Source organism: Streptomyces sp. BI87, from assembly GCF_025957665.1.
Classification (GTDB): Bacteria; Actinomycetota; Actinomycetes; order Streptomycetales; family Streptomycetaceae; genus Streptomyces; species Streptomyces albidoflavus.
Genome location: NZ_CP110079.1, coordinates 4,983,880 through 5,039,832, shown reverse-complemented (window position 1 = coordinate 5,039,832; position 55,953 = coordinate 4,983,880). Strand labels below are relative to the sequence as shown.

Genomic DNA, 55,953 nt, shown 5'->3' with positions numbered 1-55,953 from the left:
GGTTCCGACGCCTCCCTGACCGTCGAGGAGGTCTCCGGCCCGCTCGACCTGCGCACCACCGACGGCGCGATCACCACCCGCTCCGTCTCCTCCACGCGGGTGCGGGCGCGGACCGAGGACGGCTCGCTGGTGCTCGGGCTGGTGGAGGCGCCCGACCGGATCGACGCCGCCAGCAAGGACGGCCCGGTGACCGTGGAACTGCCGGAGGCCGCCTACGACGTGCGCACGGCGGTCCAGGACGGTCAGACCAACGTCTCCGTGCTGGAGGACCCGGCCAGTTCCCGGGTGGTCTCCGTCACCGCCCAGGACGGCAACATCACCGTGCGGCCGTCGGGCTGACCCCGCCGGAGCCGGCCGTTCCGGGCGCGCGGGCGCAGGCCCGGGCGCGGAGCGGAGAACCGGCGGCCCCGTGCGCGAACTTTCCGGCCCCTGTGTTCGTCATTAACCGGTGGGAGAATGATGCCGGGCAGGGCGGAACCAGCACGGGAGAGGGATGACGGCGACACCTTCGCAGCCGGACACACCGACACGCGGCCGGACCCCTTCGGGGGACGGGGCCCGCCGGGGCTCCGCGCTGCGGGACGCCCTCACCCTGGCACTGCTCCCCCTTCCCCTGCTGCTGACGGCGGTGCCCGCCGCGTTCACCGGCGGAGGGACCCGGCGCTGGTTCGGCGGGCGCGGCGAGAGCCAGCGGGCCGACGCCCAGGCGGCCAAGGACGCGGCGGCCGCCGCCTTCTACGAGCTGGACACGGCCCAGCGCGATCTCCGGATCTCCATAGAGACCATCGGCGCGGTCGACCCCTCGCCCGCCGCCCGCCGGGCCCAGGAGGAGTTCGTCGCGTTGGGGCAGCGCATCGACGAGGTCAGCCACTTCTACATCGAGGCGGTCGACGCCCACGACCTGGACCGCGACGACCTGGAGGCGTCCGTCGCCACCCAGGCCAGGACGCAGCTGACCCGCGCCAAGGACGACCTGGTCCGGGTGCGCCAGGAGCTGGACCGGTTCCAGCGAGGCCTGGCCCCCCTGCTCGACCAGGCCGAGACGCAGCTGGCACGGCTCGCCCCCGCCGTCGAGCGGGCCCGTCAGGCGCTGCTCGCCGCCAGCCAGGCGCTGGACGCCACCCGCGAGGCGGGGCTGCGCGCCGACGACCTGGCGGCGCGGCTGGCCGCCCTCGGCCCCGAGCTGACCAAGCTGAACCAGGGCGCGGGCCGGCACGGCGTCCAGGAGACCCTGCACCGCGCCGACCAGGTGCTGCGGGAGGCGGAGGCCGTCCGCGCCGAGGCTGAGCGGCTCCCGGAGCGAGCGGCCGAGATCGACCGGCGGCTGGTGAGCCTCAGGACCAGGGCACAAGCGCTGACCACCCGGGCGAGCCAGGTCGAGCCGGTCCTCAGCGAGCTGCGGCGCCGCTTCTCGGCCGCCTGCTGGCAGGACCTCCAGCCGGTCCCCCGGCAGGCGGCGGAGAGCGTCCGGCAGGCCGAGGCGAAGCTCCGGGAGGCCCGCACGGCCCGCGAGGAGCAGCGCTGGCCGGACGCGACCTCCCTGCTGTCGACGGTGCGCGCGCTGCTGAACTCCACCGACGAGGCCGTCTCGGCCGCAGGCGACCGCCTCCGCCGGCTCAACGAGGTGGCGAAGGACCCGCAGCAGGAGGTGGACCGGACCCGGTTCGCCATCCGGGACGCGCAGCGCCTGGCGATGGCCGGCCGCAACACCCCGGACCCGCGCCACGCAGGCCCGCTCGACGCCTCCGTGGCCCGCCTGGAACAGGCACTGGCGGGCCTGGCGGGCCGCCACCCGGACTACTGGCACTTCCTCACGGAAACCGAGGCGGTGCGGACCACCGTGGCCGAGGTCGTCTCCCGGATACGCGAGGAACGCGGCGGGGGCTGACCTGCGCCGGGTTCCCCGGAACGGGGCGGGATCAGCACCCCGCCGGCGCCGGCCGTGCGGCTAGCCTGTGTGCATGCCTCGTTACGAATACCGCTGCCGCAGTTGCGGTGACACCTTCGAGCTCAGCCGGCCGATGGCCGAGTCCTCCGACCCGGCGTCCTGCCCGGCGGGTCACCCCGACACCGTGAAGCTGCTGTCGACCGTCGCGGTGGGCGGTTCGGCGGCCTCCGCCGGCCAAGGGGGCCCCGCCCCGGCTCCCTCGGGCGGCGGTGGCGGCTGCTGCGGCGGGGGGTGCTGCGGCTGAGCGCCGTGACACCGCGCCGCCCGCCGCACCGGCCGGGCGGCGGGCACCGTACGCGAGGGCGCGCCCTTCCAGGCGGCGCGACGGCTCGACACACCGGCGCCCGAAGCGAAAACCCCTCGTACGGGGCATGCCGGAGTGATCGGACGGCGCCCGGCGGGCTTCAGGAACTCTTCAGCTTCGGCGCTCTAGCGTGGCCGCCATGAGCGACAGCAGCGCACCTCAGTGGATCACCGGCCTGATGGAGAGCCTCGGCGCGCCGGGAGCGGGCATCGCCATCGCGCTGGAGAACCTCTTCCCGCCGATCCCCTCCGAGGTCATCCTGCCGCTGGCCGGATTCACGGCGGCCACCGGCCAGATGAACCTGGTCGCGGTGCTGATCTGGACGACGGTCGGTTCGGTCGTCGGTGCGCTGGCGCTCTACTGGGTGGGCGCGCTGCTCGGCCGGGACCGGACGGTGGCCATCGCCGCCAAGATCCCGCTGCTGAAGGTCGCCGACATCGAGAAGACCGAGGCATGGTTCAACAAGCACGGGACGAAGGCGGTGTTCTTCGGCCGGATGCTGCCGATCTTCCGCAGCCTCATCTCCGTCCCGGCCGGCATCGAACGGATGCCGCTGCCGATCTTCCTGGGGCTCACCACGCTCGGCAGCGCCATCTGGAACACCCTCTTCGTCATGGCCGGCTACCTGCTCGGTGACAACTGGGAGTCGGTCACCGAGTACGTCTCGGTGTACTCGAAGGTGGTGCTGGCGGTGGCGGCCGTGGCCGTCCTGATCTTCCTCGGCGTACGGATCTTCCGTCCGGGCGGGGGCCAGCGGCGCGGCTGATCCTCCCTACGAGGCTGACGGGCGTCTGCTCCGGGAACCCCCGGGGCGGGCGCCCTCTCTGCTGTTGGGCCCACGGGCCACGGAGAAGAGGAGCGTGTCAGGTGCACACCTCGGGGGCCGGATCTGGCAGGTCGCGTCGGGGCGGCTCGCCGCTCTTGGCGGCGGCCCTCACCGCCACCGCTGCCTGCACCGCGGGAGACCGCGACGCCGATCCCGGCCCCACGACGGCGCCTGCGGCCCGTACCCATCTGCTCTCCGCCCTGGACACGATGGAGCGGCACGCCCTGGTCCGGGACGAGGTGGACTGGCCGAAGCTCCGCCGGGACGCCCTCGGACGCGCCGAGGGGGCCTCGGGACCCGCCGACACGCACGAGGCGATCGAGCGGGCGCTCCGGGACCTCAGCGACGGCCACAGCGCCTTCCTCGCCGCCGAGGAGGCCGCGCGGGCCGAGAACGAGGCACCCGACGACCATGTACTCCCCAGGTCCAACGGCTCCCCAAGGGCCTCGGCCACCTCACGCTGCCCCCGATCCGCTCGGCCACCGCGGCCAGGCCCTACCTCCATGCGGCCCGCGCCGCCGTCCGCGAGGTGGACCGCGCGGGCGCCTGCGGCTGGGTCGTGGACCTGCGGGCCAACACCGGTGGCGACATGTGGACGCCGCTCGCCTCCGCCGGCCCCCTTCTCGGCGACGGCGAGGTGGGCGCCTTCGGCGAGGCGGACGGCACACGGACTCCGTGGACGACCGAGAACGGCACGCCCCGCCGGTACGCGGACCGGTGGGGCCCCGGCGAGCCGCTGGCCCACCCGATGCCGCCGGTGGCGGTGCTCACCGGCCCGCGCACCGCGAGCGCCGGCGAGGCGGTGGCGATCGCCTTCCGGGGACTCCCCGACACCCGGACCTTCGGGGAACCGACCTTCGGCGTCCCCACCGCCAACGCCCCCTACCCCCTGCCCGACGGCGCCCTGGTCGTCCTGACCACGGCCGCGAGGCCGACCGCACGGGCCGGGTCCACCACGGCCCGCTCCGCCCCGACGTGGAGGTGGCGTGGGTCAGGGGCAGCGACCGGGTGCTGACGGCGGCCGCCGCCTGGCTCGCGGCCCACGACCGCTGCCGGACCTCCTGACCGTCGGCGGCGGGTACGGCTGCCCCGTCCCGCGCCTACGGTCCCGTCAGCTGCCGCTGTCGCCCCTCGCCGCCGCCAGGAACCGGCGAAGGATCTCCTCGCCCGCCACGACGCCCCGCTCGGGCAGCACCGTGAGGCCGGGGGCCGTCCAGCCCTCCTCGGCCAGTTCCCCGTGGCCGGGGCGCCAGGCGCGGTCGGCGGCGAGCAGCAGGTCGGCGTCGAGCAGGGAGTCCCCGGCGGCGAGGGTGGTGTCCGCCCCGGCGCGGCGGGCCACCTCGCGCATGGCCGCGCTCTTGGTCAGCGGGCGCGGGACGGCGTAGACCTTGCGTCCCTGGAGGGAGACGGTCCAGCCGCGTTCCCCGGCCCAGGCGGCGGTGGACTTCAGCCAGCTCGCGGGGAGTTCGGCCCGGTCGACGACGAGGTAGGCGAAGAGGTCCTCGGCGACGCGCTCCTTGAGCAGCCAGGCGGGGTCCGCCGTCGCCCGCAGATGGTCGCTGACCTCGGCGAGCGGTGCGCACTCGGCGTCGAGGCGGCTGCGGACCGAACGGTTCCAGTCCTCGTCCGCGACTCCGTCGACCAGCAGGTGCCCGCCGTTGGCGCAGATCGCGTAGCCGGGAGTGGGCACGGGCAGCCGGATGCGGCGGTACTGCTCCCTGGTCCGGGTGGTGGTGGGGACGAAGAGCGTCTCGCGGGCCAGCTCGGCGAGGAGCCCGGCGGCGGTCTCCGTCAGGTAGGAGAGAGGGCGGCTCTCGTAGACCTCGACGCAGAGCAGGCGGGGCGCCTCGGCGTCGGGCACGGTCAGCCCGAGCGCGGCGGCCGAGTAGATGAGGGTGCGGTCGAGGTCGCTGGCGACGAGGGTGGTCACGCGCTGCCCACCGCCTTGCCGTCGGCACCGGTCGCGCCCCGGGTGTAGCGGGGGTGGATGAGCCCGACGCAGGTGTACGGGAGGTTGTCGCGCTCCTCCACCGGCACGCCCCGCTGCTCCGCGAGGAGCCGTATGTGGGCGAGGTCGGCGCCGGCGCCCCGGCGGGCCAGGATCTTCCAGGGGACGCGCCGCAGCAGGACCCGGGTGGTCTCGCCGACACCGGGCTTGACCAGGTTGACGTCGTGGATGCCCTGTTCCTCGCTGATCCGCTCGACCGCCGCCCAGCCTTCCCAGGTGGGGGCGCGGTCGGCCGAGGCCGCCTCCTTGACCTGCTGGTCCACGGCGTCGGCGACCTCGTCGAAACGGGCCTCGACGGCCGCGACGAAATCCCGCGAGACGTCGGAGCCGGACAGCTCGCGGTAGAACTTGGCGCCGTGGTAGTCGTGCGGGCCGACCAGGTCGTCGCGGAGCACGGTGCGGGATATCAGTCCCGAGACGGTGGAGTTGAGGCAGGCCGAGGGGATCAGGAAGTCCTCGCGGGTGCCGTAGGTGCGCACGCAGGAGCCGGGGTCGGCGAGGACCGCGATCTCCGGGTCGAAGCCGGGGAACTCCGCGAGGGCGTCGGCCAGTTCGCGGGTGATGGCGCCCTTGCCGGTCCAGCCGTCCACGAAGACCACGTCCGCCGGGTCGTGGTGCGCGGCCAGCCAGCGCAGGGCGTTGGCGTCGATGCCCCGGCCGCGCACGATGGAGACCGCGTAGTGCGGCAGCTCCGTGCCGTGCCGGTGCCGGGCCCAGCGCCGCATGAGGACACCCACCGGGGTACCGGCCCGCGCCAGCGACACCAGTACGGGCCGCGGCGAGCGCTCGGCGAGGACCAGCTCGGTCACGGTGCCGACCGCCCGCGCGATCCGCGCGGCCGACCCGGCGAGGGCGTCCCGGTACAGCTCCTGGTACTCCTCGGTCGGCTGGTACTCGACCGGCAGGGACTCGGCGTAGTGGGCCCCGCCACGCTGGACGGCCTCCTCACGCTCCTCCACGGGAGCCTCCAGCCGCACGGCGGAGAGGTCCTGGAGCAGCCAGCCGACGTCGTCGGGCTCGTACGAGGAGAAGTCGGGGCCACGCAGGGGCGCGGGCAGCACAGGGGGCTCCTGCCGGTCGGGGGTGCGGGGTGCGGGGGTGTGGGCGGGGACGACGGCGAGGGCCACCCGGGGCGCGGCGGTGGCGAGCTGGGCGAGGAGCCCGCCCGGGGCGTGCAGGGCCGGGGTGTCGGCGGCGCTGTCGACGACGGCGAGGACGGTGTCGAAGCCGCCGCCCGCGACGTTGTAGGCGTACCGCTCGCCGGGCCCGTCGGCCGGGTCGTCGTGGGCGGGGAAGGCGAGGCGGGTGCGGATGGCGTAGCCGGGGTCGTCCACGGCGAGCACCGGTGAGCGGGTGGTGGTGGAGAACCGCACGTCGAGCCCGGCTTCCTCCAGGGCCCCGGCGAGGACCAGCGGGGCGTACATCAGCTCTTCGAAGCCGAGTACGAGGACGCGTCCGGCCCGCTCGGGGCCGCCGAGCCCGTCGACGATCCGGGCGGCCATCGCGGGCAGGGCCTGCCGGAGGCGGTCCCGGTGGTCCGGGGTGAAGCCGTGGCGGCCGCCGTCGGGCAGGCCGGCGGGCCAGCCCAGTTGCAGGCGGACGGGTGCGACGGCCGGCGCGCAGGGCACGAGGGGATCGGCGGTGCGGCCGTCCTGCTCCTCGACCAGCCGCAGGCCGCGGGCGAGGACGTCGTCCGGAAGGCGGACCGTACCCCTTGCGTGGGCAACCACGTCGATGCGGGCGCCGGTCTCCTCGGCGAAGGCGGCGAGCCGGTCGGCGTCGCCGGGGGCCCGCATGTCGACCAGGGCGACGATCACGTAGTGGGTGCGGGGGTGGCGGGCGTGCAGGTCGCGCAGGGTGTTGAGGACGGTGTTGCCGGTGGAGAACTCGTCGTCCACCAGGACCAGCGGCCCCCGGCCCGCCTCCCCGCCCCGGTCGAAGAAGGCGGGGTCCTCGGGGAGCAGCAGGTGGGAGGTGGCGTGCGAGTGCGACTCCTCGAAACCGCCGGCGCTGGGCACCGAGGCGACGGGCCGCCGCGTCGAGTGCAGGTAGGGGGCGGACTCCAGGCCGTCGGCGACGGCGTGGCCGAGTGCGGTCGCCGTCTCCGCGTAGCCGAGGACGACTGCGCGGGCGGCCTCCTCGGGGCCGAGAAGCGCGCGGACGCGCCGGCCGAGCGTGACGCCGTGGCCGTGGACGACCGAGGGCAGCTGCGGGACGTGTTTGCCGAGGACGCCGGAGACGAGCAGGTGCGCCCGCTTGGGGTTGCGGCGCAGCGCAAGGCCCAGCAGGCCGCGCAGCTCGTCGTCGCCGGCCAGCTCTATGCCGAGCCGGTCGGAGACCCAGGTTCCGGTCCACACCACGTCGTTCGTCTCTTCTCTCTTCTCAGGGCGCGCCGGGGGCGCGTACTCCAGGGTGCGCCTGTCGGGCGCCTTGTTCCTCTTGCGCGGTGGTGACGGCCGCCGAGCGCGGGGGCCGGTCAGACGGCGAGCCCCTCGCCCAGCAGCTCCACGAAGCCGACGTCCTCCGCCGCGACCCCGAAGGCCTCGGCGCGCAGCAGGGTGCGCTCGGCCCAGGCCCGGTGCGGCTTCACCTCGTTCATCTTGTTGGTGTACGCGGAACGCATCACTCCGCCGCCGTCCCGTTCGGGCCGCAGGATGTCCTTGGCGTCGCTGTACTCCTCGTGGCTGACCACGGAGAGTGCGTGCACGGGCAGGACGTGGGACGGATGGATGCAGGTCTTGCCGAGCAGGCCGTTGGCCCGGTCCAGCTCGATCTCACGGAGCAGGCCGTCCATGTCGTGCTCGATGAGCGAGGCGCGCAGCTCCTCGGCGCGGCCCAGGAAGGGGCTGCGCCGCAGCTGCGGCTTGAACATGCGCTCCTGGACGCGGAAGTACTCCCAGACCGGCCCGGTGACGGTGAAGCCGGTGCCGTCGGCCCTGCCCAGGACGTTGACCACGTCGGCGATGACGGAGGCGACGATCTGGACGTCGTAGGCGGTCATGTCGGGCGGGCGGCGCAGTCCGTAGGCGGAGCAGAAGTCGGTGACGCCCAGCCGCAGGGCCAGGACCCGGTCGCGGTACTTGTCGACGGTGCCGGCGATCCCGGTGAGCGTGGCGGTGCGGGTCTCGACGTGGAGCAGCTCGGGGGACTCCAGGACGGGCATGGCGAAGAGGCGGTGGCCGCTGCGGGCCTCGGCGGTGGCCAGCGCCTCCAGGTAGGGCACGCCGCGCTCCTCGGTGAACTTCGGGAGGACGAAGCCGGAGAGCAGGCGGACGGCGGGGCCGAGGCGGCGCACCAGGTCGGGGATCTGCTCGGGGTCACGGACCCGGATGAAGAGGAGCGGGGGCTCGGCCTCGCCCGCCTCGGCACGGGCGGCGAGGTCGGCGAACTGGGCCACGAGGTTGGCCTCGGCGCCGGGGACGTCGGCGTCGGCGATCGAGTCCTCCAGGCAGAGGACCATCGAGACGACGCCGCGGGCGGCCTGCTTGTGGACGTCGTCGGCGAGAGTGGGGCGCGTGGCGGGGCTGTACAGCGTCGCCCCCAGGGCGGTGGCCAGGATGGGGGCCGGCGACTCGGCCGTGAAGACGGCGGGCTCCCGGTGGAAGAGGCGCCGCCGCGCTTCAGGGGCAAGATGCCCGAAATGACGCATGTAAATCCCCCGTAGTGCCTGGGTGGCCGCGAATATGTGGCCGGTAATAGTACGTAGGAGCGCATATCCAGGGTTCCCGTCCGCCATGAATTTCTGGTAACCCGGGCGCGTCGCCGCAGTGCTCCCGCCAAGCCCGACCGGCCCCCGCATTGTCCGCCGTACCTCGCAACAGGCAGGATGACCGCATGACGCACGCCATGCTGAAGGGGTCCAACGTCCCGCTCGACGCGACAGCCGTCCGCGCCGTTCTGTGCTGGACGGCCGCCCCGGACGTGCCGGACGTGGACGCGTCGGCCCTGCTGCTCGCCGACGACGACCGGGTGCGCTCCGACGAGGACTTCGTCTTCTACAACCAGCCCCGGCACCCTTCCGGCGCGGTGTGGCGACTGGGCAAGCGACGCCTGCCCGAGGGGCTGACCGACACCATCCAGGCCGACCTCGCGGGCCTGGAACCGCAGGTCCGGCGCATACTCCTGGTCGCCTCCACCGACGAGCTGCCCTTCGAGCGCGTCCCCTCCCTGCGCATCGACCTCTACGACACCTCCGGCGCCGACGCGACCGGCGCCACCGAGAGCGCTCCCGTCGCCACCTTCGAGGTGCAGCCCGAGACGGGCGCCGAGACCGCGCTGATCTGCGGCGAGCTGTACCGCCGGGGCGAGGGCTGGAAGTTCCGGGCACTCGGCGAGGGGTACTCCAACGGGCTCGTCGGACTCGCCACCGACTTCGGCATCTCCGTCGACGACTCGGAAGAGCCCGGGGCCGCCGACCCGGCGGAGCCCGCCGAGCTTCCGGACGCCCCGGAGTTCCCGGCCGCCCCCGAGGCCTCCGCCCCTCCCGCCTCGCAGCCGCTGCCGCCCACCACGGCCGGGCCGCAGCCCCCGGCGCAGCCGGACATGCCCCCGCCGCCGAACTTCCCGCCCCCGGCTCCGGACCCGGACGCGACCCGGGCACCGCTGCCCCCGCAGGCGCCTGCCGCGCAGCCCGCCTACGGCTACCCGCAGCCCGCGGCCGCCGGGTACGGCTACCCGCACCCCGGACCGCCGCCCGCGCACCCTTCGCAGACCCCGCCGCCGCACCAGCCCGCCTACGGCTACCCGCAGGCGGTCGGCGGCCCCGCCGGGTCGTTCCGGCTGCCTCCGCAGGGACCGCAGTTCATCAGCGGCTGACGCCCGGGCCAGGTCCGTGATCACCGGTCACGGGCGGCCCGGGGCAGTGGGGCTCCGCAGACCCGTCAGCGGGTGCCGGTGCTCTTGTATCCGCGGCCCCACTGGAGCCCCCAGCCGTACAGCCGGTCGATCTCGGACTGGAACCCGTAGACGTACTTGACCTCGCGGCGCACCATCAGTTCGCCCTTGTGGTTGTCGAGCGAGAAGACCGCGCACGACCTGGCCTGCGGGGCCCGCTCCTCCAGCTCGATCTCGATGCGCGGGCCGGTGGCCGGGTAGAGGGTGACGACGGCCTGGGTGCGGTCGAAGGCCGGGGTCTTGTCGTAGATGTAGACGAAGACGAGGAGCCGCTTGATCTCCTCGCGCTGGTCGAGATTGACGTAGAGCGTCTCGCCCGAGCCCGAGCCGAACCGGTCGTCCCCGCTGAGCTTCACGAAGGGCGCGGTGTTGAGGTCACCGAAGAGCTCGCCGAGCGGCTGGACGACGCCCTTGTTGCCGTCGGCCATCTCGTAGAGGCAGCCCATGTCGAGGTCGACGTTGACCACGCCCTGGGTGTGGGCCTGCACGACCTCCGGCTGAAACGCCTTGAGGGGGTGGCGCAGCAGGGCCCGCGAGGACGTGGTGGACCGCTTGCCGAAGTCGGCCGGCCGCATCTGCCAGGAGAGGTTGACGCGGAGGTTGCCGGTGGCGGCCCCCTGCTTGACCAGGGAGACCTGCGGCTGGCGCTTGGTCAGGCGTATCGAGTTGCTGCCGACGCTTCCCGAGTCGAACTGCGCCGCCGCGTTACGACCACCCAGCAGACCGTCCCAGAAGGACATGCCACCCCCAGACCTTCGGTTTTCTCGTCCCGCCCATGCCAGCGGGGCGGCGCCGAGGTCGTCTCGACAACCGCCCCGCTGGGAGCGTTCCTCAGTTCGGGCCCGGTCACACCCGCGGCCCGGCCCGGAGTCAGACTCCGGAGGGAATTCCGGCCTTGTCCTTGGAATCCTCGCCGCCCTCGGCGGCCAGCCGCTTGTTACGCCGCACCGACGACCAGAACGAGAGGCCGATCAGCACCACGCCGATGAGGCCCGTGATCATCTCGCTGATCTGGAAGCGGATGGTGACGAGCAGGATCACCGCGAGGGCACCGATCGCGTAGTGGGCTCCGTGCTCCAGGTACACGTAGTCGTCGAGGGTGCCTTGGCGGACCAGGTACACCGTGAGCGAACGCACGTACATGGCACCGATACCGAGGCCGAGCGCCATCAGCACGATGTCGTTGGTGATCGCGAAGGCACCGATCACGCCGTCGAACGAGAAGGAGGCGTCGAGCACTTCCAGGTAGAGGAACATGAAGAAGGCCGCCTTGCCGGCCAGCTTCACCGCCGAGACGGGCTTCCCCTGCCGCTTGGCCTCTTCCTCGGCCTCGTGCTCGCGTTCCTCGCCCTCTTCGAGTTTGTCCTCGAAGAAGCTGGAGAGACCGCCGACGATCAGATACGTGATGAGACCGGCGATGCCTGCCAGCAAGACGGTCTCCGCCTTGTTGGCATAGGTCCCGCCGTGCTGGTGCGCCTGGCTCGCGAAGGTCATCGCCGAGAAGAGCAGGACGATCAGCGCGATGCAGACCGAGAGCATGTCGACGCGGCCGAGCTTGGCCAGCGGACGCTCGATCCAGGCGAGCCACTTGATCTCCCGGTCCTCGAAGAGGAAGTTGAGGAAGATCATCAACAGGAACATGCCACCGAAGGCGGCGATCGACGGATGCGCGTCGGTGACGAGCTCCTGGTAGCGGTCCTTGTCGGTCATCGCCAGGTCGACGGCCTCGATCGGGCCGATCTTGGCACTGATGGCGACGATCACGACCGGGAAGACCAGCCGCATACCGAAGACGGCGATCAGGATGCCGATGGTGAGGAAGATCTTCTGCCAGAAGGCATTCATCTTCTTCAGGATTCCGGCGTTGACCACCGCGTTGTCGAACGACAGCGAGATCTCGAGGATGGACAGGATCGCCACGACCCCGAAGCCCGCCCACCCCCCGTAGAGCACGGCTGCGACGAGTCCGAGCGCGGTGACCGCGAAGGACCAGCCGAAGGTTTTCAGAACCACTGGACACCCAATCCCTGTATGTACTACGAGGCTCCCCCGTCCGTACCCGGCTTTAGGAGACGCTGACCCCGAAGTCTAGAGCGATGCCCCTCAGGCCGGACGCGTACCCCTGTCCCACCGCCCGGAACTTCCACTCGCCGCCGTACCGGTACAGCTCGCCGAAGATCATCGCCGTCTCCGTGGAAGCGTCCTCGCTGAGGTCGTAGCGGGCGAGCTCCTGTCCGTCGGCCTGGTTGACCACGCGGATGAACGCGTTGCTCACCTGCCCGAACGTCTGGCCCCTGACGTCGGCCTCGTGGATCGAGACGGGGAAGACGATCTTCTCGCAGTGGGCGGGCACCTGGGAGAGGTCGACCAGCAGGGACTCGTCGTCGCCGTCACCCTCGCCCGTGAGGTTGTCGCCGGTGTGCTCGACCGAGCCGTCCGGGCTCTTGAGGTTGTTGTAGAAGACGAACCACTCGTCGCCCATCACCCGGCCCGAGGTGCAGAGCAGCGCGCTCGCGTCGAGGTCGAACGGGGCGCCGGTGGTGGAGCGGGCATCCCAGCCGAGGCCGACAAGGACCTGTGTGAGGTTCGGCGCGGCCTTGGAGAGGGAGACATTTCCCCCTTTGGCGAGCGTGACACCCATGATCGCTTTCCTCCCCGATGTGACAGCGTGCGCATTCTTGACGAGATCCGGCGCCGCACGAAACGTGCGGCGCCGGACGGGAACAGCCTCGGAGACTGCTCGGATCAGACGTTGACGCCGAAGTCCTGCGCGATGCCGCGCAGGCCCGAGGCGTACCCCTGGCCGATGGCGCGGAACTTCCACTCGGCGCCGTTGCGGTAGAGCTCGCCGAAGACCATGGCGGTCTCCGTGGAGGCGTCCTCGGAGAGGTCGTAGCGGGCGATCTCCTGGTCGTTGGCCTGGTTGACCACGCGGATGAACGCGTTGCGCACCTGGCCGAAGGACTGCTGGCGGTTCTCCGCGTCGTAGATGGAGACCGGGAACACGATCTTGGTGACCTCGGCCGGGACACCGGCCAGGTTCACCTTGATCTGCTCGTCGTCGCCCTCGCCCTCACCGGTGATGTTGTCGCCGGTGTGCTCGACCGAGCCGTCGGGGCTCTTGAGGTTGTTGAAGAACACGAAGCCCTGGTCGCTGGTGACCTTGCCGTCGGCGTTCGTCAGGATGGCGCTGGCGTCGAGGTCGAAGTCGGTACCCGTGGTGGTACGGACGTCCCACCCCAGACCGATGGTGACCGCGGTCAGGCCAGGCGCCTCCTTGGTCAGCGAGACATTGCCGCCCTTGCTGAGGCTGACTCCCACGAGTCCTCCCATTCGCGTGTCGAGGGGGTGGTGGCACGGTGCGGTGGTGCCGCGGGCGCCCTCGCCCCTGTCGTCGTTCAGTGCTGTCGGATGAACGTCTGGATACTAGTGACGGGTTCCCGCCCGCACCGGCCGTTACCCCTGATCGGTCAGAGCGTGTCCAGCGCCTTCACGTACTCGTTCAGGTCGCGGGCGTCGGGGAGACCGTTGACGACGGTCCAGCGCACGACGCCCTCCTTGTCGATGATGAAGGTGCCGCGGACGGCGCAGCCCTTCGCCTCGTCGAAGACCTCGTAGGCGCGCGAGGCCTCGCCGTGCGGCCAGAAGTCCGACAGAAGGGGGTACTCGAGCCCCTCCTGCTCCGCGAAGACCCGCAGCGCGAACGGCGAGTCGTTGGAGACGGCGAGCAGCCGGGTGTCGTCGTTGACGAACTTCGGCAGCTCCTCGCGCAGCGCGCAGAGCTCACCCGTGCACACGCCGGTGAAGGCGAACGGGTAGAAGAGGAGCACCACGTTCTTCTCGCCGCGGAAGTCCGAGAGCCGCACGGTCTGGCCGTGCTGGTCCTTCAGCTCGAAGTCCGGGGCCTTGGTGCCAACCTCGATCGCCATGGGTACGCATCCCTTCACTGGGCCGGTGAGCGGTCTCCCTCCAGGCCGGACACGGCCGGAGGAAGGTGAGCCCACCCTACGCAGGCCCCCTTCACCCGGAACGCGCCAGGCCCCCTCGGTCACGGCCGAGGGGGCCTGGCGGACGGCACAGCCGCGCCGGGACGCCGGTGGGGGGTGGTCCGCCACCCACGTCGCGACGGACGCGGTTCAGCGCTTGGACTTGGCGCCCTTGGGCGTGACCAGGCGGCTGCCGGTCCAGTCCTTGCCGGCGTTGATGCTCTTGGTCTGGGCGAGGCCCGCCGTCTGGGCGGCCTCGTTGATCTCGCTCGGCTCGATGTAGCCGTCCCTGCCCGTCTTCGGGGTCAGCAGCCACACGGGCTGGCCGTCCTCGACGAGCTGCGAGGCGTCGACCAGTGCGTCGGTCAGATCGCCGTCGTCCTCGCGGAACCAGAGCATGACGGAGTCGGCCACATCGTCGTACTCCTCGTCGGCGAGTTCGCCGCCGATGAGGGCTTCGATGGCCTCACGGAGCTCCTGATCGACATCGTCGTCGTAGCCGATCTCCTGGACCACCTGCTCGGGCTGGAAACCCAGCCTTGCGGCAGGGTTGGTCCGCTCCTCCGCGTGGTCCGCGGTCGCGCTCACGGTGTGCCTCCTGATCATGTTTCGGGAAATGCTGCTGCCACGCGCGGGCGCGAAGCATTGGCCGTAGTCCACACGGGCGCGACGGATCGCGCAAGTACCCGGCCGTCGAGACCGCCGAAACGGTGACGTTCCATCCCGTCCCGACGCATCCGACACCACGAGTTTACGCAGGTCCGCGCCGCCGGTCACGGTCGAGCGCGCGGATCGGCCTCCCCGGCGGTCCCAGCGGGGCCCCCGGCCCGAACGGTCATGCGATATCCGCCGAGGCCCCGGGCGTATCGTTGCGATTCGGGTCGGCTCACACCGACCCGCTCTCGGGGCGCCGTCGGCCGGGCGCCCCCGGTTGGTGGTTACCACCGGGTAGAGATGACGGAACCGCCCCACCGATGGACCATGGGGAGCGGCCCGACCTCCCTGACGTGCACGACCGAACAGCGAAGGAACAGCGTGGCTTCCGGACCCGATCGCAACCCGATCATCATTGGCGGCCTGCCCAGCCAGGTCCCGGACTTCGATCCCGAAGAGACCCAGGAATGGCTGGACTCCCTCGACGCCGCCGTCGACGAGCGCGGCCGGCAGCGGGCGCGCTATCTCATGCTCCGCCTGATCGAGCGAGCCCGCGAGAAGCGGGTCGCCGTCCCGGAGATGCGCAGCACGGACTACGTCAACACGATCGCGACCAAGGACGAGCCCTTCTTCCCCGGCAACGAGGAGGTCGAGCGGAAGATCCTCAACGCGACCCGGTGGAACGCCGCGGCGATGGTCTCCCGCGCGCAGCGCCCCGGGATCGGCGTCGGCGGGCACATCGCGACCTTCGCCTCCTCGGCCTCGCTGTACGACGTCGGCTTCAACCACTTCTTCCGCGGCAAGGACGGGGGTGACGGCGGCGACCAGATCTTCTTCCAGGGCCATGCCTCCCCCGGCATCTACGCCCGCGCGTTCCTCCTGGACCGCTTCACCGAGGAGCAGCTCGACGGCTTCCGCCAGGAGAAGTCGAAGGCTCCGAACGGCCTCTCCAGCTATCCGCACCCCCGGTCCATGCCGGACTTCTGGGAGTTCCCCACCGTCTCCATGGGCCTCGGCCCGCTGGGCGCGATCTTCCAGGCGCGGATGAACCGCTACATGGAGGCCCGGGGCATCGCCGACACCTCCGCCTCGCACGTGTGGGCGTTCCTCGGCGACGGCGAGATGGACGAGCCGGAGTCGCTCGGCCAGCTCTCGATCGCGGCCCGCGAGGGACTCGACAACCTCACCTTCGTCGTCAACTGCAACCTCCAGCGCCTCGACGGCCCGGTGCGCGGCAACGGCAAGATCATCCAGGAGCTCGAGTCGCAGTTCCGCGGCGCGGGCTGGAACGTGATCAAGCTCGTCTGGGACCGCTCCTGGGACCCACTGCTCGCCCAGGACCGGGACGGCCTGCTGGTCAACAAGTTGAACACCACGCCGGACGGACAGTTCCAGACCTACGCCACCGAGACGGGCTCCTACATCCGCGAGCACTTCTTCGGCAGCGACCAGCGGCTGCGCAGCATGGTCGAGAACATGACCGACGACCAGATCCTGCACCTGGGTCGCGGCGGCCACGACCACCGGAAGATCTATGCGGCGTTCGCCGCGGCCAAGGCCCACAAGGGCCAGCCGACGGTGATCCTGGCGCAGACCGTCAAGGGATGGACCCTCGGGCCCAACTTCGAGGGTCGCAACGCCACCCACCAGATGAAGAAGCTCACCGTCGCCGACCTCAAGGGCTTCCGCGACCGGCTCCACCTGCCGATCCCCGACAAGGAGCTGGAGGACGGCCTGCCGCCGTACTTCCACCCCGGCCCCGCGTCGGAGGAGATCCAGTACATGCACGACCGCCGGAGCGCGCTCGGCGGGTACGTACCGACCCGGGTGGTGCGGGCCAAGCCGCTTCCGCAGCCGGCCGACAAGACCTACGCGAGCGTGAAGAAGGGGTCGGGCCAGCAGGCCATCGCCACGACGATGGCTTTCGTCCGCCTCCTCAAGGACCTCATGCGGGACAAGGAGATCGGCAAGCGGTTCGTGCTGATCGCCCCCGACGAGTACCGGACCTTCGGAATGGACTCGTTCTTCCCGAGCGCCAAGATCTACAACCCGCTGGGGCAGCAGTACGAGTCGGTCGACCGCGAACTGCTCCTGGCCTACAAGGAGTCGCCGACCGGGCAGATGCTGCACGACGGGATCTCCGAGGCCGGCTGCACCGCCTCGCTGATCGCGGCCGGCTCCGCCTACGCCACCCACGGCGAACCGCTGATCCCCGTCTACGTCTTCTACTCGATGTTCGGGTTCCAGCGCACCGGCGACCAGTTCTGGCAGATGGCGGACCAGCTGGCCCGCGGATTCGTGCTCGGCGCCACGGCGGGCCGGACCACCCTCACCGGCGAGGGGCTCCAGCACGCCGACGGCCACTCCCAGCTGCTCGCCTCCACCAACCCGGCGGTCGTCGCCTACGACCCGGCGTTCGGCTACGAGATCGCGCACATCGTCCAGGACGGCCTGCGGCGGATGTACGGGCCCGACAGTGAGGACGTCTTCTTCTACCTCACCGTCTACAACGAGCCGATCCAGCACCCCGCGGAGCCGGAGGACGTCGACGTCGAGGGCATCCTCAAGGGCGTGCACCGGCTGCGGGCCGGCGACTCCGGCGAGGTCCCGGCACAGATCCTCGCCTCGGGCGTGGCCGTGCCGTGGGCCCTGGAGGCCCAGCGGATTCTGGCGGAGGAATGGGGCGTACGGGCCGACGTGTGGTCGGCGACCTCCTGGAACGAGCTGCGCCGCGAGGCGATCGACGTGGAGCGGTACAACCTGCTCCACCCGGACGAGGAGCAGCGCGTCCCGTACGTGACGCAGAAGCTGTCCGGTTCGGAGGGCCCCTTCGTGGCGGTCTCCGACTGGATGCGCGCGGTCCCTGACCAGATCTCCCGCTGGGTGCCCGGGACTTACCAGTCGCTCGGCGCCGACGGGTTCGGCTTCGCCGACACCCGGGGCGCGGCCCGGCGGTTCTTCCACATCGACGCGCAGTCGATCGTGCTGGCCGTGCTGACCGAGCTGGCCCGTGAGGGCAAGGTCGACCGTGCCGCGCCCAAGCAGGCGATGGACCGGTACCAGCTGCTCGATGTGGCAGCCGCGGACCCGGGAGCGGCGGGCGGCGACGCCTGACCCGCGCACCTCGCGGTGCGGCCCGGAGGGCGGTGGAGTGAAGGTCTCCGCCGCCCTCCGGCACAACCGGAACAGGCGGACCGCCTTGGCCGTCAGGCGCCCCAGCCACCCGCGCACCGCTGCGGTCGTGCGGTACGCGACCCCTCGGGCTCCCGTGTGATCCGGGCCTTCCCGGCGGGCCGGGGTCGTACGGCACAAACTCTCACGGGCGCATCGTCGGTGCGGGACGCCCCGGGCGGCGCCGCGTCCGCGGTTCCCCGGCGGCCCGCTTCCGGCCCGCCCAGCCGGGCGTCGCCGTGCCCGGTGAGGCGCGGCCGGCCCGGACCCCGCCGTACCGCGTGCGACCGTGCGTGCCGGGGCGGAACGGGACGTGGGACGCGGAGGTCGCGGGAGGCGGCGCCGCACGGTCAGTTCTCCCAGATCTTGAACGCGCGCACACCGTAGGGGGAGGACGGCTGCCAGGTCCCGCTGCCCGGATGGGTGTCGAACTCGCCCGTCTCGGCGCACTCGGCCGACTGATAGGTGGTGACAGGCCGTCCCAGGCGGTTGGCGAGTGCGTGGGCCACCGCACCGGAGGGAAGGGCGACGCAGCTCTCGATCTCGGTGCCGGAGAGTTCGAACACGTGGCGCTTCCCCGCGAAATCCGCCTTCTGCCAGAGACAGAGCTGTCCGGCGCCGCAGGAGGCGAGACCGCCCTGCCCGGCCGCCTCGGCGGGGATCTCGGCGGGTCCGGCCGGGACAGCCGAGCTCGGGGCGAGGGCCAGGGCGGTGGAGAGCGCGACGACGGCGACGGCCGTCAGCGGGGCCAGATGGCGGTTGGCCGACGCGTGGGCCAGCAGCCCCCGGACGAACCCCTTGGCGCGTCCCTTGTCCGGGCCCGCGGGACTGGAGGCGGCGGGTGCCGCGGCGTGCCGCACGACGCGCGGCTGCAGCGGACGCCGACGCGCGGTGGGGGCCACCACGCGGTCCCGGTGGATTCCGTGTCCCGGGTGGGTCGGGATCGGCTTGGAGTGCTTCGGCTTCGACATGGTGATTCCCCGTTTCTCGGTGTGAGGGGTGCTGGTCGTTGAGCGATTGCGCTGCGGTGAGTCGTGCTGTTCAGGGGCTCGTCGCGGCGCGTGCGGACGCCGTTGCCCAGGGACGGAGGGTGGATGGCCACGGAGTGCTGAGCCCCACAGGCAGGGCCTGCCCGCTTGTGGGGGCGGCGCCATGGCCGGAGGCGTCCATGACGAATGCGCCGCTGTTGCGGCGTGCGCGTCTGTGGCTGGGTCCCGGCTCCACACCGTGGCGGCGGACGAGGCACCGGCCGGCGATCGGGCCGGAGCCCGGATGCGCCGGTGGTGCGGCCGGTGAGTGAACTGTGGACCGGCGAGGGCCTCGGAGGGAAGCTCCGGCGGCCGTCACCAGCCTGATAGGTGAACTTCACGCACAGCCAGCATCGGTAGCGGTTGTTCCGCCTCGGGCGGGGAAGCGCCCGGTTCTGCCGCGCACCGGGCTCAAGAGGCGTTCTCCCACGTCAGACAGGCAGAACCCGCCGCACGGACGGAACCGCAACCCCGTCGGAAGGGCTCTTCAGCTCCACTCCGCCGGTCACACCCTGTCCCCTAACGAGTGACGTAACCATGCCCGGGGCACTGGCCGACGCGGGCCTCGGACTCCCGGCCGGCCAAGGCCATCGGAGTTCGTCGGAGGCTCGACGTGTCCCGTCGGGACGGATCCGGCCCGTTGACGGGATCGATTGACCTACACGTCCGTACACGGAACGTCACCGGCGAAAGCACGTGCACCCGGTTTGCCGTAAAGGCCCGCCCGGTTCAGTGATCTGACCCACGGCTGCCCGAAGCGGCGCCGACGGTCTCCTAGGGTGTCCCGCAGTGACTTCCTTCGACGCATCTCCCCAGTTCAACGTCTGGCGCACACTGCTCGCCCTGGCGATCGTCCTCGTCATGCTGGCGACCTCCGGCTGGACAGCCGCGCGTCACCAGCGGGGCGACACCAACCCGCTGCAGCGCGCGCTGAACGCATGGAGTGACGGCCGCTTCCAGGGCAAGCCGCTGCCGGACGCGGACGCGCCCTCGGCCGAGCTGGCCGGGTTCTTCGCCTCGCTCAGCCGTGCTCAACGGCTCGACCTGGCCGAGCGGTATCCGCTGGCGGTGGGGAACATGAACGGCGCGCCACCGAAGCTGCGCTACCGGGCCAACCGGATCGCGCTCGAGGAGGCGGTCGGCGTGGAACGGGAGCGGACCCGTGACCACCGGCTCTCCACGGAGGGGCGGCAGGAGGCCGACCGCCGGATACACCGCTTCCTCTCCCTGCTGCATCCCAAGCGCCACGTACTCGCCTTCGACCCGACCGGGCGGGGGCGGGTCGCCGAGGTCTTCGGCAATCTCGACCGCGCGGCACGCGTCTCCGTCGTCGTGCCGGGTGTCGACACCGACGTGCTGACGTACGAGCGGACCTACGGGGCGTTCTCGGCCCCCGCCGGCATGGCCAGGTCGCTGTACAAGGCGGAGCGCGCACAGCGCGTGGGCAGCCTGCCGCGCTCCGCGTCCGGGGCTCCGCGGGTGGCGGTGATCGCCTGGGCCGACTACACCTCTCCGGCGGGCATCGGTGTGGACGCCGTCACCGCCAAGCGGGCGGAGGACGGCGCCGTGCGGCTCTCCAACCTGGTCCGGAGCCTGCCCGGGAAGAAGTCGGTCGCTCTGTACTGCCACAGCTACGGATCGGTGGTCTGCGGAGTCTCCGCCCGCGACCTGCCGTCCCGGGTCACGGACATCGCGGTCGCCGGAAGCCCCGGGATGCGGGCCGCCAACGCCGCCCAGCTGGGCACGGAGGCCCGGATCTGGGCGATGCGCGACCAGGACGACTGGATTGGCGAAATCCCCAACCTCGCACTCGCCGGAGTGGGGCACGGCACCGACCCCGTGTCGGCCGAGTTCGGTGCGCGCGTGCTCTCCGCCGACGGGGCCGCGGGGCACGCGGGCTACTTCGAGCCGGGGACGGAGAGCCTCGACAACTTCGCCCGGATCGGCGTGGGCGCTTACCAGACCCTGCGGTGCGCGGCCGGCACCAACAGCTGTTACCACGACGCCGAGGACGTCGTCTCCGCCTGACGCGCGTAGAGACGGCAGGGCGGTGGGCCCGCCGGGAAAGGGGACGAGGAGAAGCGTGGCGCATACGATGAGCCGCATGGGTGACGTATTGGCTGGATCTCATGCCGCCTGGGAGTTCGATGGCGACTCCGTGCTCATCCGCTTCGAACGGGGCATCCGGACACCGAAGCTCTTTCAGGCGCTCGGTGAACGGCGCGTCCCGCTGGAGGCGTTGGACACGGTCTCGCTGACTCCTGGCAGACGCGGGACCGTGGTGCTGCGCGCGGTGGCCCGAGCGGGCGCCGACCCCCTGATGGACGCGGCCTCCGGCCAGCTGAAGGAGGGCTGCGACCCCTACCGCCTGGTGCTGCCCTCGGCCCAGGAGCAGCAGGCCCGCGAGCAGGTGGACGAGTTGAACAAGCTCATCGCGGACCGCCCTGCCCCGGCCTCCGTCCGCGACCTGGTGGCACCCCCCGAGGCACCGCTGCACTTCAAGGCCTACGACGGCAAGGCGTCCTTCGACGGGGCAGCGGTGTCGTTCCGCTGGTCTCCCACGGGCGCGTCGACCGAGAAATGGAAGGCGGGCGACCAGACCTTTCCGGTGACCGAACTGGCGGACGTGGAGTGGCGCTCGCCGGAAGTGTTCAACGGCTGCCTGCGGCTGGTGCCGCGGGACGGGTCGGCGGCACCAGCCGCTCGCTCCGAACTGGACCCGACGTGCGTGGTGTTCGGGCCCGGCTACGGCCCCGTTCACGAGTCGCTGCCATTCGCCGCGGCCGTTCTGGCCGCCGTGCGGGCCGCCGAGCGCACGCCGGAGAGCCGCCCCGCGGAGGCCGCCCGCATCCCGCTCCGCCGCGACCCCGCCGACATCGCCGAGCGCATCCGGCATCTCGGCGATCTGCACCAGGCCGGCCTGGTGACCGATGAGGAGTTCGTCAGCAAGAAGACGCAGTTGCTGTCCGAACTGTGAGGAGGGAGCGGGCCAGGGCGGCGCCCACCTCGTGACGCACCCGGGGGCGACGGTGCACAAGGGGCACATGGCCCGAGGATCATCTCTGGCACGTCGCCCAGAATGCCCCTCTTTCGGACACGTGTCTGCATACCCGGGTATGACCCTCGATGCAGCTCCGTAGTATGACGCGGTCCAGGGCCGAGCTGCCTAGGCTGTGCGAGTCATGAAGACCGAACCGCCGCGTGACCACGAAGACGACTCCCCCTCGCCCCGCTCACTTCGCGAGGCGCTCGGCCGTGTACGGGAGTGGGGCCGACGCACGGCCGCCGCCCCGGCCGTGCGCTCCTCCCGGGAGGAACTGCGCTCCCTGGGGCTGGCGCTGGGCACTCCGGCGGACTCGACCCGGCCGCTGCTCTCGGGCGCACGGAACGCCTGGGTGCGCCGCCTTCCGCACGGACTGGCCTTCGCGGCGGTGGCGGCTCTGCTGCCGGTCACGACGACGGTCCTGGTCCAGGACTACGGAATGAACGGGGCCCTGGCCGGCGCCTTCGCCACCGCGCAGACCGCACCGCTCCTCCTGGCCGTGTCGCGCCCCGTCCAGGCGTGGTGGGTGATCTTCACCGCCGACGTCGTCGCGGCCGTCGCCATGCTGGGGACCCCTGGCCTCGACGGAAGGTCCTGGCCGTGGACACCGATGAACATCGTCGGCTACCAACTACTCATGATCTGCCTGGGTCTGCGCGCGGGCAGGCGGACCCTGCTCGCCGTCTGGCTGGCCACCGGGTGCGCGGGCCTGTTCTTCGAACTGCTCTCCCAGGAGCACAGCGACGGCACCCAGCTGCTCATCTTCACCCTGTCCGGAGCCCTCCTGCTGCTCTCGGCGACGCTGCGGGAGAGGGGTGACGCGCAGCGCAAACTCGTCGAGCAGGAGACCATCAGCGAGGCGGAGCGGTCCCAGAGGACACTCCTGGAGGAACGCAACCGCATCGCACGGGAACTGCACGACGTGGTGGCCCACCACATGTCGCTCATCACGGTGCAGGCGGACTCGGCGCGCTACCGCATACCGCATCTCGACGAGGAGGCGGCACGAGAGTTCAGCTCCATCGCGGAAAGCGCCCGCGAGTCACTGACGGAGATGCGCCGCATCCTCTCCGTACTGCGCAGCGAGGACGCCGAGGGGGAACGGACACCCCAGCCAGGTCTTCGGCAGCTGAGCCAACTGGTGGCCGCCACCGTCCGGGCGGGAGTACCGGTGACCATGTCGCGGACCGAGGTGGAGATCGCGGCGATGCTGGCCGACCTGCCCGCCTCGCTCGACCTGTCGCTCTACCGCATCGTCCAGGAGGCCCTGGCCAATGTCGTGCGGCATGCGCCGGAAGCGCGGACGACGATCTCCGTCTCCGTGGAGAGCGACTCCGTCACGGTGGTCATCGTCAACGGGCCCGGTCGCGCACGCCGAGTTCCGCTGGAGGCCACGGGGACGGGCCATGGTCTTGTCGGAATGCGGGAGCGGGTCCGGCTCGTCGGTGGGACCCTCGACACCGGCCCCTTGCCCGGCGGAGGCTTCCGTGTCGCCGCCCGGCTCCCCCGTCGTGAAAAGGAACCTGACCCCGCATGAGCATCCGTGTGATCATCGTCGACGACCAGGGCATGGTGCGGGCCGGTTTCGCCGCCCTGCTGTCCGCCCAGTCGGACATCGACGTCGTCGGCGAGGCCGCGGACGGGCGGACCGGTATCGAGGTGAGCCGCAAGACCCACCCCGACATCGTCCTGATGGATGTGCGGATGCCGGAGATGGACGGCCTGACGGCGACCCGGGAGTTGCTGAGCCCGGAGCCGGGGACGGCCCACCGTCCGAAGGTCATCATGCTGACCACCTTCGACGTGGACGACTACGTGTACGAGGCGCTGCACGCCGGGGCCTCCGGCTTCCTGCTGAAGGACTCGCCGCCGGCCAGCCTGGTCTCGGCGGTCCGCGTCATCCACGGCGGGAACGCGCTGCTCGACCCCGCCGTGACCCGCCGCTTCATCGAAGACATCGTCAGGCGGCGGCCACGCCCCCGTCGCGACCCCCGTCTGCAGTTGAACGGCCTCACGCCGCGTGAGACCGAGGTACTGGAGCTGGTGGCCCGCGGGCTCTCCAATCTGGAGATCGCCGAGCAACTCGTCCTCGCCGAGCAGACGGTGAAGACGCACATCAGCCGCATCCTCGCCAAGCTCGGTATCCGCGACCGCGCCCAAGCGGTCATCGCCGCCTACGAATCCGGGCTGGTCAAGCCCGGTGACAGCGTGCGCTGACCTCTCGCTCGCCCCCTCACACCCGACCGTCCGGCAGCCTCCGCGCCGGGCGGTTCTTCCGTTGTCCCCCGCTCCTTCGCCTCACCCACCCCCTACTGGGGTATGGGGTGGCACTTGGCTCTCCGGTGTGAAGCCCCGCCGGGTGTCGTCTTCCTACCTTTCTCTCCAACAGGCCGGACACGAGCGCCGGCCGGACGGGGAGACGGGGACCGATGATGCGGATGCGGGTGCGTTGGGCGAGGCCGGGAGCACGTTCGCGAGGCCGGCGCACGATGGCCGGGCTGGTGCTGGCGTCCACGCTGATGACGGCCACCACGGGGTGGGCGTCGACCGGCCAGCAGACGCCCCTCACCGGGCCGCCGCCCGGCGTCACGGCCTGGCGCAGCGACACCTTGACAGGGCGGGAACTCCCCGACCCGGCACGCACCACACCCACGGAAGTCCACCACTTCCTGGCCGACCTGACGGAGCGGCAGCTGGCGGACCTCGTCGAGCGCCACCCGCTCGTCCTGGGCAACCTGGACGGCGCACCGGTCGGCCTCCGTTACGCGGCCAATGCCCGGGCACTGGCCGACGCACGCGCCGAGGAGCAGAAGAGGGCGGCGCACCGGCGGCTGTCCGACGAGGAACGAGACCGGGCGGCCGAGCGTGCCGAACGGTACCGCGGGCTGCTGGAGCCGGGACGGCAGATACTCGCCTTCGATCCCCGGGGCCGAGGGCAGGTGGCGGAGGTCTTCGGCGACCTCGACTCGGCCCGGCACGTGGCGGTCGTCGTCCCCGGTTCCGACATCGACCTCGGCACCTTCGACCGCTCAGGCAACCCCTACGGCACACCGGCCGGCATGGCCCGCTCGCTCGCCGGGGCGACGGACGGGCAGACCGCGGTCATCGCCTGGGTCGGCTACACCACCCCTGTCGGGATCGGCCCCGACGCGGCCACCGGCCGCCTGGCAGAGGCGGGCGCACCGCGCCTGCGGCGGTTCGTCGAGGGGCTGGACGCCGCCGGACTTCCCAGCCCGGCGGTCTTCTGCCACAGCTACGGATCGGTGGTGTGCGCACTGGCCGCACCGCATCTCCGCGTGACCGATCTGGTGGTCCTCGGCTCGCCGGGGATGCGGGTGGCGGACGCCGGCTCCCTGGGCACCACCGCCCGCGTCTGGGCGGCACGCAGCTCCGGGGACTGGATCGGCAAGGTGCCCCATCTGCGGCTCTTCGAGCTGGGCCACGGCACCGACCCGACCGCGCCCGGCTTCGGCGCCCGCCGTGTGCCCGCGCAGCGGGTGAGCGGCCACTCCGACTACTTCGCCCCCGGTACGGACGCTCTCGCCGCCTTCGCCGCCATCGCGGAAGGGAAGGCGGCATGAAGGCGACCCAGCTGCGCCGGGCCGCAGCCAAGGTGGAGGCGGCGACTCCGGCTCACCGCGACCGGGCACTCGACGGGCTGCGGGCTCTGGCCCTCCTCGCGGTGCCGACCGGCCACTGGCTCCTCGGCGGGTTCACACGTGACGGCGACGGCGGCCTCCACAACGCCAGCCCGCTCTCCTCCTTCCCCTCGCTCGCGCCACTGAGCTGGGTGCTGCAGATGCTCGGCATCTTCTTCCTCGTCGGGGGACACGCCTCGGCGCTCTCCTACCGGCGGGCGTCCGAGCGGGGCGAGTCCGCACGGAGCTGGGTCGCCGGACGGCTGGTACGGCTCGGGCGGCCCGTGGTGGGAGTGACGGCGATCTGGTCGGGCCTCCTGGTGGTGCTGTGGTGGTCAGGGGTGCCTGACGCCACCTTGCACACAGCGGCCACCCTCGTCATCCAGCCGCTCTGGTTCGTCGGTGTCTACGGGGCGGTGACCGCGCTGACACCGTGGTGCGCGCGGGCCGCCCGGAAGGCGGGTCCGTGGGCCGCGGCGCCGCTCCTCGGCACGGTCGCCGTGGTGGATCTGCTCCGGTACGGCCCCTGGTCGGCCGGGATGCCGACGTGGCTGAGCCTGTTCAACCTGCTGCCCGGGTGGCTGTTCGCCTACCAGTTGGGGGTGGGCTGGGGTGAAGGGCGGATGAGCCGGCGCGCGGCGAGGGTGCTGCTGATCGGTGGGGCAGCGCTGTTCGCTGTGCTGCTGTGGAAGTTCGGGTATCCGACGTCCATGGTGGGGGTGCCGGGCGAGGCCCGGACCAACTCACACCCGCCCTCACTGCTGGTACTCGCACTCGGCGCCTTTCAGAGCGGAGCGGCTGTGCTGCTGCGGGACCGGATCGCCTCGCTGCTCCGGCGCCCGTGCTGGTGGGCACCGGTCGTCGCGGTCAACCTGTCGGCGATGACGATCCTCTGCTGGCATCAGACGGCGATGCTGACCGCGGCGATACCGGGGGCGGCCCTCGGCGTGGTGCCCGGCCTCATCTCGGCGCCGGACACGGCCGCCTGGGTCGCCGCACGGGTGATGTGGATACCGCTCTTCGCCGCCCTGCTGATGGTGACCGCGAGATCCGCCCGTCGCCTGGACGCGCCGTGGACCGGAGCAGGCCCAGGGATACGCGTGGCGGCCGGTGTGCTGGCGGCGGGGTTCGCGATATTCGCCCTACGGCTGGCTTGAGTTCCGGGGGCTCGCGGCCAGGAGGCCCGGCCTTCGGAGGCAGGAGAGACCGCGGGACCGGGCGTGAGAGGCACGGACGTGAGAGGCGGAGAGGAGGGAAAATCAGGATGAGGCGGTACAGGTCATTCACGGCCCACCGACGTGAAGGACATGTCGGCGTAGCGGTCACCGGCGACCTTGCCCGCGATGGGCTCCAAGAGGGCCAGCTCCGCTTCGGAGAGGTGGAGGCGGGTAGCCGCGGTGTTCTCCTCGACGCGGGTCGGCTTCCGGGTGCCCGGGATGGGGACGACCGGCAGGCGGTGCACCTCCGCCTGCTGCTGGACCCAGGCCAGGGCAATCTGGGCGGGGCTGGCTCCGCGGGCGGCGGCGATCGTGCGCAGGGGTTCCAGCAGGGCGGCGTTGGCCGCGGCGTTGTCGCCGGTGAAACGCGGCTGACCGCGGCGGAAGTCGTCGTCGGTGAGTTCGCTCTCGGCCTGGACGAAGGAGCCGGTGAGGAAGCCCCGCCCGAGCGGCGAGTAGGGCACGAACCCGACGCCGAGCTCGGCGGCCGCGGGCACCACCGTCGTCTCGACGTCCCGGCTGAACAGCGACCACTCCGACTGGACCGCCGTGACCGGGTGGACCGCGTGGGCTGCCCGGAGTTCGGCGGCGGTGACCTCGCTGAGGCCGAGGTGGCCGACCTTGCCGGCGCTGACCAGTTCCGCCATGGTGCCGACGGTCTCCTCGATGGGGACGGAGGTGTCGCGGCGGTGCATGTAGTAGACGTCGATGTGTTCGACACCGAGTCGGCGGAGGCTGGCGTCGACGCTCTCGCGGATGTAGGCCCTGTCGTTGCGGATCGTGCGCAGGTCGGGCTGGTCCGGGTCGATGCTCAGCGCGAACTTGGTGGCGATGGTGATCTCGTCGCGGTGGGCCTGGAAGAAGGGGGCGAGGAACTGTTCGTTCTCTCCGGCGCCGTAGACGTCCGCGGTGTCGAAGAAGGTGACGCCGAGGTCGAGGGCGCGGGTGAGGGTGGCGCGGGCCGCGTCGGCGTCGGTGGGTCCGTAGGCGAAGCTCATGCCCATGCAGCCGAGGCCCTGGACACCGACCTCGGGGCCGCCTGCCGAGAGGGCCACCGTGCCGATGCGAGACGGGCGGGTGCTGTCGGCGGCGCCGGCGGGCGAGTCGGGCGAGTGCTGCGTCATGGTGATTCCTCCATGAAAGTCCCGGCCTCGCCGGCGCGGGAGCGTGGACGGGGGCCAGGTCGGAAGGACGGGGGTGGCTCGCATCGCGAGCGCGGGCCGTGGAGCGGGAGGTCAGGCGCCCTCGGCGCGCGGGGCGGCTTGGGCCGTCCGGGTGCGTGCGTGGCGGTCGATCTTGCCCGCGTAGTGGTCGATCTTGTAGTCGAGGACGGAGAGGGTCCCCTGGAGTTCGGCGATCCGGGTCAGGACGTCCCGGCGGGTGGCCTGGAGGAGTTCCTGCCGTTCGGGGAAGGTGTGCTCTCCGGCTCGGGCCAGTTCGGCGTAGCGGATCATGTCAGCGACGGACATGCCGGTGAGGCGCAGTTTGCCGACCAGGGACAGCCAGCGCAGGTCGGCGTTGCTGTAACGGCGCTGTCCGGAGTGGGAGCGGTCGATGTGCTGCATCAGGCCGATGCGCTCGTACCACCTGAGGGTGTGGGGGGTCAGGCCGGTCAGCTCGGCGACCTCGCTGATCGTGTACCGGTCGTCGCCGTCCGGGCGGGGAAGAGGGTCGGGTTCGGCCAAGCAGTCTCGGACCACAGCGGGCAGGGAGGTGGTATCCGTCACCGTCATGTCCTCCACGCTAGAACGTTGGAGTCCACTCCAGGCAAGCGCGGATCGCCCCGAGGCGGGCACGATCCGCCTCCCACCCGCTGCGGCGGCCGTCCGCCACCACCCTCCACACCGTCCACTCGTCGCCAGACTCCGCCGGGTGAGGGCCGGGCACCGCCCGGCCGGGCCAGGCGCCCGTTCTAGACTCGCCGACATGCGAAGCCTTGAGACTCTGGCACGGGTGGACGAGTGGCCGGTACCGCACGCGGCGGCGGCCGTGGTGCGGTCCGACGGGACGGTGGCCGGGGCCCACGGGCCCACCGACCGGCGGTTCGCGCTGGCGTCGGTGACCAAGCCGATCGCGGCGTACGCCGTGCTGGTGGCGTACGAGGAAGGGGCCGTCGAGCTCGACGAGCCGGCCGGTCCCGAGGGGGCGACGGTGCGGCACCTGCTGGCGCACACCAGTGGGCTGGCCTTCGACGAGAACCGGGTTCAGGCGGAGCCCGGGGCGCGTCGGATCTACTCGAACGCCGGTTTCGAGGCGTTGGGGGAGCACCTGGCCAAGGTGACGGGAATCGCCTTCCCGGAGTACCTGCGTCAGGCCGTGCTGGAGCCCCTGGGGATGGAGTCGACCACGTTGGAAGGGGGGCAGTCTCCGGCGAAGGACGGGTGGTCGACGGTGGACGACCTGATCCGGTTCGCGGCGGAGGTGCAGGCGCCCCAGCTGCTGGACGCCCGTACGGTCGCCGAGGCGATGTCGGTCGTGCACCCAGGGCTGAAGGGGGTGCTGCCCGGGTACGGGAGCCAGAATCCGAACGACTGGGGGCTGGGTTTCGAGATCCGGGACGGGAAGTCGCCGCACTGGACGGGGGCGACGTCGTCGCCGAGGACGTTCGGGCACTTCGGGCAGTCGGGCACCTTCCTGTGGATCGATCCGGACGCCCGGGCCGCCGCCGTCGCGCTGACGGACCGGGACTTCGGGCCGTGGGCCATCGAGGCGTGGCCCCAGTTCACGGACGCCGTCCTCAAGGAACTGGCCGGAGCCGGGGACAGCTGAACGGGCCCCTGTGTCCGGGGCTGGGGTAAGGGAGAAGGGCTGGGCCAAGGCGTTCCGCTTCGGGTTCCGCTTCGGCCTCAGGACACGGCTTGTCGGTGCACGGACCTCCGGTCGACGAGCCTTGCCCGGACTCGGGCTGGGCTCTCCGGATGCCCAGCTCCGGTGAGCCCGTGGAGACAGGGGGTCGGCCCCGAGTCCGTCGGATTCTGGGGTGTGTGGCCCGCCAGCCGGGCCGGCCCTCGACGCGGGCCGGCCCCAGAACCAGGCCGCTCCCGGTTTCGGTCAGCTCCCGAGCCGAACCGACTGCCCGGCGTGGACCAGCCCCCGAGCCGGGCGGCGCCCGGAGCTGCCCAGGCCCCGCTGCCCTGTACGGCCCCTGTTGCCCTGCCTCCCCCTCTTCACCATCGCCCCGCCCGGTCAGCATGCCCGTTCACGCTCCCCGGCCGTCTCACCTTGCGCCCCGCGTCCGCCCCTCGCTGACCCTCGCTGACCCACTGCTGGCCTCACTTGACTCCCGGCCGACCCCCACCGAGCCCATGGCCGAGCCACGCCTCCCCATGACAGCCCACGCCCAACGCCCGCTCCCGCCCGCCCCACGGCAGCCCCAGGCGAATCCCCAGCACCCTGGCGCCCCCACTCCCCCGCGCGTACCGTCCCCGCATGGGGCGACTCGTGCAGGCACGTGCGGCTGATGTGGAGGTGCTTGCCGGGGTGTTGGCGAGTGCGTACCGGGATGATCCCGTCTGGGCGTGGTTGATGCCCCGTGACCGGGAGTGGCGGCTCCGGTTGCTGTTCCGGGGGCACCTCGCGCAGCAGATCCCGTACGGGCGGGTGTGGACCGATGACGGCCGGCGGGTGGTGTGCGTGTGGGCGGAGCCCGGTGCCTGGAAGCTGCCGACCGCCTATCTGCTGCGGAACGCCGGGACGCTGGTCCGGGCGGGCCGGCGGGAGCTGCCTCGGATCGGGGCGCGGTTGCTCGCTCTGGAGCGGCGGCATCCGAAGGTGCCGGCGCACTGGTACGTCGAGTTCCTGGGGACGCGGGCCGAGGCTCAGGGGGCGGGGCTCGGGGGCGTGGTGCTCGGTGGGTTGCTGGAGCGGGCGGATGCCGAGGGGCGTCCGGTCTTCCTGGAGTCGAGCAATGAGCGGAACCTGGGGTTCTACCAGCGGCTGGGGTTTGTGACCGAGCGGCGGCTCACGTTCGGCTCCGGGCCGGAGATGTGGGCCATGTGGCGGCACGGGAAACGGGGTTGAGGGGCGGCCCGTTCCTGCCGCACCGCCTCTGCGGCGCCCGCTTCCTTCACCAGGCTCACCCAAGCCGTCCCCCGGCGTCGGCCGGACTCAGCCGGGCACCTGGTCGCTCCGCGGGCCTGCAAGCCCGCCTCGGTCCTCCACGGCCCGAACGCGGAGGCCGGTCACCCCTCCATTGCCCAGACCAGCAGTTCGGCGGGGGACTCGCCGCGAGCGGTGAGCATGAAGGGGCCTTCGGCCGCGTCGCCGATCCGCGCGGAGTCCCCGGGGCGGAGTTCCGCCGCCGGGGCGGCGGGGCGGGCATCCGCCGAGGCAGGGCCGACCCCGACCTCGCCGTTCAGTACGTGGACGTACCGGAGCGGTGCCTCCGGCAAGTGCTGCGGATGGCCCGGCGTGAGCAGGAGGTGGTGGAGGGTGGCGGCTGCGGCGGGGAGGGTGAGGACGACGGTGTCGGGGTGGTCCTGGGGAAGGCCCTCGCGGCGGACGAGGTGGTAGGCGGGGGCGGCGTCCCAGGTCAGGGGGGCCAGCCACATCTGGAGGAAGGTGAGGGGGGCGGGGCCGTCGTTGCGCTCGACGTGGCGGACGCCGGAGGCGGCGCTGAGGTGCTGGACGTCGCCTGGGCGGACCACGGTGGTGCGGCCGGTGGAGTCCTGGTGGGTCAGCTCTCCCTCGGTCACCCACGTGACGATCTCGGTGTGGCTGTGCGGGTGCTCGTCGAAGCCCGCGCCGGGAGCGAGGCGTTCCTCGTTGCAGGCGAGGAGCGGGCCGAAGCGGAGGTTGTCCGGGTCGTAGTGCCGGCCGAAGGAGAAGGCGTGCAGAGAGCTGATGCCGGACGAGGGCTCGCCGCCCCGGTACCGGTCGCCGGAGCGCCGTACGTCGATCACCCGCACCACGGTACGGCCTGGCCTTCCGCGCGTCCGGCGCCCCTCCCCCGTGACCCGGCAGCCCACCACCCCTCTCCGATAAGGCAGTCTTGTCCCGTGTCCCAACCCGAATCCACACCCCCCGACCGGCCCACCGAGCAGTCCGCGGAGCACTCCGCGGAAGCGGGTGCCGGCCACCCGCACACCGCGACGCTGAAGCGGCTGGAGCGTTCCTCCGGGCGCCTCGCCGCCAACGCCATCGCGCGGATGGACGAGACGCTGCCCTGGTACCGGGCGATGCCCCCGGAGAACCGTTCGTGGATCGGCCTGGTGGCGCAGGCGGGTATCGCGGCGTTCACCGAGTGGTTCCGGCAGCCGGACGCGCCGCAGGCGATCTCCACCGACGTGTTCGGCACGGCGCCGCGCGAGCTGACGCGGGCGATCACGCTGCGGCAGACCGTGGAGATGGTGCGTACCACGATCGAGGTGATGGAGACCGCGATCGACGAGGTGGCGGCGCCGGGCGACGAGTCGGTGCTGCGGGAGGCGCTGCTGGTCTACGCCCGCGAGATCGCCTTCGCCACCGCCCAGGTCTACGCGCAGGCCGCCGAGGCGCGCGGCGCCTGGGACGCCCGGCTGGAGTCGCTGGTGGTCAACGCGGTGCTCTCCGGCGAGGCCGACGAGGGCGCCGTCTCCCGGGCGGCCGCGCTCGGCTGGAACTCCCCCGAGCACGTCTGCGTCATCCTCGGCACCGCGCCCGACGGCGACAGCGAGCTGACCGTGGAGGCGATCCGGCGGGCCTCGCGCGGAGCCAAGGTGCAGGTGCTGACCGGCGTCCTCGGCAACCGTCTGGTGGTGATCGCGGGCGGCAGCGACAATCCGCTGCACGTGGCGAAGGCGTTGATCGGGCCGTACGCGGCGGGGCCCGTGGTGGCCGGTCCGGTGGTGGCGGATCTGCTGGCGGCGACGCGTTCGGCGCAGGCCGCCGCGGCGGGGCTGAAGGCCTGCGCGGCCTGGCAGGACGCGCCCCGGCCGGTCCTCGCGGACGATCTGCTGCCCGAGCGCGCGATGGCGGGCGATCCCGCCGCGCGGGACCAGCTGGTGGAGGAGATCTACAGACCGTTGGAGGAGGCGGGGTCCGCCCTCCTGGAGACCTTGAGCGTCTACCTGGAGCAGGCGAGCAGCCTCGAAGGGGCGGCGCGGATGCTGTTCGTCCACCCGAACACCGTGCGCTACCGGCTTCGACGTGTGACTGACGTCACCGGGTGGTCACCGTCCGATGTGCGATCGGCCTTCACGCTGCGTATCGCGCTGATCCTGGGGCGCTTGGCGGACGCCGAGGCGCAACTCTAGGATTTTGTCGGACACCAACAATTCCCCTGACGGTTCTTGGTCCCTGTCCCCACCGGCCGTCGGGGCCCTCCCCAAGAGAGAGTGTGAGAGTGCTCGTACTCGTCGCTCCCGGCCAGGGCGCTCAGACGCCCGGCTTCCTGACCCCCTGGCTCGAACTCCCCGGTGCCGCCGACCGCGTCGCGGCCTGGTCCGACGCCATCGGCCTCGACCTGGTGCACTACGGCACCGAGGCGGACGCCGAGGCGATCCGTGACACCGCGGTCGCCCAGCCGCTGCTGGTCGCCGCCGGGCTGCTCTCCACCGCCGCGCTCGGCGAGGTGACCCCCGGCGCCGTCGCGGGGCACAGTGTCGGTGAGATCACCGCCGCCGCCTTCGCCTCGGTCCTGGACGACACCGCCGCGCTGCGCCTGGTGCGCCGCCGCGGCCAGGCGATGGCCGAGGCCTCGGGCGTCACCGCCACCGGGATGGCCGCCCTGCTCGGCGGCGACCCGGAGGTGACCCTGGCGCACCTGGAGAAGCTCGGCCTCACCCCGGCCAACGTCAACGGCGCCGGCCAGATCGTCGCCGCGGGCACGCTGGAGCAGATCGACGCCCTGGTCGCCGACAAGCCCGAGGGTGTGCGCCGGGTGGTGCCGCTCAAGGTGGCCGGTGCCTTCCACACCACGCACATGGCCCCCGCCGTGTCGGAGCTGGAGACGGCCGCCAAGGAGCTGGACCCGGCCGACCCGGTCGTGCCGTACGTCTCCAACCGGGACGGCGCGCGGGTGGCCACCGGCGCGGAGGTGCTGGAGCGGCTGGTGGGCCAGGTGGCCAACCCGGTCCGCTGGGACCTGTGCATGGAGACCTTCCAGGAGCTGGGCGCGACCGCACTGCTGGAGGTCTGCCCGGGCGGCACGCTGACCGGACTGGCCAAGCGTGCGATGCCGGGCGTCAAGACGCTCGCCCTGAAGACCCCCGACGACCTCGACGCCGCGCGCGCCCTGATCGCCGAGCACTCCCCCGCCGCCCCGGCGGACTCGCAGACGGCCTGAGAAGGAGCACCGAGAGCATGGCGAAGATCAAGCCCAGCAAGGGTGCCCCGTACGCGCGCATTCTCGGGGTCGGCGGCTACCGCCCGACGCGGGTGGTGCCCAACGAGGTGATCCTGGAGCAGATCGACTCGTCCGACGAGTGGATTCGCTCGCGTTCGGGCATCGCGACCCGGCACTGGGCCGACGACCAGGAGACCGTCACCGCGATGTCGGTGGAGGCGGCGGGCAAGGCCATCGCCGACGCCGGTATAGCCCCGTCCGAGATCGGCGCCGTCGTCGTCTCGACGGTCTCGCACTTCAAGCAGACCCCCGCGGTGGCCACCGAGATCGCCCACCTGGTGGGCGCCGGCAAGCCCGCCGCCTTCGACATCTCCGCCGGCTGCGCCGGCTTCGGCTACGGCCTGACCCTGGCCAAGGGCATGATCGTCGACGGGTCGGCCGAGCACGTGCTGGTCATCGGCGTGGAGCGGCTCAGCGACCTCACCGACCACGAGGACCGCGCGACGGCCTTCCTCTTCGGTGACGGCGCGGGCGCGGTCGTCGTCGGCCCCTCGGACGTCCCGGCCATCGGGCGGACGGTGTGGGGCTCCGAGGGCGACAAGTCGGAGACCATCAAGCAGACGGTGTCGTGGGAGGAGTACCGCGACGGCCACCCGGAGAAGTTCCCGGCGATCACGCAGGAGGGCCAGGCGGTGTTCCGCTGGGCCGTCTTCGAGATGGCCAAGGTCGCCCAGCAGGCGCTGGAGGCCGCCGGGATCACCGCGGACGACCTGGACGTCTTCATTCCGCACCAGGCCAACATGCGGATCATCGACTCGATGGTGAAGACCCTCAAACTGCCGGAGCATGTCACGGTCGCCCGTGACATCGAGACCACCGGCAACACCTCGGCCGCGTCGATCCCGCTCGCGATGGAGCGGCTTCTGGCGACGGGCGAGGCCAAGAGCGGCGACACGGCGCTCGTCATCGGCTTCGGGGCGGGTCTCGTCTACGCCGCGACGGTCGTTACTCTCCCCTAGGCGCCGCTCACCTCCGGTTCCTCCGGAGTGCGCGGAACCATACACCTCTGAACATCAACGAAGGAGCGCCATCATGGCCGCCACGCAGGACGAGATCGTCGAAGGTCTCGCGGAGATCGTGAACGAGATCGCCGGCATCCCGGTCGAGGACGTCCAGCTGGACAAGTCCTTCACCGACGACCTGGACGTCGACTCGCTGTCCATGGTCGAGGTCGTCGTCGCCGCCGAGGAGCGCTTCGACGTGAAGATCCCCGACGAGGACGTCAAGAACCTCAAGACCGTCGGCGACGCCACGTCCTACATCCTGAAGCACCAGGGCTGAGCCCCGGCGCACCGGGAGCGGCCCCGGACCTTCCGGGTCCGCTCCCCGCTGCCCGGCCCCCGGCCCCGGCCGGCCCGGGCGCCCGACCGCCGCACCGGTGGTGGCGCGCCTCGTAGCTCGACCCTCTGACCTGTGGAGACAAGCCCTGTGAGCCCGACCAATCGCACCGTGGTCGTCACCGGTATCGGCGCGACCACCCCGCTGGGTGGCGACGCCGCATCGACCTGGGAAGGTCTGATCGCGGGCCGCTCCGGCGTCCGTCCGCTGGACGACGACCGCTACGCGGACCTGCCGGTCCGGATCGCCGCGCGGATCGCGGTGGAGCCGACCGAGGTCCTGCCGCGCCCCCTGGCACGCAAGCTCGACCGCTCGGCGCAGTTCGCGCTGATCGCCGCCCGTGAAGCCTGGGCCGACGCCGGTTACACGGCGATGGCGGGCGAGGACGAGCAGATCAGCCCGGAGCGCCTCGGCACGGTCATCGCCTCCGGCATCGGCGGCGTCACCACGCTGCTGGACCAGTACGACGTGCTGAAGGAGAAGGGCGCCCGGCGCGTATCCCCGCACACCGTGCCCATGCTGATGCCGAACAGCCCCTCGGCCAACGTCGGCCTGGAGGTCAACGCCCGGGCGGGCGTGCACACCCCGGTGTCGGCCTGCGCCTCCGGCGCCGAGGCGATCGGCTACGCGGTGGAGATGATCCGTACCGGCCGCGCCGACGTGGTCGTGGCGGGCGGTACCGAGGCGGCCATCCACCCGCTGCCGGTCGTCGCCTTCGCCAACATGATGGCGATGTCGAAGAACAACGACGAGCCCGAGAAGGCGTCGCGTCCCTACGACACCGCCCGTGACGGCTTCGTCCTCGGCGAGGGCGCGGGCGTCGTCGTCCTGGAGTCGGCCGAGCACGCGGCTGCCCGCGGGGCGAGCGTCTACTGCGAGGTGCTGGGCCAGGGCCTGTCGGCCGACAGCCACCACATCGCGCAGCCCGAGCCGACCGGCCGGGGCATCGCGGCGGCGCTCCAGAACCTGATGGACGACACCGACCTGAAGCCCTCCGAGGTCGTCCACCTGAACGCGCACGCCACCTCGACGCCGCAGGGCGACATCGCCGAGGTCAAGGCGCTCCGCCAGATCCTGGGCGAGGACCTGGAGCACGTGGCGATCTCGGCGACCAAGTCGATGACGGGTCACCTGCTCGGCGGTGCCGGCGGCATCGAGACGGTCGCGACGGTGCTGGCGCTGAAGCACCGCAAGGCGCCGCCGACGCTCAACGTCGACGACCTGGACCCGGCGATCACCGAGTCCGGCGCGGACGTGGTCCGCGGCGAGGCGCGCGAGCTGCCCGAGGGCACCGTCGCCGCGATCAACAACTCGTTCGGCTTCGGCGGCCACAACGTGGTCCTCGCCTTCCGCACGGTCTGACCGGCCCGCGTACGCAGGGCGAAGGGCCCCCGGGGGCGGTTTCTGCGGATCGTCGCCACACGTGGTGGTGTTGATCAGGCCGCGAGCAGTTTATGCAGGCGCTCGGCTGGGGTTTCCCAGCCGAGTGTTCTGCGTGGGCGGCCGTTGAGTTCGGCGGCGACGGAAGTACTGCCGTAGCAGGCCGTTGCTGTTCTCGTTCGAGCCGCGCTGCCAGGAGCCGGCCTGCGGGCGGCCATCTCGCTGCCCTGCTCCCGGGTCGGCGAGCGCACCAGGTGTCCGGGCAGGGTCTTCACGGTGCTCACGAGGGCGTCGCGGACCTGCTCGGCGGTGCGGCCGTCGGGCAGGTGCAGCAGCATCACACAGCGGGTGGCACGCTCGACCGGGGTGCCGATCGCCGAGGCGCCGTCCTTGTCTGTGATCAGGTCGCCCTCCCAGTGGCCGGGGACGGCCCGGCCCTCTGCCTCTGCGGGCCGCTCGCTGATCACGACCATCGGGTCGGCGAAGCGGGGCTACCGGGTTGTGGCCTGGCCGTGCGGGCGGCGGCGGACGCGTCCCGAGCGCAGAGCGCGGGCGAGTCCGGAGCGGGGTTCGCCGCGTCCCTGGACGTGGAGGGCCTGGCAGACCGTCTCGTGGACCACGTGCGTCTCCGGCCGGTCGGGGAACTGTGCCCGTAGAGCCTGGCAGATCTGCTCGGGGCTCCACCGCCCTGTGAAGGCGCCGCTGGATGAAGTCCCGCAGCTGCGGGTTCTGGGCGATCTTGCCTGGCCCGGGGCAGGGCCGGCGGGCGTCGGCGCGGGCCTGGGCCGCGTGCGGGCGGGAGGCACCGCTTGCCGGGTGCCGGTTGCGGCGGATCTCCCGGCTGACCGTCGACGGGCTGCGGCCCGGCTCAGTGTTGCGACGACCACCAGACCCCAAGGGGGGGGGGGGGAGGCAGGCCCTTCCGCTTCACGGGGCGCGGGTGCCCGGGGCTCAGACGACCTGGTGGAGCCAGCGGACCGGGGCGCCCTCGCCGGCGTGGCGGAAGGGTTCCAGTTCGTCGTCCCAGGGCTTGCCGAGGAGGCGGGCGATCTCGGCCTCCAGGTCGGTCTCGCCGGCCTGCGAGCGGACCAGGGCGGCGCGCAGCCGGTCCTCGGGGATGAGGATGTCGCCGTGGATGCCGGTGACGGCGTGGAAGATGCCGAGGCCCGGGGTGGAGCTGTACCGCTCGCCCTCGGCTCCGGGGCTGGGTTCGGCGGTCACCTCGAAGCGCAGCTGCTGCCAGCCGCGCAGCGCGGAGGCGAGCCGGGAGGCGATGCCGGCCTGGCCCTGCCAGGAGAACTCGGCTCTCCAGGTGCCCGGGGCGGCGGGCTGCCGAATCCAGTCGAGGCTGACGCGCACGCCGAGCACACCGGCCACGGCCCACTCGACATGCGGGCAGAGCGCGCGCGGAGCGGAGTGCACGTACAGGACTCCACGTGTCGTCACCGGAACCTCCAGTGTGGGACCGAGGGGCGCTGTCCCGAGCGGCCTCGCGCCCATGCCGAGCGAATTTCCCAAATGGGACAGATGTGACGTGATGTAACTTAGCGGAACCGGTGGGCGGCGCGGCCCCCGGGGCATCCGTACGCCACCGGCCGGACTGCCCGGGGCCAAAGCTACCGTGCCGCACCCGTGGGAGGGTGACGTACCGTCGGGCCGGTTTCCCCGAATCCCCAGCCTTTCACCCGGCGGGACGCGCCCGGCGCACGCCCGGCGCCACCCGCCCGGCCGAGCGGCGTTCCGGCGGCCGGGTGACGGGCGGGCGGCACGGCTGGGCCGGCCGGGGGCAGTCCGCACCGGACCGGCCGAGCACAGCGCGCGGCGGCGGCCGGACCGCGCGACGATGGCGCCCCGGAACCGCGCGAGGGGGCGAACCCGTTGAGCGGGAGGACCGCCCGGCCGGCGGGGACGGAGCAGCAGGCGGAAGGAGGCGCGATGGGCGAGCGGGGTGTACGGGGCCGCAGGGCGCGGGCGGGGACCGCGGCGGCCCTCGCGGTGCTCCTGGGCGCGGTGCTGCCGGCCTGCGGAAGCGCGCCGCCCTCCTCGCAGGGCAGTGACGAGCAGGCCGCGCCCCGGGCCAGGCAGCAGACCGGATGGGACACCCGTCCGGCCTCGCTGGCGGCGGTCGGGGACTCCATCACGCGCGGTTTCGACGCCTGCTCGGTGCTGGCCGACTGCCCGGAGGCGTCGTGGGCCACGGGCAGCGACCCGGGGGTGCGCTCGCTGGCGCTGCGGCTGCTCGGGGAGCGGGGCGCGGCGGAGCGGAGCTGGAACCACGCGGTCTCGGGGGCGCGGGCGGCGGACCTCCCGGCACAGGTGGAGCGGGCGGTGCAGGACCGGCCGGAGCTGCTGACGGTGATGGTCGGCGCCAACGACGCCTGCCGCGCCTCCACCCGCCACATGACCAAGGTCAAGGACTTCCGGAAGTCGGTCGAGAAGGCGATGGAGATCGTGCGCGAGGAACTTCCCCGCACCCAGGTGTACATGGCGAGCGTGCCGGACCTGAAGCGGCTCTGGTCCGAGGGGCGCACCAGCGAGCTGGGCAAGCAGGTGTGGGCGCTGGGGATCTGCCGGTCGATGCTGTCGAAGCCGGACGCGGTCGACAAGAAGTCGGTGAAGCGCCGGGCCAAGGTGCACAAGCGGGTCAAGGCGTACAACCGGGTGCTGGCGGAGGTCTGCGGGCGGGACCGGCTCTGCCGGACGGACGGCGGGGCGGTCTTCGACTTCCGCTTCACCGGTACGCAACTCTCGCCGTGGGACTGGTTCCACCCCAGCAAGAACGGCCAGGCGCACATCGCGCGGATCGCCTACCGCGCGGTGACGGCGAAGGGCTGAGCGGCCCGGAACGCGTACGGCGCCCCGAGCCGCCCACGGGTCAGTCCTCCTGGAGGGCGAGGGTCAGGCGTGGGTCGGCCGCGGAGCGGGCGGCGCGCACCTCGTAGCGGCCCGGCCGGTGGGACCAGCCGCCCGCCGCCTCGTCCCAGGTCTGGAAGGCGCGGTCGGGGAGTTCGACGGTGACCTCGGTGGACTCGCCGGGCCCCGCCTCGGCGAGGGCGAACCCGGCCAGGCGCTGGGCGGGGCGCTCCGGCTCGCCGGGGGCGGCGGGCGGCGGGGCCAGGTAGAGCTGGACGGTCTCGCGGCCCGGGCGGGTGCCGGTGTTGCGCAGGCCGACGGTGACGGTGCGGCCCTCCGCGCGCAGGGTCTCGTAAGCCCAGTCGGTGTAGCCGAGGCCGTGGCCGAAGGGGTAGGCGGGGGTGGTGCCGGCCCGCTCCCAGGCGGCGTGGCCGACGAAGACGCCCTCGGTGTAGTCGAGGCGGCCGTCGGTGGGGGTGGTGACGGTGACGGGGGCGTCGGCGAGGCGGGCCGGCCAGGTGGTGGGGAGGCGGCCGCCGGGCTCTTCGTCGCCGAGGAGGACGTCGGCGAGGGCGGAACCGCCCTCCTGGCCCGGGAACCAGGTCAGCAGCACGGCGGCGGCCTCCCCGCGCCAGGCCATCTCGACCGGCGAGCCCGCGTTGACCACCACGACGGTGCGGGGATTGGCGGCTGCCACGGCACGGACCAGGTCGTCCTGGCGGCCGGGGAGCGCCAGCGAGGTGCGGTCGAAGCCCTCGGACTCGACGGCCTCGGTGGTGGCGACGACGACCACCGCCGTCTCCGCCTGCCGGGCGGCCTCGACCGCCTCGGCGATCAGCTCGTCCGCGTCGCGCTGGGGCAGCAGGTGGACGAGGGAGAAGCTGACGCCCTCCAGGGGCACGTCGGTCCTGCGGGCGGGGACGTAGGTGAGGCTGATGTCGACGGGGGTACCGGCGGCGAGGTCGGCGGTGGCGCGTTCGGTGGGGTCGCCGAAGAACGCCTCGAAGGGGTCGCGGGCGGGGCCCGGGCCCTGGGTGCCGGACCAGAGCTCGCGGCCGCCGACGGTCAGGCGGAAGGCGCCCAGGCCCCGGGTGCCGAAGGTGTGGCGGCCGGACTCGGGCGGGGTGTAGGTACCGGCGATCTCGATGGTGTGCAGGGTGTCGTGGGTGACGCCCTCGGGCAGGTCGCTGCCGACCCACCGGACGAGGCCGCCCGGCACCGGCGCGGTCCCGAGGACGGCGCCCTCGGCGTCGCGGCAGACGGCGTGCAGGTCGAAGCCCTGGGTGGCGGGGCCGAGTTCGGCCTGCGGGTCGGCGCCGACGCGGAAGGTGACGGCCTCCTCGCCGAGGGCGGCGCGCAAGCCCTCCAGCGGCGAGGTGAGGTGGGTCGGGAAGACGGTGGCGGAGCCGCCGCCGAGGGCGCGGGCCTCGCGGGCGGCGGCGCCGATCAGGGCGACGGTGCCGGGCTCCGGGCCGAGCGGCAGGACGGGCGTGCCGTCGGCGGCGGGGGCGTTGCGGAGCAGGACGAAGCCGCGCCGGGCGACCTCGCGGGCCACCGCGGCGCCGTCGACCTCGGCGGGCAGCTGCCCGGGCTCCACGGCGGGGCCGACACCGTCGAGGATGCCGACCCGTCCGGCCAGGCGCAGCACCCGGCGTACGGCGGCGTCGACGTACTTCTCGTCCACCTCCCCGGCGCGGACGGCGGCGGCGAGAGCCGGGCCGAAGACGGTCTGCGGGCCGGGCATCGCCAGGTCGAGTCCGGCGGTGAGGGCGGGGCCGGTGGAACGGGCGGCGAGCCAGTCGGAGACGTTGACCCCGTCGAAGCCCCACTCGCCGCGCAGGACGCCGGTGACCAGCTCGTGGTGCTCGGTCATGGTGGTGCCGTTGACGCTGTTGTAGGCGGTCATGACGCCCCACGGGCGGGCCTCGGCGGTGATCGTCTCGAACGGCGCGAGGTAGACCTCGCGCAGGGTCCGGGCGTCGATGCGGTTGTCGACGGTGAAGCGCTCGGTCTCCGCGTCGTTCCCCGCGAAGTGCTTGACGGTGGTGCCGACCCCGCCGCTCTGCACGCCCCGCACGTAGCCGGTCCCGATCGCCCCGGTCAGGTACGGGTCCTCGCTGTACGTCTCGAAGTGGCGGCCGCCCAGCGGGGAGCGGTGGAGGTTGACGGTCGGCGCGAGGAGGACGTGGACGCCCTTGCGACGGGCCTCCTGGGCGAGGAGGACGCCGGCGCGGCGGGCCAGTTCCGGGTCCCAGGAGGCGGCGAGCGCGGTCGGCGAGGGGAGCGCCACGGAGGGGTCGGCCGCGGTCCAGCGGACGCCCCGGACACCGACGGGCCCGTCGGACATGACGAGCGAACCGACTCCGGCCTCGGGCAGCGCGGGCAGCGACCACATGTCCTGCCCGGCCAGGAGGCGGGCCTTGGCGTCCAGGTCGAGGGCGGCGAACGCGGCCTCGACGGCCTGCCCGAGCCGGTCCTCGTACTCCTTGCCGGGGTGATCCGTCATGGTCTCTCCTCGCGCGGGTGGGCGGCGCGGGGGTCCCTGCCCGGCGCCTGGTCACATCTTGCCCCCGCTCCCTGTAGACCGTTCGGTTTCGTGACCTTTTCGTTATGTCAGGGTGTGCCGGGTCCCTGGACGGTCACGAGGTGTCGTAACGTCGCCGCTGCCGGGCGCGCGGGTCCGGCTTCCGGCGGTACGGCACCACGAGGAGAGGGGCGGCGCCAGCCATGAGCAGGGGTGGCAGGAACGAGGACCGGCGCGGGGAGATCCTGCGGGCGGCGCTGGAGGTGATCTCCGAGCGCGGCTACCGCGCCGCCTCGCTGGCGGCCGTGGCAGAGCGGGTCGGCCTCACCCAGCAGGGGCTGCTGCACCACTTTCCCACCAAGGAGGCGCTGCTGGTGGGGGTGTTGGAGGCCCGCGACCAGTGGGACGCGACCCCGCGCGAGACCTGGCGGCTCGATCTGCTGGCGGCGCTGGTCGACTACAACGCGACCCGGCCCGCCGTCGTGCGGACCTTCTCCGCACTGCTGGGCGAGAGCGTCACCGGGGACCACCCGGCCCGCGCCTACTTCACCGGGCGGTACACCGTGGTGCGCGCGGACATGACCGCCATCCTGCGCACCGCCTACGGCGAGCGGCTGCCGAGCGGACTGACACCGGAGCAGGTGGCCCCGCTGCTGGTGGCGGTCCTGGACGGCCTCCAGTACCAGTGGCTGCTGGACCCGGACGCGGTCGACATGACAGCGGCCTTCCGCGACTTCCTCGCCCTGCTGGGCGAGGAGCCGCCGTCCTGAGGAGGGGAGTTACGGCCGGTCAGCGCTCGGCCGGGGCGTCGGCCGGGGGCTTGGCCAGGCCGGCGGGCGCGGCTTCGCCGGTGCCGGGGGCGGCGTCCCCGGTGGGGGCGGTCGGCTCGCCCAGCAGGTCGCGGGAGAGCAGGGTGGCCCCGGCGACGGCGCCGGGCATCAGGAAGACGGCGACGAACGGGATCACGTAGGCGAGGGCCAGCGGTACGCCGAAGCCCCAGGCGAGCGTGCGGCGGGAGCGGAGCAGGGCGAGCCGCGCGCGCAGGTCGACGTCGCGCCGGGCGAGGGCGACGGAGGCCAGTTCCTCGGTGAGGAAGAAGCCGGTGACGAAGAAGCCGACGACGGGGATGGCGGTCTGGCCGACGACCGGGATGAAGCCGAGCGCGAAGAGCAGCACGCCCCAGATCGCGGCGCGGACCAGGATGCGCAGGCTGTCGCGGGTCGAGACCCACAGGTCGTACCAGAAGGAGCGGCCGGAGGTGGGGACATTGCCGTCGATCGAGGCGTCGACGCGCTCGGAGACGGCGTCGTAGAAGGGCGAGCCGACGAGCAGGGTGACCGAGGTGAAGGTGATCACCGCGAGCATCAGGCCCAGCGCGAAGAGGACCGCGGTGAGGAAGCCGCGGAAGAGGCCGAGCCACGGGGAGCCCCAGCCGTCGGCGAAGGGGGTGGCCCAGGCGATCAGGTCGTCGGCACCGAAGGCGAGCGCGACCAGCGCCGCCGCGTACACGACCAGTGTGATCAGGCCGGGCAGCAGCCCCAGCCCGAAGGTCTTGCCGTGGGACAGCGCCCAGCGCTGGCCGTTCATCAAGTACCGGAAACCGACGCCGAGATCACCCATGCGGAAACCCTACCGGCCCACCCGGACCGCGTGCGCGGGGCGGGTGGGCCGGGGCCGCGAGGCGGGTCAGGCGACGGTGAGGGTCACCTTGATGTTGCCGCGGGTGGCGTTGGAGTACGGGCAGACCTCGTGGGCCTTGGCGACGAGCTCCTCGGCGGTGGCGCGGTCGACGTTCGGGATGGAGGTGATCAGCTCGACCTCCAGGCCGAAGCCGCCGGCCTCGGCCTTGCCGATGCCGACCTGCGCGGTGACGGTCGAGCCCTTGATGTCGGCCTTGGCGGCCCGGGCCACGACGCCCAGCGCGCCCTGGAAGCAGGCGCTGTAGCCGGCGGCGAAGAGCTGCTCCGGGTTGGTGCCGGCGCCGCTTCCGCCCATCTCCTTGGGCGGGTTGACGACGACGTCGAGCTTGCCGTCGTCGGTCGCGACCCGGCCGTCACGGCCGTTCTCGGCGGTGGCGACGGCGGTGTAGGCGACGTCTATCTGCGGGATGGACATACGTGTTCCTCCTGATTGTTCCGCCGGGGCTCGCGCCCACGACCTCGGCGGGCCGTGGCCGAGCCTAGACGAGAGAGTCGTTCAGCGGGACAGGTCGATGATCATCTTGCCGGTGTTCTCGCCCCGGAGCATGCCGAGGAAGCCCTCCACACCGTTGTCGATGCCCTCGACGAAGGTCTCGTTGTACTTCAGCTCGCCGGAGCGGACCCAGGCGGAGACCTCGTCGACGAACTGCGGCTGGAGGTCGCTGTGGTCGCCCACGATGAAGCCCTGGAGCCGCAGCCGCTTGCCGATGGCGAGGGCGAGGTTGCGCGGGCCGGTGGGGGCGCCCTTGTCGTTGTACTGGGCGATGGCGCCGCAGAGCGCGACCCTGCCGAACTGGTTGAGGCGACCGAGGGCGGCCTCCAGGTGGTCGCCGCCGACGTTGTCGAAGTAGACGTCGATGCCGTCGGGGGCGGCCTCCTTCAGCTGCTCGGCGACGGGGCCGTTCTTGTAGTTGAAGGCCGCGTCGAAGCCGTACTCGTCGACGAGGAGCTTGACCTTCTCGTCGGAGCCGGCCGAGCCGATGACCCGGGAGGCGCCCTTGAGCCGCGCGATCTGGCCGACCTCGCTGCCGACGGCACCGGCCGCGCCGGAGACGAAGACGGCGTCGCCGGGCTTGAACGAGGCGACGTCGAGCAGGCCCGCGTACGCGGTCAGGCCCGGCATGCCGAGGACGCCGAGGTAGGCGCTGAGCGGGGCCAGCGAGCCGTCGACCTTCTTGGCGTGCTTGGCCGGAAGGCTGGCGTACTCGCGCCAGCCCAGGCCGTGCAGGACGTGGTCACCGACGGCGAAGCCCTCGGCCTCGGAGGCGATGACCTCGCCGACCGCGCCGCCGTCCATGGGGGCGTCCAGCTGGAACGGCGGGACGTACGACTTGACGTCGTTCATCCGGCCGCGCATGTACGGGTCGACCGAGAAGTACAGGTTGCGGACGAGAATCCGGCCGGCCGTGGGGGCCTCGACCGGGACCTCGCGGAGGGCGAAGTCCTCGGGGGTGGGCCAGCCGTCAGGGCGGGCGACGAGGTGCCATTCGCGGCCGGACGAGGGAAGTGCGGTCATGCGGTGTCTCCTCCTAATGTTTCATGAGGTGAAACAACAATGCGTCTGAATATTTCACGTTGTCAAGCAACCGGCTATCCTGGGACGCATGGCCACCCGCACGGACCCCTTGACCCTCGAAGTCGTCGAGCTGATCGGCGCCGTCGTGGCGCGGTACCACGAGGAGTACGACCGGGCCGCCGCCGAGCAGGCGCTCACCGGGGCGCAGGCCCGTGTACTGGGTCTGCTGTCCATCGAGGCGATGCCCATGCGGCAGATCGCCCGGCGGCTCAAGTGCGAGCCGTCGAACGTGACCGGGATCGTAGACCGGCTCGCCCTGCGGGGACTGGTCGAGCGGCGGGCCGATCCTGGGGATCGGCGGATCAAGGTGGCCGCTCTGACCGCGGAGGGGGTTGAGGTTGCCCGGGTGCTCCGGGACTCCCTTGATTTCGCCCGGGAGCCGCTTGCGGGGTTTTCCCGCGAGGAGCGGGAGGTCCTCCGGGGGATGTTGCGGAGAATGGCCGGGGAGTGAGGGTCCCTCGCCCCGGCTGGGGGCGGTGGGGTGGCCTCAAGCGCCGGCCGGGCTGATCTTTTGGGCCGAGGCCCGGATCAAACCTGACCGTTCAAGACGGCCTCAAGCGCCGGCCGGGCTGATCTTTTGGGCCGAGGTCCGGATCAAACCTGACCGTTCAGGGTGGGCTCAAGCGCCGGGCGGGCGGGTTTTGGGCTCGGCTGGGTGGGCGGTGTCCGGCGCACAATGGGGAGATGTGTGCAGCTGGCGGTGGGAACGGGTCGTTCGGGGCTCTTGAGTTCCAGCTGGTGTTGTTGCGGCGGATGGCTGATTTTCAGCCGGGGATGGTGGAGGAGGCTCGGCGGGAGCTGGGGGTGGATGCCGGCGCGATGCGGGAGGCCAATCGGCGGTGGCAGGCGAGGGTGCGGTCGGGGCGGGGGCGGCGGGGGGCCGGGTTGTTGCGGTCGGTGCTGGGGGTGCCGGAGGTGGTGGAGCGGCGGGTTGTGGGGGATCTGGAGTGTGAGGCGTTGCGGTGGCCGGTGGTGCTCTGGCCCGCGTTGCGGTTCGAGGCGGTGGTGGCGCCCGGGGGTGCGCTGTGGAACGAGTGGCTGGTGCGGGGGCCCGGGGGCGCGCCGCCCGTGCCGGTGGCGCTGGACGCGTTGCGGCCCTGGGAGTACACCGTCGAGGAGGTCGCGCGGGGCTTTCCCGCGCGGCCGATGGAGGGGTCGGCGCCGACCCGGTCGCGATTGCGTGTCGCGGCGCCGGAGTGCGAGGGCGGGCCGGTGCGGGAGGCGGTCGCGAAGTTCACCTGGGGGCTGCTCCAGGAGGTCACGGTGGTGGAGGGGCGTGAGTGACCCCAGATGCCCATCATGCGAACAGATGGACGGATGTTCCCTTGAACAGGTGATCGTTCCGCGAGGAATTGCGTGAGCACGCCACGAAGGACAATGCTTGCGTTCAGCGACCGACGGGGTGCACACCGTCACCGCGGCGGAGCCCAAGTCTCTTTCTCAGGGCCCGTGTTCCATGTCCCGAGCGCCCTGTCCCTGGGCGCGCAGCACCAAGGAGATCCATCCCATGAACCTGCTCACCGACATCCTCGCCGGCATCGTCCACTTCGTCGGCTGGCTGGTGTGACACCTGTCGGAAGCGCGTCCGGGCGCTGAGCCCGGGCAGGTGCGGCGCCGTCTCCCCTCGTCCCAAGGGGAGGCGGCGCCGTCGCCGTTCGGACACCCCCTGACGGTCAGGGCTGCGGGTCGCGGGCGTCGTAGCGGGCGAAGTTGCGCCAGCGCAGGCCGAGTGCGGTGACAGCGAGGACGCAGAGAAGGCCGCCGCCGGTGACCGCGGCCGTCGGGGAGGCGAGGTCGCCGAGGCTGCCGGCGAGGAAGTCGCCGAGGCGTGGGCCGCCCGCGACGACCACGATGAAGACGCCCTGGAGCCGGCCGCGCATCGCGTCCGGGGTGGCCGCCTGGAGCATGGTCGAGCGGAAGACCATGGAGATGGCGTCGGCGGCGCCCGCCAGGGCGAGGAAGAGGAGGCCGAGCCAGAGGTTCCGGGTGAGGCCGAAGACGGCCACGGCCAGGCCCCAGCCGCCGACCGCCAGCAGGATCGCGACGCCGTGCCGGTGGATACGGCCGAGCCAGCCGGAGAAGACGCTGCCCAGCAGGGCGCCGACGGCGGGGGCCGCCACCAGCAGCCCGGCCGTCTTCGCGTCGCCGCCGTACCAGATGACGGCGACGGCGGGGAAGAGGGCGCGGGGATGGGCGAGGACCATGGCGCACAGGTCGGTGAAGAAGGTCATGCGGATGTTGGGACGGGTGGCGAGGAAGCGCAGGCCGTCGAGGACCGAGGCACGTCCTCGGCTGCCCTCCTCGCGCTGCGGGCGCATCGCGGGGAGCCGCCACATCGCGTAGAGCGCGGCGGTGAAGGCGACGGCGTCGATGAGGTACGCCGCCTGGTAGCCCCAGAGTCCGACCAGGGCGCCGCCGAGCATCGGCCCGGTCATCGTGCCGAAGGTGGTGGTCATGGAGTTGAGGGCGTTGGCGGCGGGGAGCTGTTCGGCGGGGAGCAGCCTCGGGATCATCGAGGTGCGGGCCGGGGAGTTCAGCGCCGCGCAGACCGCCTGGAGCGCGACGACCGCGTAGAGGAACCAGACCTGGTGGAAGCCGGCGAAGGCGGCCACGGCGAGGGCGACGGCCAGCAGCCAGGAGCCGGTGGAGCTGGCGAGGCCCAGCAGGCGGCGGTCGACGGTGTCGGCGATGGCGCCGCCGTAGAGGCCGAAGACGACGAGGGGCACGAGGGAGAAGAGGCCGACCAGGCCGACCGAGAAGCTGGAGTGGGTGAGGTCGTAGACCTGGAGGGAGATGGCGAGGGCGGTCATGCCCTGGCCGACCCAGGAGATGGTGTTGCCGATCCACAGCCGCCGGAAGTCGGCGGAGGTGCGCAGGGGCGTCAGGTCGGCGAGGAGCCGTCTTCGGGGCGGGACCGCCACCGGGTCGCGGGGTGGGGGAAGTATCGCTCGCGCGTCGTCCGGGGCCGGGGGCTCGTCCTTCGAGGTCTCACTGTGCACAGGAGCGGATGCTAACGCGCGCGCCGCGACCCGGCCGAGCGGGTTTCCCCTGGTGCGCGCTCCCGCGGCCACCCGCGCGGACCCTCCCGGCAGGCGGCGGACCGGCGGCGGGCCCAGGATCGAGGGGAGCCGTCCGCACCGGGCTCGTACCCGTCACCGCACTCGGGAGGATCTGCCGTGACCGCAAGTCTGGAGCAGTTGCGCCGCTGCCACTTCGCCGTCGACCTGGGGGCCGCGCGGACCCGGGTCTTCATCAAGGGCGAGGGGGTCGTCGTCGACGAACCGAGTGCGGCGGCGGTCAACACGCGCACCGGCGCGCTCATCGCGGTCGGCACGCTGGCCGAGCAGATGACCGGCCGCACCCCCGGCTACATCCGTGTGGTCCGGCCGGTGAAGGGCGGCACCGTCATCGACATCGACATGGCGCAGCGGATGCTCCGCCACCTCCTCGGTGACAAGGCGCGTCGCGCGCTGCGCCGCAAGCCCCGGCTGCGGGCCGCCGCCTGCACACCGCACGACGCGGACCCGCTGGCCCAGCGGGCCACCGTGGAGACGCTGGTGGGGGTCGGGGCGCGCCGGGTGGAGCTGGTCGACACGCTGATCGCCGCCGCCGTGGGGTGCGGGCTGCCCGTGGAGCGGCCCGAGGCCAGCATGATCCTGGTGTGCGGGGCCGCCACCACGCAGATCGCGGTCCTCTCGCTCGGCTCGATCGTGACGGCCGAGCGCGTCCCGGTCGGCGGCAACGCCATCGACCACTCCGTCCTCTCCTACCTGCGCCACCACCACGAGCTGATGCTGCCGAGCCAGTCGGTCCGCCCGCTCCACGTGGCGCTGCGCGGCGGCGACCTGTCCATGACGGGGACCGGCACCACGGAGATCCACGGCCGGGACGTCGCCACCGGCCTCGGCCGCTCGGTGGAGGTGGACACTGCGGGGCTGCGCAGCGCCATCGGCATCCCGCTCACCGGGGTTCTCGACGGCATCGGCAAGGTGCTGCGGGACTGCCCGCCCGACCTCGTCGCCGACCTGGCCGACCGCGGGATCATGATGGTCGGCGGCAGCGCCCTGATGCCCGGCCTCGACCAGATGATCCGGGAGGCGACCGGGATGCCGGTCCAGGTCGCCGAGCGGCCCGACATCGCCTCCGTGACCGGGCTCGGCGCGATGCTCGACGGGCAGATCGAGCCGATGACACTGAACCCGCTCTCCGCCTGAGCCGCGCCGGGCGCGAGCCCGCGCCGCGCGCTCCGCGAACCCCCTGACCCACGGGCCGGGGCGGGCCCCTCGCCCGCCCCGGCCCGTCCGGCGGCCGCACCCGGCCGCGGACCACCCCCTTCCCCCGCCCCTGTGGAGGCAACCCCATGAGTCCGTTCCCCGACGGCGCGCCCTGCTGGGCCGACGCGATGTTCCCCGACGTGGCGGCCGCCCGTGACTTCTACGGCCAGGTCCTCGGCTGGACCTTCGACGACCTCGGCGAGGAGTACGGCAACTACACGATGGCGCTGGTCGACGGGAAGCCCGTCGCCGCCGTCATGCCGGTCATGCCCGGCCCCGACGCCCCCGCCCTGTGGAACCTCTACCTGGCCACCTCGGACGCGGCCGCCGTGACCGGCCGGGTGGAGGGGCTGGGCGGCACGGTGGCGATGGGGCCCGAGGACGTCGGCGGCTTCGGCATCACCTCCTCGCTGCGGGACCCGGCGGGTACCGCCTTCTCGCTCTGGCAGCCGAGCACCCACCCGGGGTTCGGGCTGACCGAGGTGCCGGGCGCGTACGCCTGGGCGGAGGTCTACACCCGGGACGCGGCGGCGACCGACCGGTTCTTCCCCGAGCTCTTCGGCTACCAGGTCGGCGTGATGGAGGACCCGGAGATGGACTTCCGGGTCTGGAGCGTGGAGGGGCGCCCGGTGCTCGGCCGGATGGCGATGACCGACGACTTCCCGCCGGAGGTCCCCAGCTACGTCAACGTCTACTTCTCCGTGCCCGACTGCGACGCGGCCCTCGACACGGCGGTCCGCCTGGGCGGTCAGGTCCACTACGGCCCGACGACCACGCCCTTCGGCCGGTTCGCGGCCCTCTCCGACCAGCAGGGCGCGTCCTTCTCCGTCATCGACACCAGCACCACCGAGGGCGAGATGCCGCCCATGACCTGAGCGGGCGTCGACCGTCCCGCGCACGACGAAGGCCGGGCCCTCCTGCGAGGACCCGGCCTTCGGGCGGTAGCGCCGCGGCGCGGCGGGGCGCGGCTCAGCCGCCGGCGCCGCCGCTGCCGAAGCCACCACTGTGGCCCGGCGTGTGCTTGGGCCGGCCGCCCTCGGGGGGCTCGGCCTGGTGGCTGCTGACGCCCTTCATCTCGTGGGGCAGGAGCCGACCGCCGTCGGTCGGGAACTCCCCCACGTCGTCCTCGCGGTAGTCCTCTTCATGCGTCGGGCGGGCGGGCTTCTGCGGCTGCGACTCGGGGCTCGGCGGTTCCGACTCCTCCGCGCGTGTCTTGATGCCCTTGCGGACCACCCAGACGAGCATCCCCACCACGGCCACGGCCAGCACCGCGAGCCCGATGCCGAGCACCCACCCGATTCCCCCCGACTCGGAGGCTCCCAGGATCTGGGCCTCGGTCATTGCGTACATGTGCGCGCCTCCTGCCGCTGGGCGGTCGGTCGGTCCGGGCGGTCCGCCCAGCCGTCACCGCTGTCCGACATGTCTGGTTCTCCACGTTACGCCCGGAGCTGCCCGGGCGCTTCGCGAAAGATCCCTCACCCCCCGCATGACCGCTGCGGAGCCAGTCATTCCCGCCACCCGGCCACCCGACGGGAATCGGGCCCCCGGGACGTGGACGCGATCTTCAGGGGTACGCGTCGCCGTACGCCAAGTGGTGGACCCGGCCCGTCGGCCGGACAGTGGACAGGAGGTCCGGCCGCGCTCGCCGCTGCCCCGACCAGGACGGAGCCCCCATGACCAGTGCCCCCGCGCCCCCGCTCTCCCCCGTGCTGGCCCCGGCCGGGGTCTACGCGCCCCAGCACGACACCGCCCTGCTGGCCCGGGCCGTCACCGCCGAGCGGCCGGGACCCGGTACCGAGGTGCTCGATCTCGGCACCGGCACCGGAGCCGTCGCCCTGCACGCGGCCCGCACCGGCGCCCACGTCACCGCCGTCGACATCTCCTGGACGGCCGTCCTCACCGCCCGGCTCAACGCCGCCCGGGCCGGCTGCCGGATGAGGGTCCACCGCGGCGACCTGACGGCGCCCGTCAGCGGCCGCACCTTCGATCTGGTGGTCAGCAACCCGCCGTACGTGCCCGCGCCCGAGGAGACACCGCCCGCCTCCGGCCCGGCCCGCGCCTGGGACGCCGGTCCCGACGGGCGTGCCCTGCTCGACCGGATCTGCGCCGACGCCCCGGCGGCGCTGCGCCCCGGCGGCACCCTGCTGCTGGTCCACTCCGCGCTCTGCGGCACCGAGGCGACCCTGCGCCGGCTGGCCGCCGCCGGGATGCGCGCCGAGGTCAGCGACCGGGTCCGCATCCCGTACGGGCCGGTGCTGACCGGGCGGCGCGAGTGGCTGGTGGCGCGGGGGCTGGCCGACGGCAGTCCGTGGGAGGAACTGGTGATCGTCCGTGCCGTCCACGCCTGAGCGACCCACGCGGGTGCGGCTGGACCGCGAGGGCGGGCCGATTCTGGTGGACGGGCCCGTCGAGGTGGTCACCGAGGACGGTGTCACCCACTTCTCGCACCGGCCGACCGTCGCCGTCTGCACCTGCCGCCGCAGCGCCCGCTACCCGTGGTGCGACACCAGCCACCGGGCACGCGCCCCGAAGAAGGCCGACGCACCCGACTGCCCCGAGGAGGAACCCCGATGACCACGCCCGCCCGCTCCCGGCTCACCCGGCCCCGGCTCCCCGAGCCGCGCGGCCCCGTGTCCGCGGGGGTGGTGGAGGCGCTGCGCTCCGGCGGCTCCCCCGTCACCGACGGCGCCGAGGCCACCGCCGACCCGTACGGCGAGGACCTCCAGCTCGCCCTCTACGTCCTCTACGAACTCCACTACCAGGGCTTCGCGGGCGCCCCGGCCGACGACAGTCGCGAGTGGGACCCCGAACTGCTGGCCCTGCGCGCCACCCTGGAGCAGCCGTTCCTGGCGGCGCTGCGGGCGGACGCCGAACGCCCGGCGAGCGCGGCGGCCGCCCTGGACGCCCTGCTGGTGGAACCCGCGGGCCACCAGCCGGGCAGCGTCAGCCACCACCTGCGCCGCACGCACCGCCTCCCGGAACTGCGCGAGTACGCGGCGCTGCGCTCCCTGTACCACCTGAAGGAGGCCGACCCGCACGCCTGGATGATCCCCCGGCTGCACGGCCGGGCCAAGGCGGGGCTGGCCGCGGTGGAGTACGACGAGTTCGGGGCGGGGCGCGCCGAGGACGTGCACGCCCGGCTCTACGCGGAGCTGATGGCGGATCTCGGCCTGGAGCCCGCCTACGGCCACTACCTGGACGCCGCCCCGGCCGCCGCCCTCGCCACCGTCAACCTGATGTCGCTCTTCGGGCTGCACCGGGCGCTGCGCGGCGCGCTGGTCGGCCACTTCGCCGCCGTCGAGGTGACCTCCTCCCCCGGCTCGCGGCGGCTCGCGGACGCCTTCCGCAAGGCCGGGGCCGGTCCTGCGGCCGTCCGTTTCTACGAGGAGCACGTCGAGGCGGACGCCGTCCACGAGCAGGTGGTGCGCCGGGACGTGGTGGCCGGTCTCCTCGCCGACGAACCGGAACTCGACGCCGACGTGGCCTTCGGCGTCGCCGCCACCTCCCTGGTGGAGGACCGGCTCGGGGCGCTGCTGCTCGACGCCTGGACCCAGGACCGCAGCGCCCTGCTCCCCGGCCACCACGCCGACGCCGTGGCCCAGCCCGCCTGACCGCGACCCGTACCCCCGACAACCGCAAGGGAGCTTCCCATGACCGACCCCCGAGGCCACCAGGACGCCACCGGCGACCGCCCCCGCCCGCCCCAGCCCGAGCAGAGCCAGGAGCACCCGGGCAGCACCGCCCGCATGGACCCCGTACCCGACCACGGCGAGGAGAGTTACCGGGGCCGGGGGCTGCTGCAGGACCGGCGGGTGCTGCTGACCGGCGGGGACTCCGGGATCGGGCGGGCGGTGGCGCTGGCCTTCGCCCGCGAGGGCGCCGACATCGTCTTCGCCCACCTGCCCGAGGAGCGCGACGAGGCCCGCGTCACCCTGCGCCTGATCACCGAGGCGGGCCGCACCGGGATCGCGGTGCCCTGCGACATCCGCGACGAGGAGAGCTGCCGCGAACTGGTCGCCCGGACCGTCGCCGAACTCGGCGGCCTGGACCTGCTGGTGAACAACGCGGCCTACCAGATGTCGCAGCCCGAGGGCATCGAGGCGATCACCACCGAGCAGTTCGACCGGGTGATGCGCACCAACCTGTACGCGATGTTCTGGCTCTGCCGGGAGGCCCGCCCGCACCTGGGCCCGGGTTCCTCCATCATCAACACCACGTCCGTGCAGGGGTTCCAGCCCTCCCCACACCTGCTCGACTACGCCATGACCAAGGGCGCCATCACCACTTTCACCCACGGCCTCGCCCAGATGCTGGCCGACGACGGCATCCGGGTCAACGCGGTCGCGCCCGGCCCCGTCTGGACCCCGCTCATCCCCTCGACGCTGCCCAGCACCGAGGAGTTCGGCGCCCAGTCGCCGCTGGGCCGCGCCGCCCAGCCGGCCGAACTGGCCCCGGCCTACGTCTTCCTCGCCTCCGACCAGGCCAGTTACATCACCGGCGAGATCATGAACGTGACGGGCGGCCAGCCGCTGTAGTGGCCGGCGAGGCGAGGTACGAGAAGCACGGCCGACGCGCCGCCCGGCTGCCGGCCGGTCCCGTCGTACGGCAGGAGGACTGCCCATGACCAGCAGCACCCCGAAACCCCTGCGGGTGGTCGTCACCGGCGCCACCGGCAATGTCGGCACCAGTGTGATGCGGCGGCTGGCCGAGGAGCCCCGGGTGGTCTCGGCGCTCGGTCTGGCCCGGCGGACGCCCCGGCTCTCCTACCCGGGGGTCGAGTGGGCCGCCTGCGACCTGACGGCGCCGGAGGCGCCCGACCAGTTGCTGCGGCTCTTCGAGGGCGCGGACGCCGTCGTCCACCTGGCCTGGCGGTTCCAGCCGACCCGGGACGCGGCGGTCACCTGGGAGGCCAACGTCCTCGGTTCGTTGCGGGTCTTCGAGGCCGCCGCGACGGTCGGGGTGCCCGCCCTGGTGTACGCCTCCTCGGTCGGTGCGTACGCGCCGGGGCCCGCCGACGGCCACCGGGTCGACGAGTCCTGGCCCACGCACGGCTGGCCGGGCGCCGCCTACACGCGCGAGAAGGCGTACCTGGAGCGGGTGCTCGACACCTTCGAGCGGGACCACCTGGACATGCGGGTGGTGCGGATGCGGCCGGCCTTCCTCTTCAAGGAGAGCGCCGCCGGGGAGCAGCTGCGGATCTTCGGCCACCGGCTGCTGCCGGGGCGCCTGCTCCGGCCCGACCTGCTGCCGGTGCTGCCGGGAGTGCGGGGGCTGCGGTTCCAGGCGCTGCACACCGACGACGCGGCCGACGCCTACGCACGGGCCGTCGTCCAGGAGGTGCGCGGCCCCTTCAACCTCGCCGCCGACCCGGTGATCGACAGCCAGGTCCTCGCCGGACTGCTGGAGAGCCGGTCGGTGGAACTGCCCCCGGCACTGCCGAGGGCGGCCCTGTCGGCGGGGTGGCGGCTGCGGGCGCTGGGAGCCTCCCCGGGGCTCTTCGACGCGGTGTTGCGGCTACCGCTGCTGGACACCGCGCGGGTCCGTGAGGAGCTGGGCTGGTCGCCGGAGCACAGCGCGACCGAGGCGCTGGACGCCTTCCTGCGCGGGGTGCGCTCGCACGGGGGGCTGCCGACGGCGCCGCTCGCGGGGCACGAGTCCGCCGCCGCCTGAGCCGGACGCCACGCCGCCGGGCCGCCTCCCCGCGCGAGGGAGGCGGCCCGGCGGCGGCTCGGCTCAGTGGTGGCGCAGGGCGTCGATGAGCTGGTCCTTGGTCATCCGGGACCGGCCCTCGATCCCGACCCGCTTGGCCTGCTCGTAGAGGTCCTGCTTGGAGCGGTCCTCGTACGTGCCCGACTTTCCGCCCTTGTGCCCCGGCGAGCCGCCGCCCGCGCGGCTGTTGGCGACCCGGGCGGCCTTCTCCTTGCTCTCGCCCTCGCGGCGCATGGCCTGGTAGGTCTTCTCGTCCTTGATCTGTGCCCTGGGCATCGGTGCCTCACCTCTCGGTAGGTCGGTCGGTCAGCTGTCGTGCGGGTGGAGCCGGAGTTCGACTTCCTTCTCCTGGTCGCCCGGCGCCTCGCCGACCTCCTCCAGCCGGAAGGCGTCGGCGAGGATCTCGCCGACCCGGTCCACCGCGCCGTAGTCGCCCTGGAGGGTGACGTTGACGACGGTGCGCAGCGGGGCGGCCACCTGGGGGTGGCCGGTCTGCTCGCCGGCCTCGTAGAGGGCGGAGCGCAGCAGCGAGGCTCCTTCCTTGTCGTCCTCGGCGGCG

The 55,953-nt window shown here is 72.8% G+C and carries 52 protein-coding genes and 2 pseudogenes (2 of these 54 cut by a window edge); 31 read left to right on the top strand and 23 right to left on the bottom strand.

Translation table 11 applies throughout. The features are described 5' to 3' along the window. From OIM89_RS22480 to OIM89_RS30065, 5 genes and pseudogenes are all read left to right on the top strand, one after another. Window positions 1-339, top strand: partial view of a DUF4097 family beta strand repeat-containing protein gene (locus OIM89_RS22480; RefSeq protein ID WP_030698425.1) — the 3' end only. Its footprint begins 441 nt before the window's first position; only the last 339 of its 780 coding nucleotides appear in the window; its start codon lies off the left edge, out of view; it ends in the stop codon at window positions 337-339. Between the two features lie 154 nt (window positions 340-493). Further along, window positions 494-1,888 carry a hypothetical protein gene (locus OIM89_RS22475; RefSeq protein WP_264491580.1) on the top strand — a complete coding sequence of 465 codons (1,395 nt, stop codon included), beginning with the start codon at window positions 494-496 and terminating at the stop codon, window positions 1,886-1,888. 73 nt (window positions 1,889-1,961) lie between these two features. After that, a complete protein-coding gene (locus OIM89_RS22470) occupies window positions 1,962-2,192 on the top strand; it encodes an FmdB family zinc ribbon protein (protein WP_030698423.1) in 231 nt (76 codons plus the stop codon). 199 nt (window positions 2,193-2,391) lie between these two features. Beyond that, complete coding sequence (locus OIM89_RS22465; protein WP_030698422.1) at window positions 2,392-3,018, top strand: DedA family protein; 627 nt, start codon at window positions 2,392-2,394, stop codon at window positions 3,016-3,018. Window positions 3,019-3,287: 269 nt separating this feature from the next. Continuing rightward, window positions 3,288-4,143, top strand: a pseudogene (locus tag OIM89_RS30065) (S41 family peptidase). Window positions 4,144-4,189: 46 nt separating this feature from the next. On the opposite strand, the gene OIM89_RS22455 reads toward OIM89_RS30065, so the two are convergent. The 3 genes from OIM89_RS22455 to OIM89_RS22445 form a co-directional block, all read right to left on the bottom strand. Further along, a complete protein-coding gene (locus tag OIM89_RS22455) occupies window positions 4,190-5,008 on the bottom strand; it encodes an HAD family hydrolase (RefSeq protein WP_264491578.1) in 819 nt (272 codons plus the stop codon). Next, window positions 5,005-7,446, bottom strand: coding sequence for a phosphoribosyltransferase (locus tag OIM89_RS22450; protein WP_257380382.1), 2,442 nt, complete (start codon window positions 7,444-7,446; stop codon window positions 5,005-5,007). The genes OIM89_RS22455 and OIM89_RS22450 overlap by 4 nt, the downstream gene beginning before the upstream one ends. 116 nt (window positions 7,447-7,562) lie before the next feature. Next, on the bottom strand, window positions 7,563-8,735 hold the full coding sequence (locus OIM89_RS22445) for an HpcH/HpaI aldolase/citrate lyase family protein (RefSeq protein ID WP_030698418.1): 1,173 nt from the start codon (window positions 8,733-8,735) through the stop codon (window positions 7,563-7,565). A 185-nt stretch (window positions 8,736-8,920) separates the two neighbouring features. On the opposite strand from OIM89_RS22445, the gene OIM89_RS22440 reads away from it, so the two are divergent. Next, window positions 8,921-9,901, top strand: coding sequence for a TerD family protein (locus OIM89_RS22440; RefSeq protein WP_047465525.1), 981 nt, complete (start codon window positions 8,921-8,923; stop codon window positions 9,899-9,901). Window positions 9,902-9,966: 65 nt separating this feature from the next. On the opposite strand, the gene OIM89_RS22435 is transcribed toward OIM89_RS22440, so the two are convergent. The 6 genes from OIM89_RS22435 to OIM89_RS22410 form a co-directional block, all read right to left on the bottom strand. Beyond that, window positions 9,967-10,719, bottom strand: a complete 753-nt coding sequence (locus OIM89_RS22435) for a TerD family protein (RefSeq protein WP_030698416.1) — start codon at window positions 10,717-10,719, stop codon at window positions 9,967-9,969. A 130-nt stretch (window positions 10,720-10,849) separates the two neighbouring features. Next, window positions 10,850-11,992, bottom strand: coding sequence for a DUF475 domain-containing protein (locus tag OIM89_RS22430; RefSeq protein ID WP_030698415.1), 1,143 nt, complete (start codon window positions 11,990-11,992; stop codon window positions 10,850-10,852). Window positions 11,993-12,044: 52 nt separating this feature from the next. Then, entirely contained in the window at window positions 12,045-12,620 is a 576-nt protein-coding gene (locus tag OIM89_RS22425; RefSeq protein ID WP_030698414.1) for a TerD family protein, read from the bottom strand. 104 nt (window positions 12,621-12,724) lie between these two features. Next, complete coding sequence (locus OIM89_RS22420) at window positions 12,725-13,300, bottom strand: TerD family protein (protein WP_003947848.1); 576 nt, start codon at window positions 13,298-13,300, stop codon at window positions 12,725-12,727. Between the two features lie 149 nt (window positions 13,301-13,449). Then, window positions 13,450-13,908 (bottom strand): peroxiredoxin, encoded by a 459-nt coding sequence (locus OIM89_RS22415; RefSeq protein ID WP_226965172.1) that lies wholly within the window; start codon window positions 13,906-13,908, stop codon window positions 13,450-13,452. Between the two features lie 207 nt (window positions 13,909-14,115). Then, window positions 14,116-14,553, bottom strand: a complete 438-nt coding sequence (locus OIM89_RS22410) for a DUF3052 domain-containing protein (RefSeq protein WP_010637639.1) — start codon at window positions 14,551-14,553, stop codon at window positions 14,116-14,118. Between the two features lie 447 nt (window positions 14,554-15,000). Between OIM89_RS22410 and aceE the strand changes: the two genes are divergently transcribed. Further along, window positions 15,001-17,733 (top strand): pyruvate dehydrogenase (acetyl-transferring), homodimeric type, encoded by a 2,733-nt coding sequence (gene aceE, locus OIM89_RS22405; RefSeq protein ID WP_226965173.1) that lies wholly within the window; start codon window positions 15,001-15,003, stop codon window positions 17,731-17,733. A 407-nt stretch (window positions 17,734-18,140) separates the two neighbouring features. Here aceE and OIM89_RS22400 read toward each other — a convergent pair whose 3' ends face one another. Next, window positions 18,141-18,572, bottom strand: a complete 432-nt coding sequence (locus OIM89_RS22400) for a peptidase inhibitor family I36 protein (protein WP_372587985.1) — start codon at window positions 18,570-18,572, stop codon at window positions 18,141-18,143. A gap of 1,035 nt (window positions 18,573-19,607) precedes the next feature. On the opposite strand from OIM89_RS22400, the gene OIM89_RS22395 reads away from it, so the two are divergent. From OIM89_RS22395 to OIM89_RS22370, 6 genes are all read left to right on the top strand, one after another. Beyond that, a complete protein-coding gene (locus OIM89_RS22395) occupies window positions 19,608-20,846 on the top strand; it encodes an alpha/beta hydrolase (protein WP_030698410.1) in 1,239 nt (412 codons plus the stop codon). Window positions 20,847-20,922: 76 nt separating this feature from the next. After that, window positions 20,923-21,795 (top strand): DUF4429 domain-containing protein, encoded by an 873-nt coding sequence (locus OIM89_RS22390; protein WP_030698409.1) that lies wholly within the window; start codon window positions 20,923-20,925, stop codon window positions 21,793-21,795. Between the two features lie 205 nt (window positions 21,796-22,000). Next, window positions 22,001-23,398 (top strand): sensor histidine kinase, encoded by a 1,398-nt coding sequence (locus tag OIM89_RS22385; protein ID WP_030698408.1) that lies wholly within the window; start codon window positions 22,001-22,003, stop codon window positions 23,396-23,398. Then, window positions 23,395-24,078: a response regulator transcription factor gene (locus tag OIM89_RS22380; protein WP_030698407.1), complete on the top strand. Its 684-nt coding sequence runs from the start codon at window positions 23,395-23,397 to the stop codon at window positions 24,076-24,078. The genes OIM89_RS22385 and OIM89_RS22380 overlap by 4 nt, the downstream gene beginning before the upstream one ends. Before the next feature lie 272 nt (window positions 24,079-24,350). Continuing rightward, window positions 24,351-25,442: an alpha/beta hydrolase gene (locus OIM89_RS22375; RefSeq protein WP_047465513.1), complete on the top strand. Its 1,092-nt coding sequence runs from the start codon at window positions 24,351-24,353 to the stop codon at window positions 25,440-25,442. Further along, window positions 25,439-26,656 carry an acyltransferase family protein gene (locus tag OIM89_RS22370; protein ID WP_030698405.1) on the top strand — a complete coding sequence of 406 codons (1,218 nt, stop codon included), beginning with the start codon at window positions 25,439-25,441 and terminating at the stop codon, window positions 26,654-26,656. The genes OIM89_RS22375 and OIM89_RS22370 overlap by 4 nt, the downstream gene beginning before the upstream one ends. Window positions 26,657-26,778: 122 nt before the next feature. On the opposite strand, the gene OIM89_RS22365 is transcribed toward OIM89_RS22370, so the two are convergent. Together OIM89_RS22365 and OIM89_RS22360 are read right to left on the bottom strand one after the other, a co-directional pair. Continuing rightward, the gene (locus tag OIM89_RS22365; RefSeq protein ID WP_175457011.1) at window positions 26,779-27,840 is read right to left on the bottom strand and encodes an aldo/keto reductase; all 1,062 of its coding nucleotides are present in this window, start codon (window positions 27,838-27,840) and stop codon (window positions 26,779-26,781) included. Window positions 27,841-27,951: 111 nt separating this feature from the next. Continuing rightward, window positions 27,952-28,449, bottom strand: coding sequence for a MerR family transcriptional regulator (locus OIM89_RS22360; RefSeq protein WP_047138598.1), 498 nt, complete (start codon window positions 28,447-28,449; stop codon window positions 27,952-27,954). 193 nt (window positions 28,450-28,642) lie between these two features. On the opposite strand from OIM89_RS22360, the gene OIM89_RS22355 reads away from it, so the two are divergent. Beyond that, window positions 28,643-29,485, top strand: a complete 843-nt coding sequence (locus OIM89_RS22355) for a serine hydrolase domain-containing protein (RefSeq protein ID WP_217467009.1) — start codon at window positions 28,643-28,645, stop codon at window positions 29,483-29,485. A gap of 660 nt (window positions 29,486-30,145) precedes the next feature. Continuing rightward, window positions 30,146-30,736, top strand: coding sequence for a GNAT family N-acetyltransferase (locus OIM89_RS22350; protein WP_030698401.1), 591 nt, complete (start codon window positions 30,146-30,148; stop codon window positions 30,734-30,736). Between the two features lie 161 nt (window positions 30,737-30,897). Here OIM89_RS22350 and OIM89_RS22345 read toward each other — a convergent pair whose 3' ends face one another. Beyond that, entirely contained in the window at window positions 30,898-31,626 is a 729-nt protein-coding gene (locus tag OIM89_RS22345) for a pirin family protein (protein ID WP_226965174.1), read from the bottom strand. A gap of 183 nt (window positions 31,627-31,809) precedes the next feature. Between OIM89_RS22345 and OIM89_RS22340 the strand changes: the two genes are divergently transcribed. From OIM89_RS22340 to OIM89_RS22320, 5 genes are all read left to right on the top strand, one after another. Next, a complete protein-coding gene (locus tag OIM89_RS22340) occupies window positions 31,810-32,949 on the top strand; it encodes a PucR family transcriptional regulator (protein ID WP_095730220.1) in 1,140 nt (379 codons plus the stop codon). 89 nt (window positions 32,950-33,038) lie between these two features. Next, window positions 33,039-33,980 carry an ACP S-malonyltransferase gene (locus OIM89_RS22335; protein ID WP_030698399.1) on the top strand — a complete coding sequence of 314 codons (942 nt, stop codon included), beginning with the start codon at window positions 33,039-33,041 and terminating at the stop codon, window positions 33,978-33,980. A 17-nt stretch (window positions 33,981-33,997) separates the two neighbouring features. Then, entirely contained in the window at window positions 33,998-34,999 is a 1,002-nt protein-coding gene (locus tag OIM89_RS22330; protein WP_030698398.1) for a ketoacyl-ACP synthase III, read from the top strand. A 73-nt stretch (window positions 35,000-35,072) separates the two neighbouring features. After that, window positions 35,073-35,321: an acyl carrier protein gene (locus OIM89_RS22325; RefSeq protein WP_030698397.1), complete on the top strand. Its 249-nt coding sequence runs from the start codon at window positions 35,073-35,075 to the stop codon at window positions 35,319-35,321. 147 nt (window positions 35,322-35,468) lie between these two features. Next, window positions 35,469-36,740, top strand: coding sequence for a beta-ketoacyl-[acyl-carrier-protein] synthase family protein (locus OIM89_RS22320; protein WP_030698396.1), 1,272 nt, complete (start codon window positions 35,469-35,471; stop codon window positions 36,738-36,740). Between the two features lie 74 nt (window positions 36,741-36,814). Here OIM89_RS22320 and OIM89_RS22315 read toward each other — a convergent pair. Both OIM89_RS22315 and OIM89_RS22310 read right to left on the bottom strand, forming a co-directional pair. Further along, window positions 36,815-37,622 (bottom strand): annotated as a pseudogene (locus tag OIM89_RS22315) (IS30 family transposase); the annotation flags it as partial. 87 nt (window positions 37,623-37,709) lie between these two features. Further along, complete coding sequence (locus OIM89_RS22310) at window positions 37,710-38,204, bottom strand: DUF3145 domain-containing protein (RefSeq protein WP_030698395.1); 495 nt, start codon at window positions 38,202-38,204, stop codon at window positions 37,710-37,712. A 489-nt stretch (window positions 38,205-38,693) separates the two neighbouring features. Here OIM89_RS22310 and OIM89_RS22305 point away from each other — a divergent pair, with 489 nt between their 5' ends. Further along, window positions 38,694-39,593 (top strand): SGNH/GDSL hydrolase family protein, encoded by a 900-nt coding sequence (locus OIM89_RS22305; RefSeq protein ID WP_030698394.1) that lies wholly within the window; start codon window positions 38,694-38,696, stop codon window positions 39,591-39,593. A 40-nt stretch (window positions 39,594-39,633) separates the two neighbouring features. Here the strand turns inward: OIM89_RS22305 and OIM89_RS22300 are convergent, their stop codons facing one another. Then, complete coding sequence (locus OIM89_RS22300) at window positions 39,634-42,117, bottom strand: glycoside hydrolase family 3 protein (RefSeq protein WP_047465497.1); 2,484 nt, start codon at window positions 42,115-42,117, stop codon at window positions 39,634-39,636. 221 nt (window positions 42,118-42,338) lie between these two features. Here OIM89_RS22300 and OIM89_RS22295 point away from each other — a divergent pair, with 221 nt between their 5' ends. Beyond that, a complete protein-coding gene (locus tag OIM89_RS22295) occupies window positions 42,339-42,905 on the top strand; it encodes a TetR/AcrR family transcriptional regulator (protein WP_030698392.1) in 567 nt (188 codons plus the stop codon). Between the two features lie 19 nt (window positions 42,906-42,924). Here OIM89_RS22295 and OIM89_RS22290 read toward each other — a convergent pair whose 3' ends face one another. The 3 genes from OIM89_RS22290 to OIM89_RS22280 all read right to left on the bottom strand — a co-directional run bounded on the left by OIM89_RS22290 (window position 42,925) and on the right by OIM89_RS22280 (window position 45,351). Next, window positions 42,925-43,755, bottom strand: a complete 831-nt coding sequence (locus tag OIM89_RS22290) for an EI24 domain-containing protein (RefSeq protein ID WP_047465494.1) — start codon at window positions 43,753-43,755, stop codon at window positions 42,925-42,927. Between the two features lie 66 nt (window positions 43,756-43,821). Then, window positions 43,822-44,250, bottom strand: a complete 429-nt coding sequence (locus OIM89_RS22285; RefSeq protein WP_047465492.1) for an organic hydroperoxide resistance protein — start codon at window positions 44,248-44,250, stop codon at window positions 43,822-43,824. A gap of 81 nt (window positions 44,251-44,331) precedes the next feature. Beyond that, window positions 44,332-45,351 carry an NADP-dependent oxidoreductase gene (locus tag OIM89_RS22280; RefSeq protein ID WP_030698389.1) on the bottom strand — a complete coding sequence of 340 codons (1,020 nt, stop codon included), beginning with the start codon at window positions 45,349-45,351 and terminating at the stop codon, window positions 44,332-44,334. 88 nt (window positions 45,352-45,439) lie between these two features. Between OIM89_RS22280 and OIM89_RS22275 the strand changes: the two genes are divergently transcribed. Further along, on the top strand, window positions 45,440-45,862 hold the full coding sequence (locus tag OIM89_RS22275) for a MarR family winged helix-turn-helix transcriptional regulator (protein ID WP_047138586.1): 423 nt from the start codon (window positions 45,440-45,442) through the stop codon (window positions 45,860-45,862). A gap of 233 nt (window positions 45,863-46,095) precedes the next feature. Then, window positions 46,096-46,695 carry a hypothetical protein gene (locus OIM89_RS22270; protein WP_264491577.1) on the top strand — a complete coding sequence of 200 codons (600 nt, stop codon included), beginning with the start codon at window positions 46,096-46,098 and terminating at the stop codon, window positions 46,693-46,695. 389 nt (window positions 46,696-47,084) lie between these two features. Here the strand turns inward: OIM89_RS22270 and OIM89_RS22265 are convergent, their stop codons facing one another. Then, the gene (locus OIM89_RS22265) at window positions 47,085-48,356 is read right to left on the bottom strand and encodes an MFS transporter (RefSeq protein WP_051727112.1); all 1,272 of its coding nucleotides are present in this window, start codon (window positions 48,354-48,356) and stop codon (window positions 47,085-47,087) included. Between the two features lie 231 nt (window positions 48,357-48,587). Between OIM89_RS22265 and OIM89_RS22260 the strand changes: the two genes are divergently transcribed. Together OIM89_RS22260 and OIM89_RS22255 are read left to right on the top strand one after the other, a co-directional pair. Beyond that, window positions 48,588-49,625 (top strand): rod shape-determining protein, encoded by a 1,038-nt coding sequence (locus tag OIM89_RS22260; protein ID WP_030696334.1) that lies wholly within the window; start codon window positions 48,588-48,590, stop codon window positions 49,623-49,625. A gap of 146 nt (window positions 49,626-49,771) precedes the next feature. Continuing rightward, window positions 49,772-50,560 carry a VOC family protein gene (locus tag OIM89_RS22255; RefSeq protein WP_030696333.1) on the top strand — a complete coding sequence of 263 codons (789 nt, stop codon included), beginning with the start codon at window positions 49,772-49,774 and terminating at the stop codon, window positions 50,558-50,560. Between the two features lie 94 nt (window positions 50,561-50,654). Here OIM89_RS22255 and OIM89_RS22250 read toward each other — a convergent pair whose 3' ends face one another. Further along, window positions 50,655-51,035 carry a DUF6479 family protein gene (locus OIM89_RS22250; RefSeq protein WP_030696332.1) on the bottom strand — a complete coding sequence of 127 codons (381 nt, stop codon included), beginning with the start codon at window positions 51,033-51,035 and terminating at the stop codon, window positions 50,655-50,657. 323 nt (window positions 51,036-51,358) lie between these two features. Between OIM89_RS22250 and OIM89_RS22245 the strand changes: the two genes are divergently transcribed. From OIM89_RS22245 to OIM89_RS22225, 5 genes are all read left to right on the top strand, one after another. Further along, window positions 51,359-52,033, top strand: a complete 675-nt coding sequence (locus OIM89_RS22245; RefSeq protein ID WP_030696331.1) for a HemK2/MTQ2 family protein methyltransferase — start codon at window positions 51,359-51,361, stop codon at window positions 52,031-52,033. Window positions 52,034-52,046: 13 nt separating this feature from the next. Beyond that, complete coding sequence (locus OIM89_RS22240; RefSeq protein ID WP_030696330.1) at window positions 52,047-52,259, top strand: CDGSH iron-sulfur domain-containing protein; 213 nt, start codon at window positions 52,047-52,049, stop codon at window positions 52,257-52,259. Next, complete coding sequence (locus OIM89_RS22235) at window positions 52,256-53,296, top strand: iron-containing redox enzyme family protein (protein WP_030696329.1); 1,041 nt, start codon at window positions 52,256-52,258, stop codon at window positions 53,294-53,296. Before OIM89_RS22240 ends, OIM89_RS22235 begins: the two co-directional genes overlap by 4 nt. Before the next feature lie 39 nt (window positions 53,297-53,335). Next, the gene (locus OIM89_RS22230) at window positions 53,336-54,220 is read left to right on the top strand and encodes an SDR family oxidoreductase (RefSeq protein ID WP_264491576.1); all 885 of its coding nucleotides are present in this window, start codon (window positions 53,336-53,338) and stop codon (window positions 54,218-54,220) included. Window positions 54,221-54,305: 85 nt separating this feature from the next. Next, window positions 54,306-55,355, top strand: coding sequence for an NAD-dependent epimerase/dehydratase family protein (locus OIM89_RS22225; protein ID WP_030696327.1), 1,050 nt, complete (start codon window positions 54,306-54,308; stop codon window positions 55,353-55,355). Between the two features lie 63 nt (window positions 55,356-55,418). On the opposite strand, the gene OIM89_RS22220 is transcribed toward OIM89_RS22225, so the two are convergent. Both OIM89_RS22220 and OIM89_RS22215 read right to left on the bottom strand, forming a co-directional pair. Continuing rightward, window positions 55,419-55,670: a Rho termination factor N-terminal domain-containing protein gene (locus OIM89_RS22220; RefSeq protein WP_030696326.1), complete on the bottom strand. Its 252-nt coding sequence runs from the start codon at window positions 55,668-55,670 to the stop codon at window positions 55,419-55,421. A gap of 30 nt (window positions 55,671-55,700) precedes the next feature. Next, window positions 55,701-55,953 carry the 3' portion of a hypothetical protein gene (locus OIM89_RS22215; RefSeq protein ID WP_030696325.1) on the bottom strand. The gene runs 128 nt beyond the window's last position, so the window shows 253 of its 381 coding nt (coding positions 129-381); the start codon falls outside the window, past its right edge; the stop codon is at window positions 55,701-55,703.

Bases quoted from the DNA above. Each gene is read 5' to 3' on its own strand.
- OIM89_RS22475 (WP_264491580.1), top strand. From the start codon at position 494: ATGACGGCGACACCTTCGCAGCCGGACACACCGACACGCGGCCGGACC.
- OIM89_RS22470 (WP_030698423.1), top strand. From the start codon at position 1,962: ATGCCTCGTTACGAATACCGCTGCCGCAGTTGCGGTGACACCTTCGAG.
- OIM89_RS22465 (WP_030698422.1), top strand. From the start codon at position 2,392: ATGAGCGACAGCAGCGCACCTCAGTGGATCACCGGCCTGATGGAGAGC.
- OIM89_RS22445 (WP_030698418.1), bottom strand. From the start codon at position 8,735: ATGCGTCATTTCGGGCATCTTGCCCCTGAAGCGCGGCGGCGCCTCTTC.
- OIM89_RS22440 (WP_047465525.1), top strand. From the start codon at position 8,921: ATGACGCACGCCATGCTGAAGGGGTCCAACGTCCCGCTCGACGCGACA.
- OIM89_RS22435 (WP_030698416.1), bottom strand. From the start codon at position 10,719: ATGTCCTTCTGGGACGGTCTGCTGGGTGGTCGTAACGCGGCGGCGCAG.
- OIM89_RS22425 (WP_030698414.1), bottom strand. From the start codon at position 12,620: ATGGGTGTCACGCTCGCCAAAGGGGGAAATGTCTCCCTCTCCAAGGCC.
- OIM89_RS22415 (WP_226965172.1), bottom strand. From the start codon at position 13,908: ATGGCGATCGAGGTTGGCACCAAGGCCCCGGACTTCGAGCTGAAGGAC.
- OIM89_RS22390 (WP_030698409.1), top strand. From the start codon at position 20,923: ATGGGTGACGTATTGGCTGGATCTCATGCCGCCTGGGAGTTCGATGGC.
- OIM89_RS22385 (WP_030698408.1), top strand. From the start codon at position 22,001: ATGAAGACCGAACCGCCGCGTGACCACGAAGACGACTCCCCCTCGCCC.
- OIM89_RS22380 (WP_030698407.1), top strand. From the start codon at position 23,395: ATGAGCATCCGTGTGATCATCGTCGACGACCAGGGCATGGTGCGGGCC.
- OIM89_RS22375 (WP_047465513.1), top strand. From the start codon at position 24,351: ATGGCCGGGCTGGTGCTGGCGTCCACGCTGATGACGGCCACCACGGGG.
- OIM89_RS22370 (WP_030698405.1), top strand. From the start codon at position 25,439: ATGAAGGCGACCCAGCTGCGCCGGGCCGCAGCCAAGGTGGAGGCGGCG.
- OIM89_RS22365 (WP_175457011.1), bottom strand. From the start codon at position 27,840: ATGACGCAGCACTCGCCCGACTCGCCCGCCGGCGCCGCCGACAGCACC.
- OIM89_RS22360 (WP_047138598.1), bottom strand. From the start codon at position 28,449: ATGACGGTGACGGATACCACCTCCCTGCCCGCTGTGGTCCGAGACTGC.
- OIM89_RS22355 (WP_217467009.1), top strand. From the start codon at position 28,643: ATGCGAAGCCTTGAGACTCTGGCACGGGTGGACGAGTGGCCGGTACCG.
- OIM89_RS22350 (WP_030698401.1), top strand. From the start codon at position 30,146: ATGGGGCGACTCGTGCAGGCACGTGCGGCTGATGTGGAGGTGCTTGCC.
- OIM89_RS22330 (WP_030698398.1), top strand. From the start codon at position 33,998: ATGGCGAAGATCAAGCCCAGCAAGGGTGCCCCGTACGCGCGCATTCTC.
- OIM89_RS22325 (WP_030698397.1), top strand. From the start codon at position 35,073: ATGGCCGCCACGCAGGACGAGATCGTCGAAGGTCTCGCGGAGATCGTG.
- OIM89_RS22305 (WP_030698394.1), top strand. From the start codon at position 38,694: ATGGGCGAGCGGGGTGTACGGGGCCGCAGGGCGCGGGCGGGGACCGCG.
- OIM89_RS22300 (WP_047465497.1), bottom strand. From the start codon at position 42,117: ATGACGGATCACCCCGGCAAGGAGTACGAGGACCGGCTCGGGCAGGCC.
- OIM89_RS22295 (WP_030698392.1), top strand. From the start codon at position 42,339: ATGAGCAGGGGTGGCAGGAACGAGGACCGGCGCGGGGAGATCCTGCGG.
- OIM89_RS22290 (WP_047465494.1), bottom strand. From the start codon at position 43,755: ATGGGTGATCTCGGCGTCGGTTTCCGGTACTTGATGAACGGCCAGCGC.
- OIM89_RS22285 (WP_047465492.1), bottom strand. From the start codon at position 44,250: ATGTCCATCCCGCAGATAGACGTCGCCTACACCGCCGTCGCCACCGCC.
- OIM89_RS22280 (WP_030698389.1), bottom strand. From the start codon at position 45,351: ATGACCGCACTTCCCTCGTCCGGCCGCGAATGGCACCTCGTCGCCCGC.
- OIM89_RS22275 (WP_047138586.1), top strand. From the start codon at position 45,440: ATGGCCACCCGCACGGACCCCTTGACCCTCGAAGTCGTCGAGCTGATC.
- OIM89_RS22270 (WP_264491577.1), top strand. From the start codon at position 46,096: ATGTGTGCAGCTGGCGGTGGGAACGGGTCGTTCGGGGCTCTTGAGTTC.
- OIM89_RS22255 (WP_030696333.1), top strand. From the start codon at position 49,772: ATGAGTCCGTTCCCCGACGGCGCGCCCTGCTGGGCCGACGCGATGTTC.
- OIM89_RS22250 (WP_030696332.1), bottom strand. From the start codon at position 51,035: ATGTACGCAATGACCGAGGCCCAGATCCTGGGAGCCTCCGAGTCGGGG.
- OIM89_RS22245 (WP_030696331.1), top strand. From the start codon at position 51,359: ATGACCAGTGCCCCCGCGCCCCCGCTCTCCCCCGTGCTGGCCCCGGCC.
- OIM89_RS22235 (WP_030696329.1), top strand. From the start codon at position 52,256: ATGACCACGCCCGCCCGCTCCCGGCTCACCCGGCCCCGGCTCCCCGAG.
- OIM89_RS22230 (WP_264491576.1), top strand. From the start codon at position 53,336: ATGACCGACCCCCGAGGCCACCAGGACGCCACCGGCGACCGCCCCCGC.
- OIM89_RS22225 (WP_030696327.1), top strand. From the start codon at position 54,306: ATGACCAGCAGCACCCCGAAACCCCTGCGGGTGGTCGTCACCGGCGCC.
- OIM89_RS22220 (WP_030696326.1), bottom strand. From the start codon at position 55,670: ATGCCCAGGGCACAGATCAAGGACGAGAAGACCTACCAGGCCATGCGC.